Source organism: Bacilliculturomica massiliensis (assembly GCF_900605495.1).
Classification (GTDB): domain Bacteria; phylum Bacillota; class Clostridia; order Peptostreptococcales; family Anaerovoracaceae; genus Bacilliculturomica; species Bacilliculturomica massiliensis.
Genome location: NZ_LR027601.1, coordinates 1 through 57,042 on the forward strand (window position 1 = coordinate 1; position 57,042 = coordinate 57,042).

A 57,042-nucleotide genomic window follows, 5' to 3' on the forward strand; every position below is an offset into this window, starting at 1 on the left:
CCGCTGAGCCGCCGGGCCGCCGGGCCGCGTCGAAACAGCGTTGCTGGCGGCTCGAACAGAGGCGCCTGAAATGGCGCCGGCCAGCGGCTCTGCCGGCCGGCGAAGGAGAACGAAGAGAAGGGGAGGAAGACAATGGACTGGAAAGAAATCTACGAGAGCAGGAAATGTACGGCCGATGAAGCGGTGAAGCGCATCAAGTCGGGAGACCATGTGGTGACCGCTCACGACGTAGGCGAACCGCCGGCTCTGATCGAGGCGCTGATCCGCCGCCGGGATTCCCTGCGGAATGTGGAGATCTCTCACATGGTGAATATCGGCAAGACCGATCTGTACAATCCAGAATACAAGGAGAGCTTCCATCCCAACCTGTGGTTTCTGGGCGGACCCACGAGGAAGTGCGTGGAGATGGGCACGGGCGATTTTACCCCGCTGTTCTTCTATGAAGTGCCGGGGCTGATGCGGGACGGCACCATACCCGTGGATGTGGCCCTGGTGATGGTGACGCCGCCGGATGAGCACGGCTTCGTCTCCACCGGCGTATCGGGGGACTATACGGTGCAGGCGATGAAGTCGGCGAAGCTGGTCATCGCACAGGTGAACGATCAGCTGCCCTTTACCTTTGGGGACGGGGTGTTTTCCGTGAAGGAGATCGACGCGTTTGTGGAAGAGAGCAGGGAACTGCCCACGCTGCCGCCGGCGAAGATCGGGCCGGTGGAGGAAGCGATCGGAAAGAACTGCGCGCAGCTGATCCGGGACGGAGATACGCTGCAGCTTGGTATCGGAGCCATACCGGACGCGGTGTGTCACCAGCTGAAGGAGAAGAAGCATCTGGGGATCCACTCGGAGCTGCTGACGGACGGAGTGGTGGACCTGTACGAGGCGGGAGTGATCGACAACAGCTGCAAGGCCATTGACCGGGGGAAGTTCGTATTCAACTTTGTGATGGGAAGCCGGAAGCTGTACGATTTCTGCCACCGGAATCCCGTCTGCCAGATGAGGGGAGTGGACTATGTGAACCACCCCATGGTGATCGCGCAGAACACCAATATGGTGAGCATCAACAGCGGGATCGGAGTGGACTTCTACGGGCAGGTGGCGTCGGATACCATAGGATACCGGCAGTTTTCGGGAGTGGGAGGTCAGGTGGACTTCATCCGCGGGACGACCATGACGGCGGATGGAAAGGGGCGGGCGATCATCGCCATGCCGTCCACGACGAAAAAGAAGGATGGGAGTCTGGTGTCGAAGATCACGCCGCTGCTGGCGGAAGGACAGGTGGTGACGGCGTCGCGTCACGATGTGGATTACGTGGTGACGGAGAACGGGATCGCCAGGCTGAAGGGAAAGACGGTGAAAGACCGTGCCCGGGCGCTGATCGGCATTGCGCATCCGGAGTTTCAGGAGGAATTGAAGGCCGGGTTTGAGAAGATGTTCGGTACGGCCTTTTAGGTAAGCGGGATCCGGACTGGCAGCTCAGTCTGGGCGGGCAGACCGGAGACAGAGAGAGCCGGCGGGGACAGAGGAAGCCGGCGGAACAGAGAAAACGAGGAGGCAGAGAGATGGAAGCACTGCGGGTAGTACCTGCCATACATTATTTCGACACATTTAAGGAGTTCAACGAGGCGTTCCAGCTGGGCAAGCGGGATCTGCTGGTGACCAATCAGTGGATGTACGATCCCTATGTGAAGCCCCTTGGAATCGAACTGAACGTGATCTTTCAGGAGAAATTCGGCTCGGGAGAGCCTTCCGACGAGATGATCGACGCCATGGCGGCGGAGATGAAGAAGTACGACTTTGACCGCATCGTGGCCTTCGGAGGCGGCACCATCGTGGACATCTGCAAGGTGCTGTCCCTGAGGGTGCCGGAACGGTCCGTGGATCTGTTTACGGGAGCGGTCAAACCGGAGAAGCTGCACCATCTGGTGGTGGTGCCCACCACCTGCGGAACGGGAAGCGAAGTGACCAATGTGGCCATAGCGGAGCTGAAAAGTCTGCACACGAAGAAAGGGCTGGCGGTGGAGGAGACGTATGCGGACGAGGCGGTCTTGGTGCCGGAATCCCTGCAGGGGCTGCCGGACTACGTGTTTGCCACCAGTTCCATCGACGCGCTGATCCACGCCATCGAGTCCTATCTGTCGCCCAAGGCGTCGCCCTTCACGGAGATGTACTCGCGGAAAGCCATGGAGATGATCATGGAAGGGTACAAGAAGATCCTGGAGAAGGGGAACACGAAGGAGAACCGCGCGCCGTATCTGAAGGAGTTTGCGCTGGCGTCCAACTATGCGGGGATCGCTTTTGGAAACGCAGGGTGCGCGGCGGTGCACGCGCTGTCCTACAGCATAGGGGGAGCGTTCCACGTACCCCACGGGGAGGCGAACTATCAGTTCTTCACAGAAGTATTCAAGATGTACATGAGAAAGGCCCCAGAGGGAAAGATCGCGGAGGCGAACCGGATCTTTGCGGAGATGCTGGGATGCGGAGTGGAGAACGTATATGAAGAGCTGGACCGCTTCCTGGGGCAGCTGATCGGGAAGAAGAAGCTGAGAGAATACGGGATGAAAGAAGAGCAGATCGAGGAGTTCACGAAGAGCACCATTGAGAACCAGCAGCGGCTGCTGAAGAACAACTACGTGTTCCTGACGGAGGAGGAGATCCGAGAGATCTTCGCCGCTCTATATTGAAAATAAATTGATTGAAGCTATCTCTCCAATACAAATACATACATGACACAGAAGAAAGACCGCCGCCGGCGGTCTTTCTTCTTTAATGGCCTGGGGCCCATATGATAGAAAGAATGGCTGCGCAATAAGCACATGGAGCAGATCGTTGCGGAGAAGAAGGAAAGGGGGATGGGTTCTGCATCCATGATGAGACCTCCAACGTGCTGCTGATTGGCCGGGCTGTGAAACAGGTGCACTGGGGGACATGGGGCTGCTGGCACGAATGCCGGGTCAGTGGATGGCAGCCTGCTGGCTGGCCGCGGGATCGTGGGACCGTGGGACCGGGAGAACGGGAGATGGCAGGTCACTGAATAGGTGAAAACGGCAAAAAAAATTGATTATCACCGAAAAATACGTAATAAACAGTGATAATCGCGCAATATTTGCTGCAAAATAGGCGAGAATTCAAAAAATAATTGATTCTCGCCTATTTCGCAGCGTCTTTTCGGTGAGATCCAGAAAAAAATCCGAATTTCCCCTATTTACCTTCCGCGTCTGCCGCGCCGATCAACAACCGTCGCCGGGGGATCTGCAATCTGCCGGGAGCCCACCGCCGCCGGGAGAACTGCGATCTGCCGGAAGCCCACCGCCGCCGGGGGAACTACGATCTGCCGGAAGCCAACCGCCGCCGGGGGATCGCCCCCAACGCCCCGACATCCCAACTCTCCGACATCCCAACGTCCCAATATCCAAGATCACGACAAAGGAACATTAAAACATCACAGATGGCTGATGATCCGTACCAGATCGCTGAAAATGCCGTAGCCGGTCTGAAGCAGCTCGGGATCGTGCTCCACAATGGTCAGCTTGCCCATGAGGTCGGTGGTGATGGATACCACCGAAGAGGTGCCGTCGATATGGGAGAGAAGATCGTCCTTTGGAACCTCCGTGGGCCTGACGGCGCCGATAACTTTGCCGTTCTGTATGGTTCCGTGGCAGAGTAGTTTGATGAGGCAGCCCCGGGACGCCGCGGCGTCAATGTCGGCGGCGGTGATTTCAGAGATGCCGGTGCGGTCGATCTCTCCGGGGGTGATACCGGCCTTCATGAGGACGTTCAGCAGGGCGGCCGTCTTGGCGGCGGCGTCCCAGCCTTCCATATCCATAGAAGGGTCGGCCTCGACAAATCCGCGCCGTCTGCCCTCTTCCATCACCTCGTCGTAGGGTCTGCCCTTGGCCAGTTCTTCCAGAACAAAATTCGTGGTGGTGTTCAGAATACCGCTGACTTCGGTGACTTTACAGTATTTCAGCGTTTCATCAACAAGATTGAAAACGGGAGTACCGTCCATGACCGTTGTCTCAAAGTAAAATTGTACTTTTTGTTCTTCGGCGAGAGCGGCGAGCTCATCATAGGCCCAGGCGATGGGACCTTTGTTGGCGGTGATGGCGTGTTTGCCGCGTTTCATGGCACGGCGCAGGTGATCAGTGGCGGGCTGGCCGGTAAAGATCTGAAGGGGAGTGAGCTCGATGATCACGTCGTAATCGGCGCGGTCCACTACCTCCAGAGCGGTCAGGCGCGAGAAGAAGGGGCTGTTCTCGTCGAATCGGCCGTCCTCCTCGATCTGTCGGATGGCCTCCGCCAGGTCGATGCCCTGCGATGTGACGCCCTGCGATATGGCACCCTGCGATGTGACGTCCTGACCGTCTGACTCGGGCGGGATCTGGCTTGGGACTGCATCGGCAGGGAAGCCGGCGGGGGAGAGCAGAGTGCCGCGGCTGCCTGTGACGATGGCTGCCGTCTGAATGTCGCAGCCGTAATCCTGTTTTATCTGCTGGTGTTTGTCTAAAAGGATCCGGGCGAAGGCCCTGCCGGCGTTGCCGAAACCAAGCATGGCAATTTTCAGTGTCCTCATGGTATATCTCCTCTATTTTAATATGTCATGCCCATACCGCGGGCTGCTTCCGGGACCTGGCCCCGGATTCGATCTCTGACTAAAATTTTACGACTTTTGGCTCAGAAGTGAAGGAGCAGAATGTTGCCTCGGCGTCCTTCAGATACAGAACTTCCATTTTACCGTCCTCCGGGTCGTACATGGATCTCAGAGATGGATAATCTTCCAGCATGGCCGTCTTCGGCTCTTTTCTCGAATCTGCCACGGCTGTTGCTTTGATGCGGATCCACTCGCCTTCCGCATTGGCGGCGCAGATCTCGATTTTCGGGTTGGCGGAGATCTGTTGAAACACCGGCTTCTGATTGCTGGTGATGAGGTATAGCTTTCGTTCGAACTCGCTGACCGCGCCGAAGGGACGTACCCGGGGCTGATCCCCTTCCACAGTGGCCAGGAAAAAGGTCGGGTTATCTTTTAAAAACTGCAGAACTTCTTTCATGATCCTTGCTCCTTTCTTTGTGACGTGGTAAAGTAAATTTACGTCTACAATATATCACTCGATGAGAAGCGCGGCAAGCCCCAATACCTGCCGGATCTGATCGGCCCATGGATTTCCGGAACTGCGCGCCGCTCCGGCAGGAAGCGGAGAAGGAGAGTACAGCATATGATCCTGTTTTATTTGGCAGAACTGCTGCTGATGCCAGTCATTATGGCCGGCTTAGGATTCCTGTGGAAAAACCACGCTCCCAGGACCATCAATTCGTTTTATGGATATCGCACAAAACGTTCCATGAAAAGTCCTGCGGCCTGGGAATTCGCCCACCGGTACGCAGGGCGCGCCTGGCTGTACGCCAGCCTTCCGGCGGCGGCCATCCCCCTGACGGTCCTTTATCTGTATCGGAACGCCGGCAAGGACGCCATGGCCTTTGCGGCGATAGGAGGTATGGTAGTGCAGCTGGCGTTGCTGCTGCTGGCCATACCGCTGACTGAGCGCCAGCTGAAGAGACAGTTCGATCAATACGGAAGAAAAAGAAATCCGCAGGATTGACAGCCAGGTCATTTCTGCGGATTTTTTATGCATGGAACATATCGTCCTTGGATCTTTCCGTATGTTCCAAATAATTTACCTTGTGAACATAAGCCTGCAGGGGGGTTACCTGATCAGCTTCAGCGTCACGCTTTTGGAATTGGTCAGAAACACCATGGTGGTGTAGTTCAGATCGAATTCCAGGATGTCTCCCACCTGTATATTGTCCTTGTTGTCCTCAATATCGAGGATCGTGTGGTCGCTGGACCCCCCCAGCACTTCGATCCCTTCCGCTCGGGGCAGCAGGCGGCAGATATCCGCCAGATCTACTTTCCCCAGAGCCAACAGCGCCCGTCTGCGGATACCGCGGTCAGTGTAGGTGGGGAAGTTTCCGAAGGCATCCATGAAAATCTCGCCCACGGGATGACTGGGTTTATCTTTTACCTCGATGACGGCGGCCTTCAGCGTGTAGACGTCCATGGCGAGATAATCCATATCCTTGATCCCCCAGTCGGTCTGCAGGTCTCTGGCGAGAAGAATATTTTCGCCGATACGCAGATGGTTGATGCGTTTGGGCATGGTTCCGAAATGTACCAGCGTAAAAGAGCTGGTGGCTCCGCCGGAGATGATCTCCAGCTTACGGCCGATTGCTGCTTCCACGCGCTCCGCTATATCCACCAGTTCGGAAAGTTTTTCCGGGGTGGGCTTTACGGAACCGTAGCATCCCAGATTTGTTCCGACGCCGGCTAGTTCCAGGTTATTCAGATCATTTTCTATATGCAGGCACACGTCGAACAGTTCCTCTTTGTCCCAGAAACCTTCCCGAAGATCGCCTAGATCAGCCATCACCACCACTTTATGCTTTTTTCCCTGTCTGGAGCACTCCGCGTCGGCAGCGTCGATGACGGAGCGTTCGCTGTGCAGGCTGTAATTGGCAAGCTGCACCATGCGCGGGATCTCGGTGAGCATAGGGACCCGGATCAGCATGAAAGGACCTTCGATGCCGTAGGCCTTCGCATCTTCGATCTGTTCCAGCCGGGAAGTGGCGATCTGTGCGCACCCGCCCAGCTTAAACTGCTCCGCAGCCTCAGGCAGGCCATTGCAGCCTTTGATGACTCCCGCCACGTTGATGCCCATAGCTCCGCAGCGGTTTACGACCTCCTCCACATTGCGGCGGAGTTTTTTCAGGTCCATTTCCAGCAGCGGGTAGCATGCGTCCGTTGTTGTCTGTGGTTTTGTCATATTGTTCTCTCCTTTTACTTTTGAATACTGTATCATATGTGTGATCTGATATCGTCAGCGGTCATGACTGAGGACCGCGGTCACGGGAACGCTGCGTTTCCTCCCAGGTCACGGCCAGACGGTCACGTTCCTGGACCGGATCGGAGCTGCGTCCGTCGTCTGGAAAACTGATGTGTTCACTGCGGTCTGCATTGGACCGCTGCCGCGCCGCAGGGGAAGAAGCGGGCTGCTCCCCGACGCCGCCGCGGTCTTTTGCAACCGCGTCAGCCGGCGTGGGCTCTCCGGAAAAATAAAATTCAATGTTCGTATCCTCGCTGCCGGTCTGATCGCCGGCGGAAGCCCGCCGGCCGGGCCCGCCTGCCGCGGCGGAATTTCCCGATCTAGAAGCGGCGCCGCTATTCCCAGACGAAGACGGGGCAGAATGGAAGGACGACGGGTCAACGCGGGCGGAAAAGGGATTGGACGATCCGGGCCGCGGTGTAAAATTCATGCCGGGCGAGCGGGCGAAGCCGAGATAGCGGGTCCCCTGAAACGTGAGAACACCGCAGTCCCCTTCAGCCAACAGTCCGTACTCCGGACCGCTCAGGTGAAATTCCATGCGGTGACCGCTCTCCGCCTCGAAAGTGACGTAGTAGGACGTACTGGTGGAGTGGGCAGCCATATTGTCGGCCGCCATATGAGAGCTGTCTGAGATGTGCGACCGCCTGGAGACGACCCTGGCGGGTATCGAGAGCTGAGGAGACGCATTGTTCCGTCCCCACTGTCCGATCCCTTTTATCAGCGAGAAAATGATGATGCCGAATACCACGATGAATCCGATAGAAACGATGACTGGAACGATCGAAAACAAAGGATCGATGAAATACATAAGAATTCCTCCCCCCAGGCGCCCTGCGCCGAATGCCAGACTGCCGGTCCTGTCCGGATGTCAGCGGAAAATGACCGGCTGTTTTCCCCACTTGAAACATTATAGCATTTTACAAGGCGTGGAAAAAGGGGATTGTCCATATCTTGATAAAAGACCTTTCCGTATCCATGCGGAAGCCCCAACGTGAACAATGGCGGCGGACCGGGATCTGCTGCGCGGCGATCAGGCGGATCAGCGGCGCCTTGCCTGATCTGAAACTGATATTAAAAAGAAGGGAGCGACTGCGTTCAGGGCCAGCCGCCGCGCCAGCGGCCTGATACAATAATGACAAATGCGATCCATCACGATCTGTGGTATTATGGATACACCATGTGAAATACCATGGTGTGTCCATATTGGGGGTTGGGAAAAAACCCTATCCGTTTTTGACTGATTATACTCAGATGAAAAAGAAGGTGATTGTATGACCATATTCGAAACTATCTTCCTGCTTGCTTTGCTGAGCTATTTCATATTTATCGGATTTAAATGCTATACTTTACTACAAGAAATTCGAGACCTGTTAAAGAAGATGATAAGTGAAAACAGGGACGAGGGGCATGAATAAAAACAGCACTCCCTAAACCAGTTGGAATTTTTTCTTCAAAAAGGTTTCGTTAAGAAGATGATTCGTCTCGAATTCACCATTATAAAAGACGGCCCAATTGTTGAAAACACAGGGAAGATCTTTTGCCTTTTCCAAGGTATCTACGGCGATGAGATTTAACGGGATGTTTTTTTCATGGCAGAATTCCCGTACCTGTTCAATACAGTTGGGAATATACGGGCATTGCAAGCCGTAATAGATCGTCAGTTCTTTGCTCTGGATCTTCATTTCTTTCGCCTTATCAGAAAAGCGGGGCGTTTCACCGTGAAAAGACAGAGCCAATAGCTCGTATTCATTTCCGGCTGTGTCCACCACTTCGAAACCGTATTTGAGCAGAAATTTCTTATCTGACAGAAACGGCTTTTTCTTTTTTGAGCTGAGAATGCAGACTCCTGCTTTTCCTCTTTCTTTTGCATCGTTAATGCAATAATCCATGAGGGATCCTGCATATCCTTTTCCCTTGAAAGAGCCGGACACCCAGAGACAATAAATATACAAATAATGATCTCCATGAACAGGCACCCATGCTGTTTCCAAAGGGGCGTATTCAATGAAGACTTTTCCTTTTTCGTCAAGTTTGCGGAAAATATGTCCCTCCGCCATCCGTTCTTTCAACCATTGCTTTTTCACGGACACTCCGGCCTGATGCTTTTTGTCTGCGATGGCACAGCATAAATGTTCATTTTCTATGTTGCACTCTGTTAAGTTTATAAATCGTTCGCTCATATTTTTTTCCTCCATAGGTTTATGGTACATGTGGGGATCGTTATTATAGCGGGCGGACCCTGACGTCTTATGTCAGGTCTGCCGTCTGGTCTGAAGCCGGCCGGCGCTGATGTCTGAGCTGCTCAGGGGAGTGTGTTCCTGGGAGCCGGCGGCGTTTTTTTCGTATATCATCTTTGCTTCATCGGCTAGGATCTTTCGCAGATAGGCAGGCGCGATGACTTTGACTTTTGCGCCGAAAGAAAGGAGATAACCGATCAGCCAATCGTCTTCCGGCATTTCCGACGAAACGATGAGGCCGCCGTTTTCCGCTTCTTCTATCTCGCTGGCGTCAAATTCATCATAGACGCGATATGCCATTTCTTGTGGAAAGCAGAGAGTTATTCTGTTGTAGTCCGGCTGCGGCGATTCTTCTGAAGCTGGATATTCGATCGGTGCAAATTCCTCTGATAATAATTCCAGTCCAATAATGCGGTTGAATTTGAAGATGCGAAAATCCGACCGATCCACGCAGTATGCCTTTATATACCACTCTTTTGCCTTAAACATCATTTTAAGCGCATAGATCGTTCTCCGGCTTTTTTCACCATTGGAATTTACGTATACGATACGCACCGCTTTATGGGAGATAACAGCAGTTTTCAGCTGATCAAAGGCAGCGTCGTTTTGAGTTTTCGTTCCCCAACGAGAAAAATCCACTTCAAACCAGTTGTCGGAACGGATATGAAAAAGAGCAGACAGTTTTGTGAGCATTTCTCTTTCGTAAGCGCTGTTTACAAGAGATACGCTTTGCAGAGCCGCCAAAATGTCCTGTTTCTCCTTATCCGAAAAAAGGGCTCTGTCTAAAACGTAATTGTCGAGTATTTGTATCCCGCCGTTTCTTCCCGACGACGCGTAGATCGGAATACCCAGGCTGCTGATCACATCGATATCGCGATAGATCGTCCGCACGGATACTTCAAATTTATCCGCTAATTCAGGAGCTGTTACGCGCCCGCGCTCTAAAATATAATATACGATCTTGAACAATCTGCTTTCTTTCAAAGAATCACCTCCATGTTACGATCATAGTATATAAACCCTGACAAGTGACGTCAAGGTTTGCATATGTGCTATATCATTCTGGTCAATTCAAGTTTAACGCTGTGAAAGTATACGAATATTTGTAAAAATAAATAAAAAAACTGGGAATAATGACGAAATGTGTATGATTTCTATGATATAATAATATAAGCACTCTGTTGTGAGTGGCATCAAGGCTGAAAGAGTGGAGACTTCTTCCAAATTGTGAAAAGTTCTGGTCGAATGAAGCAAAAACTATTGGTAAATAAGGAGAGGTAGAAATGGCAAAGACGATCAAATTCAACCTGATCTGTGATGAAAAGCCTGTTCGCACGATTGAGGATTTACAGAACAATTTTTCCATTGAAGATGTTATTGCGTATTATCAGAATGGATTACTGCATCGCTGGTTAGCGGTTAGGGGGTATGGAGAAGAGCTTGAAAAAGTTTCTGCGATCGCACAGGTGGATGCAATGGATATTATTAAGGAACTTATTAAAATCTTTGACGTAGTCACTGACGAAAAAGATGTTAATAAAAGTATTTATATTCTGGAATATCTCAGAGAAAGGCAAGAGCGATATGATTGCTATGAGGAAAAGCGCCGTAAAGTGCAGAGTATAATAAATGATCACATGAACCGGTATCAATATATTGTCAATGAGATCATTGAAAATAAATACGATTCATCAAAAATCAAAGCAGCAATCAACGAAATCGTTAAAACTTATCCGAGGGTTCTGCGGCTGAACTACAGAAATCTTTTTTATACTTTTAAAAGCAATAACTGCATATTGGCGATTATGTGTTTGCTTATGAACGAAAAATCGCGCGAGTACTATTTGCCCATACAGGAAACGGGGGAAGATGGAGAGGTAACAGAGGATATTGAGCATGACGAAGATAAACGTGTCATGTATCGTAACATTTGTATGATGATAAGTGACGAGGAGACTTTGAAAAATGATCTTGAAGACGACTTGTGCACCTTTTCCGGTCATACGGATGGGTACTGGAAAGATCTAGAACCAAAGGGGAAGAAGTATATGATTATCAGTATGGACTATGGCGATTATGTGCGTTCCGCCGGTTTGCAAGGTGGAGATATGGATAGCTCTGATATTAACGAAAGGTTTGTCATTTTGGATGGTATTGATTACAAGAGCAATTCAATTGTCAATACGCTGCTTTACATGGAGGTATAACATGAAGCGAAGTACAGTGGATATATTGGCATCTTACATTGACGCACTGCATCCAATTATATACATTAACCATTTTGATTTTCGTATAATAGATGAGGCGATCGCTTGCGTTGGAAAAGACGTAACGTGTGTGGAGTTCAATAATGCTCTTGGCTTGCTGGACTTCAAAACCAAAAGCCCCATGAAGGAATGCAGCTTGGAGCAGTTCTTAAAGCTCACGATGGACGATGGTTTCGAAAACGAGACCTTTCTGATTTTGAAAGATGTACATGAAGAGCTGAAGAACCCGAAGGTTATTGCGCTATTAAAAAGGATTGCGGAAAACAACCTATACAAGGATAATTATAGCTCAGCTGTTTTTATTCAGTCAGAAATCACTGTCATACCAAGGGAATTGGAAAACTATATCACCGTATTTGATATTCCTCTCCCAACCACAAATGAGATTTTGGACATCATCAATGATTTTACAGCAGACATGAAGATTTCAGTAGAGGATGAAACAGTAGACGACATTGCACTTTCTTTTAAAGGCCTGAATGAATTTCAAATCAGACAAATACTCAATCTTGCCTATCAGGATGGTGGCTGTATTGATAGGGATGATAAGCTGCTCATATTGAAAGAGAAAGAGCAGTTTATCAGGAAGTCCGGAATGCTGGAGATCATTAATTTCACAGAGACTGTCGATGATATAGGCGGACTGGAGAATCTGAAGGAATGGCTGTATAGAAAAGCAAAGATATTTGCGAATTTAGATAAGGCTATAAAATTTGGTGTGGATATTCCAAAAGGCATTATGATTATCGGTATGCCTGGTTGTGGAAAGAGTTTGACGGCAAAGGCAACGGCAAGCCTGTTTCAAATCCCGCTGGTAAGGCTTGATGTGGGTCGGCTTCTCGGTAAATATGTGGGTGAATCAGAAGAAAACATGCGGCGGGCGCTGCAATTATCAGAGGCAATCAGTCCATGTGTATTATGGGTCGATGAAATCGAGAAGGCATTTGCCGGAATCGGCGGAGAAGGGGGAGGAAACGATGTCACCACTCGTTTGTTCGGTCAGTTTCTGACGTGGATGCAGGAGAAAGAGAACACTGTATTTATAGTTGCCACAGCAAATGATATTTCCAGAATGCCACCAGAGTTTTTGCGAAAGGGTAGATTTGATGAACTTTTCTTTGTTGATCTTCCCAATGGTGAGGAGCGGAGAAAAATATTGGACATCCATTTGAAAAAGAGGAATAAGTGGAACAAGTGTATTGATTCGATCGCCCTTATCGACGAGACAGAGGGATTCAATGGGGCCGACTTGGAGGCTGTGGTGAAAGAAACCATCGAGAAAGCGTTTATTGAAGGGGAAGTCCATATAACGACAGAGAATCTGCTCAATTCGGTAAAGGATACGAAGTCAATATCCAGTACGCTGAAGGATAAGATCGAGGCAATAAAATCTACGATCAGTAAGATAGATATCAAGCCGGCAAGTAAAAAGAATTGAAGAGGGAGCCAATATGGATGAGAAATATGAGCACTTGTTGTTATTGGAAGAAGAGGACTATCCCATACTTATTGAGGATGAGTGTGCTGAACTCAAACCCGTTATTGCAGACTTTATGCATAGTTGGATTTTGCACAGAGATGAACCGGCAGAGCTTTGGCTTTCTGAAAAACTGCAGGAATATCTTCCTGAGAAAGAAAGATCCGAAATTTGTGATATAACAGAAGAAATTATTTCTGCGCTCAAGCGGGATGAGGAGTACCAGACATCCTTGTCAGCAGCGGTAAGAGACGGGAGAAGCAAGGAAAGCTGGTTTGCATCCCAGGTCGCCCAGGCGACGTCGGCTATGTCTGTACAAGAGTCGGCAAAATACCTTGCAGACCTGGACGCGACGATTCTGAATGTCAATGGGACAATGTACCGGACGCTGACTACTCAGGCGGGGGCAGTCAGCCAAAATCCCCGCTTGGATGGCTTCATTGCCGAGCAGTACCATGCGCAGACATTTAATCTAAATGCGGAAGCCACGGGTAGTCCATACAGGGCAAAAGTTCTTGAGCCGAATGGGCATGGTTACAAAAAGAATTCTGTGGACATCGTGATTTTCGACAAAGCGAATGCCGACAAAGTCGTAAGTCGATATCAGTCAAAATACTGTAAGGATGCAAGAGCGACACAAAAAGCCTTTGAGTGTGGTGATTACAGGGGACAGCAAAAGCTTGTTCCGGAAGGACAACAAAAATTCATTTCAAAGAGGGCCACGGAGGTTATTGTAGCTCCGGATGGCACTAAGAGCAAGCCATTAACAAAAGCGAATGCCGAAAGAATGAGGGACGAGGCGCAGAGCGGTAAGTGGAATGATCTTAACTGGAATGAATATAAAACAAAAGACCTTGCAGCTGGAATTGGTAGACAAGTAGGATACGCTGCACTCCAGGGCGCCGCGATCAATATTGGATTTGACGTTGCGGCAAAAATTTGGAACGGTGAGGAAATCAAAGGCGAAGAAATCGTAGAATCTGCTTTAAAGGGTGGTGCAGATTTTGGTATAAAGGCTGCCGTTGCAGGCGCGCTGAAAGTTGGAGTTGAGAAGAATATACTCTCAGTTATTCCAAAGGGCACACCGGCTGGAATAATAGCGAACATTGCCTTTGTTGCGGTAGAAGACGCAAAGGTTATAGGACGAATGATGTCCGGAGATTTGTCTTTTAAAGAGGGTATAGAAAAGCTGGAACAAACGACTGTCGCAACGGCCGGCGGGCTTATTGCCATGGGCGGGGGAACTGCAATTGGCGCGGCTATTGGCACCTTTGCCGGCCCTGTAGGTGTAGCGGTCGGCGGTTTTGTCGGAGGAACGGTTGGATATATGGCTGGATCAAAGATCTGTGAAACCATTACAAAAGGCGCTCAAAAACTACGTAATGGAGTCATTGAGACTGTAAAAAAAGTTGGAACTACAGTATGTGAAACTGGCAAGGCTGTAGCGGAAGGAGTGAAAGATTTTTGCGGGGGGCTTGTTAGTGGCCTTGCCGGATTTTTTTTCACCTTTTAAAGCAAAAAACAAGGCTGCAAAAAGGGAGATGTTTGCATTAGTTTATTTATCCTAATGCGACATCCCCCTAATCATCGTACGATTCTCTGCCGGCAAATACCTGTTTCACACAGCTGTTTTAAGCTGCCATTGCTGCTTTTAAATTTATGGTCTTGCGTATTAACCGAAGTATCTCTTCAGCAGACCCTCGAAGGCCTTGCCGTGTCTCGCTTCGTCACGGGCCATTTCGTGAACGGTGTCGTGGATAGCGTCCAGGTTGGCAGCCTTGGCTCTCTTGGCCAGGTCGAATTTGCCCATGGTAGCGCCGTTCTCAGCGTCGATCCGCATTTCCAGATTCTTCTTGGTGGAGTCGGTCACGACCTCGCCCAGGAGCTCAGCAAACTTGGAAGCGTGCTCCGCCTCTTCGTAAGCGGCCTTCTCCCAGTACAGGCCGATCTCGGGGTAGCCCTCTCTGTGGGCGACTCTGGCCATGGCCAGATACATGCCGACCTCGGTGCACTCGCCCTCGAAGTTAGCTCTCAGATCCTTCATGATATCTTCGCTGGCGCCCTGCGCAACGCCTACAACATGCTCGGCGGCCCAGGTTCTCTCGCCGGCCTGCTCTACAAACTTATCAGCGGGAACCTTGCACTGCGGACATTGTGCCGGCGGCTGCTCGCCTTCAAAGACATAACCACATACGCTGCATACCCATTTTTTCATTTTCATTTCCTCCGTTTTTCAATCGCTTGCTTTAACTTAACTTATGTGCAATAACGTGTGTTCATTCTTCTGTTATCAGTCACGGCGCGGGAAGAACGAAACCGGGCCGCCGTATTTCATTTTTGTATTATGCCGCGAAGACCGGCAGCGGCGGCCTTACCCGTGGCCGGGCCGTTCTTTTCGCCAGGGCGGGATCGCCGCCCTGCGAGTTGTCCTCGCGTTACGTTTCTGTTTATACCACCACAGGAAGAGTCTAAACAAAAAAAATCGATTTTTATTTTTAATGCAGGCGTTGACAAGTATACTTGGTATGATACAATTGTGGTGCAAAGTAAACTTGGCATACGAATCCGGAGGTATCATTATGGATAGAGAAGAGATCCTGAAAAGAGCGCAAAATGTAAAGAAAAATCAAATGAATGAAATGCAGGAGTTCATTGAAAGATCAGGATGCAAATATGCGGTGATATTCGGCGGGATCGCCTGTGTCGTTTTAATGATCGCTAAAATAGCCGCGGGAGTATCGTGGTACGATACTTACTGCATATGGGCGATCATGTCGGGTTCTCTGCATTTGTACACGTGGAAAAAGACGAGGGCCCGATCTGCATTGCGCCTTGCTCTCGCATGGCTTGGCGTCGGGATCTTGTTTGGCCTTTGTTATATATTTGAAATTCTGCGATGAGGTGCGGCATGGATGACGGGTTAGTATTAAAAAACAGGCTGAAGTCCGCCAGAGCGGAAAAAGGTCTGTCGCAGGCAGAATTAGCGCAGATGGCGGGCGTGTCCCGCAATACCATCAGCTCCATTGAAACGGGGCAGTTTAATCCCACAGCCAAATTGGCGTTGATCCTGTGCACCGCTCTCGATAAAAAGTTTGAAGATCTGTTTTATTTTTCGATAGACGAAGAATAGTTATGCTGTGCATCCCGTATGGAAGGATGGCCCGGAGGCCTGTTGCCGGGCTGGGCAGAGTGAAATCAAAATTGGCCCCGGGCGGCTAAGGTAAAATGCCCGGAAAACCTTTACAATTTTCGGAAAATTGGTATATAATCAAGGAGATTAGATTTGCAGGGCACGGTCGCGGCGAAGAGCGGCGGTCATGCCCGAAGGGAGCGGCATAAGCCGCCTGCGAACAAGGAGGAGAGAATATGAAGAAAGTATCCCTATTGCTGGTGCTCGTCATGATCCTGTCTCTGGGTCTTTTCGGCTGCGGAGGGGACAGCGGCGCCGATAACGGCGGCAGCGGCGGAGACGCTGCGGCGGGCGTTAAAGTGGAAGGCGACGTGATCAAGATCGGCGTATTCGAGCCGACCACCGGAGAGAACGGCGGAGGCGGCATGCAGGAAGTTCTGGGCGCGCGTTACGCGAATCAGGTGGCGCCCACAGTGGACATCAACGGTACGACCTACAAGATCCAGCTGGAAGAAGTGGATAATCAGTCGGACAAAGCGGCTGCCGTTACGGCTGCTCAGTCGCTGCTGAGCAAAGGCGTTGTGGCGGTCCTGGGCTCCTATGGCTCCGGCGTGTCCATCGCCGCGGGACCGACCTTCCGGGACTCGGAGGTTCCGGCAGTGGGCTGTTCCTGCACCAATCCGCAGGTCACCCTGGGAAATGATTTTTATTTCAGAGCCTGCTTCCTGGATCCCTTCCAGGGCAGCGTAATGGCCAACTACGCTTATGACGCCGGATTCAAGAACGCGGCGGTGATCAGCCAGAACGGCGACGATTATTCCACAGGCCTGGCGGACTTTTTCAAGAATTCCTTCACGGCTCTGGGCGGCACGGTAGTAGCCGATGTCACGTACCAGACCAATGAGTCGGATTTCAATGCGCTGCTGACCAGCGTGAAAGGAAAGAATCCTGACGTTATCTTTGTTCCGTCTTCCATCAACACCGCAACGTTGATCCTGCCGCAGATCACGGCCAACGGCATCGACGCGCAGGTACTGGCCAGCGATACCTGGGAGAATGCGGCTATCATTTCCAAGGACGCGGTGGGCGTTGTGTTCTCCACCTTCTTCGATGAGAAGGACGAGAGCAACCCGGTGGCCAAGGAGTTCGTAGAAGGATTCAAAGAATATCTGAATTCCGATCCCAACAATATTAAGCTCAACGCCAACACCGACACGGTAGCGGCTGTGTCTGCGCTGGGATACGACGCCTATATGGCCGTATATCACGCGCTGGAAAGTCTGGACGGCACCGAAGGAGATATTACTTCCGTGGCGATCCGCGACGCGCTGAAGACCGTGAAGTTCGACGGCGTAACAGGTTCCATCGCATTTGATGAGAACGGGGACGCCATCAAAGATACGGCTTATCTGAAGACGGTGACGGAGGAATCCGTGACGTCGAAAGAATTCCAGTTTGTAAAGACGCAGAGCGTAAGCGATCTGGAGCAGTAAGGCCCCGGACGCTGAGGACGTTAAGAAAGAGATGAAACAGAGGTGGGGAGGCTTGCAGCCTCCCGCCGCTTTTATCGTTAATTCTATGAGAAAAGCGGCTCTCGGTATACAAGAGCACAAACGCCGGCAGTTGGTGAGTGTCGGGACGGCAGGGACGGCGGGCTTTGCTGCTGACCGTCCTGTAGGCCACCCAGCTGGCCGTCCTATTGGCCGTTCTGTTGGCCGTCCTATTGGCCGTTCTGTTGGCCGTCCGGCTGACCGTCTTGCTGGCCGCCCGGCTGGCTGTCCCGTTGGCCGCCCGGCTGGCCGTCCGACCCCCTGACCGGGGCCGGGACGCGTTTGTTCCCTTGGATACTGAGAGCGCAGGAGGCTCACAAATAATGTCGATCACAGTATTTTTACAGTATTGTTTGGCGGGCATATCTATCGGCGGCATCTATGCGCTCATTGCCATCGGATATACGATGGTCTACGGAATTTTACGTCTGATCAATTTCGCTCACGGCGATATTTTCATGATGTCCGCCTACTTTATGATCTTTGCCATGGTGAATTTTATGATCCCCTGGTATATCTCCGCCGTTATTGTTATCGTTTCCACGGTGGCGCTGGGCGTGATCATCGAGAAAGTGGCTTACAAGCCTCTGCGCAACGCGCCGCGGATGTCTATCATGATCTCCGCCATCGGCGTGTCCTATCTGCTGCAGAATCTGGCCACGTATCTGTTTTCGGCGCTGCCGAAGCCCTATCCGGATATTCCGGTGCTGAACAGAACCATCTACCTGGGCGAGGTGTCTACGTCCCTGGTGACCTTTATTACTCCGATCATCACCATCGCGGCGGTGGCAGGACTGCTTGCGCTGCTGAAATACACCAAGATCGGCATGGCCATGCGGGCCGTGGCCAAGGACTTTGAAACGGCGCAGCTCATGGGGATCAAGATCAACAGCGTGATCAGCATGACCTTCGTCATCGGCTGTTCGCTGGCGGCGGTGGGATCTATGCTGTATTTTACGCCGCGTCCGTCGGTATTTCCGCTGGCGGGGTCGCTGCCGGGGCTGAAGTGCTTTGTGGCCGCCGTGTTCGGCGGCATCGGGAGCATTCCGGGGGCAGTGCTGGGCGGTTTTATCATCGGCCTGTCTGAGACCTTCATCAAGGCGGCGGGATATTCCGAGTTCAGCGATGTGTTTACGTTTATTCTTCTGATCGTGGTGCTGATGTTCAAGCCCACCGGCCTGTTCGGCGAAAACATGACGGAGAAGGTGTAGATTATGATGACGAAGAAATCAAAGAGGATATGTACCGTAATCGCCCTGGCCGCCCTGGCCGGCGTGATCTTTTGCATCGGCGAGTTTGCCTCCACGTCTTCCATGCTTCGTACAGTGCTGCAGTTGGGTTCTATTTATGCGCTGGTGGCTGTTTCCATGAATCTGCTCAACGGGTTTACGGGTCTGTTCTCACTGGGGCAGGCGGGTTTTATGGCTGTGGGGGCTTATACCTTTGCGGTTCTGACGATCCCGGTGGCCTACAAGCCGGGCGTTTACTATCTCTACGGCGTAGCCGACGCTCTGGCGGGCGTGTCGCTGCCAACCTGGGCGGGACTGCTGCTGGCGGGCGTTCTGGCTTCGCTGTTCGCAGCGGTCATCGGAGCCCCGGTCCTGCGGCTGAAGAGCGATTATTTCGCCATTGCCACGCTGGGATTTGCGGAGATCGTGCGTATCGTGGTAGCCAGTTCGCCGCTGAACCGCGTGACCAACGGGTCCCTGGGACTGAACAGCATTCCCGGATACGGCTCCTATTACACGCCCTTTTTCGTAGTGTTTATCTGTATCGCCATCATGGTGATGTTGATGCGCAGCTCCTACGGAAGGGCCTTCAAGGCGATCCGGGAGGATGAGATCGCGGCGGAAGCCATGGGCATCAATCTGGCGAAACACAAGCAGATGGCTTTTGTGATCAGCTCCTTTTTCGCGGGGATCGGCGGCGCGCTGATGGCCATGTATCTGCGGGCCATCACACCCACTACATTCCCGGTGCTTCTGACCTACAACATCCTGCTGATCGTGGTGATCGGCGGAATGGGCAGCATCACGGGCAGCGTTATCGCGGCTTTTCTGGTGACGGCGGCCAAGGAATGGTGGCTGCGCTTTCTGGACGTTCCCATGGTCATCGGGGGCTTTCAGGTACCGCTTCTGCGGACGGGTTTTCGGATGGTGGTCTTCTCCATTATACTCATGCTGGTAGTTCTCTTCTGGAGGAGAGGCATTATGGGACAGAACGAGTTTTCCTGGGATGGACTGTGCAGGCTGCTGCGGGGAGAGCGGAGAAAGAAAAGGCCCGGCTCCAAGAACTCTGTGGGAGGAGGCGCGGTGAATGGCTAAGGATATGAGAGAAAATGTACTGCGTCTCAGCGACGTGACTATGCAGTTCGGAGGCGTGGTCGCCGTAAATAACCTGAACATGGAAGTAAACCGCGGCGAGATCGTCGGTCTCATCGGGCCTAACGGGGCGGGAAAAACAACGGTGTTCAACGTGATCACCGGCGTTTACGCGCCTACCAACGGCGCGGTGGCGCTGAATGAAAAGACGATCCTGGAAAACTATCCGCAGGGTAAAATGAAGACCATGTACAAGGGTGAAAACGCCGGGAAATATGGAAAAGTCCAGCTCCTCAGCCCGGATAAGATAACGAAAATGGGCGTGGCGAGGACATTTCAGAACATCAGGCTGTTCAAAGAACTGTCCGTGTTTGAGAACGTGCTCATCGCCAAGCATATGAATATCAAAGCAAACGTCTTCTCCGCCACTTTCATGCTCAATCACAGAGAAGAGAAGCAGATGCAGGAAGAGACCATGGAGCTTTTAAAGCTTCTGGACCTGGAAAAAAACAAAGACGACGTGGCCACATCTCTGCCTTACGGCAAGCAGCGCCATCTGGAGATCGCCAGAGCGCTGGCCACCAAACCCCAGCTCCTTCTGCTTGACGAACCGGCGGCGGGCATGAACCCGCAGGAGTCGGACGACCTGATGCACTTTATCGGCCGCATTCGGGACGATTTCAGTCTGTCCATCCTCATGATCGAGCATCACATGCAGGTAGTCATGGGCGTCTGCGAACGGATCTATGTGCTGGATTACGGCGCTCTGATCGCGGAGGGAACGCCCTCCGAGGTCCAGAACAATCCAAAGGTCATCGAAGCGTATCTGGGGGTGGATTGATCATGCTGAAAATAGAAAATCTGCACGTATATTACGGCGGCATCCACGCCCTGCAGGGCATTGATCTGGAGGTGCCGGACGGGAAGATCATTTCCCTGATCGGCGCCAACGGGGCGGGGAAAAGTACTACGCTGAAGGCCATCATGAGCCTTGTACAGAAAACGCAGGGAAATCTGGAATTCGACGGAGTGAATATCACGAAGCTGGAGACCAGAGCGGTGGTAAAGACAGGGATCGTGCTCTGCCCCGAGGGCAGGCGTGTCTTTCCTGACCTGACCGTTTCGGAAAACCTGACCATCGGCGCGTATCTGAGAAAAGACAAAGATGGGATCAGGAAGGATAAAGAGTGGGTCTATGAGCTGTTCCCGCGAATGAAGGAACGGGAATGGCAGGCGGCGGGAACGCTGTCCGGAGGAGAACAGCAGATGCTGGCCGTGGGCCGCGCGCTGATGGCCAGACCCAAGCTTTTGATGCTGGATGAGCCCTCCCTGGGACTGGCACCGCTGGTCATTAAGGATATCTTTTCCATCATAAAGGAGATCAATAACGCCGGCGTCAATATTCTGCTCATCGAGCAGAACGCCAAGGCCGCTTTGGAGATCGCCGACTACGCTTATGTGATGGAGACGGGACTCATCACGCTCTCCGGACCGGGGAAAGAAATTTTGGCCAACGATCAGGTGCGCAAAGCCTACCTGGGGGAATAAGCGCGCAGATAAAATTAATATGAAAACGCATAGGAGCCGCCGGCTGTATAGCCGCGCGGCTTTTTTGTGATGAGGAAGATGCGCGTAGGCGAAGGGTGGTGCTGGGGAAGTAGTGCGGAGGTGAAGAGTGGCGCTGGAGAAGTAGTGCGGAGGTGAAGAGTGGCGCTGGGGAAGATTTGCGGGGGCGCAGAGTAGCGCTGGGGAAAGTTTGCGAAGGCGAAGGGTGGCACTGGAGAAAGTTTGCAGAGGTGGAGAGTGGCGCTGGGGGGAGATTTGCAGAGGCGAAGAGTGGCGCTGGAGAAAGTTTGCGGAGGTGGAGAGTGGCGCTGGGGGGAGGTTTGCGGGGACGCAGAGTGGCGCTGAGGAAGGTTTGCGGGGACGCAGAGTGGCGCTGAGGAAGGTTTGCAGAGGCGAAGAGTGGCGCAGGATGCCGGGAGGGTGCCGGGAGACGAGAGGGGGCAGGGGGATGCCGGGAGCGTGGCTCAGCGCGCAGGGAAAGAGTTGGAGACACAGGCCGGCGCGCAGGGGATGGTGAGGGAATGGTGGGATGTGAGAGACGCGCAGGGGGAAAGAGATAGTGCCGTGAGGTGAGCTGCTCACAGGGAAGGGGGAGCTGGTGCGGGAAGCGATCGGCGCCCGGGGAGGCGGAGTTAGCTTCCGCTCGGCGATTGGGTCTGAGGATAAGTAGGCGAAATGTAGATTTTTTTCTCGATTTCGCCGAAATAGAGCTGATAAATAGGTGAAAACCCACTGAAAAATTGATTCTCGCATATTTGGCGGCAAGTATTAAGCGATTCTCACTGATTTTTGCGTGTTTTTCGGGGATTTTCAATTTTTTTTGCTGTTTTCGCCTATTCCGCAGTTGGACAGGGGCGCGGCCGTCTATTTCTCAGCCCGCCGATCCATCTCGCCGCGGCCCGGAAGCCCGCCAGCCCGCCGATCCATCTCGCCGCGGCCCGGAAGCTGTCTCTTATACCCCCCGCCAGCCCAGAAGCCCCGCGGCCGGCCAATATCCACCCCGCGCCAACCCCATGGCCGCTTATTCCACAGCCCGCTAGCCCGCCAGCCGCCAATTCCGCAGCTTGTCAAGCTCAAGGTCAGCAAATCCCCGGTCCGGCCATGCCCTACTGGACAGTTAAGTGGCCGGGCTGTTCTGCAGCCGGGCAGTCCTGCGATCTCAAGGGGGGCGGTCTGATCCCACTGCAGACGATCTATTTTGTAAAATAACTGTAAAAGAGTTGAATTTCAGTGGATAAACGATTACAATATAAATTACATAAAAGAATACATAATAGATTACACGATTTGTACGGACGGCCGGAAAGACATTGTGGGATGTTTTTTGACTGTAAGATAATGGGTGTGTGGGGGACAGGATCATGTCTGTCGATTGTTGTGGGAACTTGCGGGATAGCAATGTGGGATTGCGGGACCGCTGGCTTTTGAGTCGGAATGACGAAGAGTGCACGACTGGCGTTCGATCTGAACCGGAAAGAGCCGTCTTTGAAGCGCAGAGCGTTCTGCGCCGTAGTTTTTATGTTCAGAAAATAACAACTCCACCTGACCCGATAACCTTTTTGTTAAAGAAACGCGTGAACAGCCCGGCAGCTGAGAGCCGGTCATGTTTGTGCGTTTTTTTATAGCATAGAAAATACCAGTCACTGATATTTTCTGTGTTTTAAAAAGGTTTCCTTCATGAGATGCGTGCGAAGCCAGGAAAGACTTGAAAACAATTTAACAGCATAGAGCAAAGCCCGTCTATTTCATGAAGGAGACTTTTTAATACTTTATACATCCCGTCTGTGTTCTGTGTGGGCAGAATGAAAGCGGAGACGGGTGTGTTACAACTTGTTGTGGGGAGGTTTTTATGAAAAGATCTAAGGTGTGGGCTATTTTGCTGAGCGCGGCAATGATCTTTGCGATGTTCCCCGGAGCAGTCTTTGCGGACACAGAAGGTGCCGATGCAAAGACCGATACGGGACAATTCGCGGACATGCCGTCCGACTGGTCGACCGAAGCGCTGCAGAACGCAGTGGCAAACGGCCTGATCAGCGGTTATGATGAAAACGGTCAAAAACTGATCAAGCCTGACGGCACGCTGACCAGAGCGGAGATGGGAACGATCATCAACAATGCTTTTGGGGCTTCGGAAAAGGCGAGCTTAACTGGCGTAAAGGACGTGGCGCAGTCTGCCTGGTATTATGACCAGATGGCGAAAGCCGTACAGATGGGCAGCTTTGCGGCGTCGTCTGAACTGCGGCCGGAGGCGGCGATCACCCGCCAGGAAGTAGCGACGGTGCTGGCGAAGGTATTCCGCCTTCCCGAGGCAAAAGCTTCCGCCCTCGATGCCTTTACGGACAAGGGCGCCGTAGCTTCCTGGGCCCAGGGATTTGCCGCAGCCATGGCGGAAAGCGGTTACATGTCCGGGAGCAACGGTAAGCTGAATCCGGCTGCCAACATTACCAGAGCTGAATTCGCGGCGATCATGAACAACATGGTGGCGCAGTACATCCGTCAGCCGGGTACTTATACGGAAGTCGCCGCTAAAGGCAACGTGATGGTCAACGCAGCGGACGTGACGCTGAAGAACGTAACGGTCAACGGCGACCTGATCCTGGGAGACGGCGTGGGAGCCGGAAACGTAACGCTGGACAGCGTAAAAGTGACGGGGCGAACTGTCGTCAGAGGCGGCGGCGTCAATTCCGTCATCATCAAAGGAACCAGCGATCTAGGTGAAGTGATCGTGTCCAAGGTCGGCGGCAACGTGCGTGTGAGCGTGCAGGGAAATGCCGGCGTCAGCGTGATCACGGTCAACGATGGAAAGAACGATGTGATCATAGAAGGAACTGTGGATAAGCTGGTGCTGGATGCGGCGGTACCCGTAATAACCCGCAGCGCCGAGATCAAGACTGTGGAGATCAACCAGTCCGGATCGGAACTGACTGTGGAAAAGGGCAGCAAGGTAGCCACTGTTTCCGTGGCCGAGGAAGCGGAAAAAGCTTCCGTATCGGTGGCGGGAACGGTGACAACGCTCAACACGGCGGCGCCGAAGACGGAGATCGCAGTGAGCGGTACGGTCAACAAGGTAGTGGCGGAAAAAACAGCCGAGTCCACCAAGGTGACCACAGAGTCTACCGCTAAGGTGGACAGCGTCGTGACCTCCGCGCCCAAGACGGAAGTTTCCGGAAAAGGAAACGTCGCCAAGGTGGAGGCCAAGGAAGGGGCGCACAATTCCACCGTGACGGTGCCGGGAACCAGCGTGACGGTGGATAAGAACACGGAAGGCGTAAAAGCGGGAACGGGCAGCAATACTGAAGTAAAACCCGGCGGGAGCGCTACCGTACCCGGAACATCCGGATCGACCGGCGGCGGTGGCGGCGGAGGTGGCGGCCATGGCGGCGGCACTCAGGCCAAGACCTACGCCGTTACATCGGAAGGCGCGCTGAAGACAGCGCTCTCTCAGGCGGCCGCAGGCGATACCATCCGGCTGGACGACAGCTTCGCAGTGACAGATAAGTTCACTGTAAACAAAGCGCTGACTTTGAACCTGAACGGGAAGACGCTGACCACCGCTTATAAAGGCACCGTGACAGACGCGGCCTTCGACGTGGCTTCCGGCGGCAATCTGACGCTGACGGATTCCGCTTCCGGCGGAAAACTGACATCCAGCAACAGCATGGCGCTGCTGCGCGTTCAGGCCGGCGGGACCATCAACGTGAACAGCGGCAGCTATGAGCTGACCGGAACTACAGAGGATGAAAGTCGGGTCATTCGCAACGAGGGAACCTTGAACATGACCGGCGGAACGGTGAAGAGCGAGAGAAACAGCAGCGCGCCGGCGCTCAACAACAGAGACGGCAGCAAGCTGACCCTCTCAGGCGGAACCGTGGACTCCGTTTACGGAATCGGCATGTTTGGGAAATGCAGCGTGACCATCTCCGGGACAGCCGTCGTAAAGAGCACAGGCATCGCCGTGTCGGGCAACGGAACAAAAACCTTCGAGGGATACACGCTGACTATCAACGGCGGGACCATCACAAGTGAAGACACCGCCATCTATCTGCCCAGCGCAGGGATCACCAGGATCACGGCCGGAAACATCAGCGGCAAGGAGATCGGGATCGGCATCCGAGCGGGAGAACTCACCGTGAGCGGCGGAACTGTGACTGCCAGCGCAGCGAGAAACGCAGAGGGGCAGCTGGAGAGCGGAAAGTCGGGAGTATTGACCGGCGCGCTGGTGGTTGGAAAACCTGAGTCCACCTCCGAAGACGGATATGTGGGAGCTGTCAAGGTGAAGCTTGACGGCGGCAGTTTCATCAACGAAAGCGGCGACGCTGTGGTCAACGACAAGAGGCATTTTTCTGAGCAGGTGACCGTGACTGTGGCGGACAGCGTAACGATCAGCGGAAAGTATGTGGTGATCACAGGAGAGAAAACCTTTACGGAAGTTATCACAGACACCGCAAAGCTGAAGGAAGCGCTGAACAAGGCCGTGGCAGCTGCGATCCCGGGCATCAACAGTACCATCGAAAGCTATGGCGCCATCTCCTTTGACCAATCCACCGGTACCGTGGACGTATCGGTGAAAGATACGGCGAAGGATCTGGGCGCTGTCGCCGCGGATATTCTCAGCCCTGTGCTCGCGGTGGTGAAGGACTACAACCACGGCGAGATCAAGACCCTGACCATCAACAGCCGGAATATTGAGCTGGGCTCATCCCAAGAATCGGCGCAGATCGTCGCTGCCGTACAGGCGGCGCTGCCCGGAGCCAGCAAACTGGACGATATCATCGGAAAAACTTTGTCCCTTAAGCTGACGGCGAAAACCGCGGCGGATGTGAGCTATTCAGTGGATTATACCATGTCCTTTGGCTCCACGCGGGATGCGTTGAATAAACTGGCGGCGGCCATGGCCACAGCGGTCAATGCAAAGATGACGAACTATGCCAGCCTGTCGCTCAGCGACACGACGCTGAATGTTACGATCACCAACGGCGACACCACGGTGAGCAAGGTATTCAGCGATATCGCAGAGCCCCTTGTAACTCAGCTCACGGCCAATAAGTGCGTCGAGTCGATGACGGTAAACGAAGAAACCCTCGCTTTGGGCGATCCGCTGAATGCCGCGCAGCTGGAGGCCTTCGTGAAGGCGTGCGATCTGTTGGGAAATAACACGCTGGACGGCACTACGAAAATCAGCCAGTTAGACGGCAAAAACGTGGCGGTGACTGTAAAGGCCGCCGACGAAAAGGAATACAACTATACAGTGTCTTTTTCTGTGACCCAGTAATCGTTCAGGCGGGCGTAGCCGCCATAGACCGACATGTGAGGAGCAGCCTGTCGCAGGCTGCTCCTGCCGGTTGTTCCGTCTCTTTGGAGGAAAACGTCGTTACCGTGAGAATGGAGAAGCCGGCGGCCGGGAGCAGAGCGCTCTCGGTCTATCTGCTGGACGCCTTCCGCGCGGATGGGATCGTTTCTCTGAAGCTCTCCGACGCAACCTTTGCGGCGGTGCAGCTGACGGAAGAAAAGGCGGATGAGATATGGGGGAGCGCCGATGGACTGCTCTCCGGGTTACTGGGTAAGAAAAACGCGCAGAGAGAACAAAACGTTACCGTTATATGCGAGACGAAGGGGATTCCCTTCAGCAAAGATTACAGCGTCGTTTTTATGCAGGATGAAAATGCGGTAAGAGCGGCTGCCGACCTGCTGACGGATAAACTGAGAAGGTGGAGCGGCGGACAGAGCAACGGCAAACTGCATCTGCGCATGGAACCGGACGGCGAGACCATAGTGATGAACGTTATGGCGGGAGGAGCCGGTTTTATCACTGGGGCGCAGGGTTCCGGACTGAAAACGATGCTGATCGGGGACGCCGGATTCTATGATATGTATCAACTTACCATCAGTGATGGGGATAAGACCACCGAGGCTGCGGTCTCCCTGCTGGAGGATCCCGAGAGGCCCAATACCTGGGACAATCATAAATCCGGTGCGTTTGATTTCCTTTCCTATGCCGGCACAGTGGCGGACATGTGGGGGATCTCTGTTTCCGGGAAGCTGGAGGACGCTCTCACGCCTGCGCCGGCCAAGGGCCACGTCCTGTATCACTGCAGGAATATAGACGGGATCGAGTATGAAAAACAGTTTTGCTACCGGCTGGCCGACGGCAGGACGCCGGATACGGGAACGGACAGTTCCGCAGTGATCTCTTACAGTACGGATGGAGACCGGTGGGAGACCCTGACGTTCACCGACAATGGCCAACAGGACGCCAGCCTGCCTCTGGGGGATTATTACTTAAAGATCGCGCCTGCGGATGCGAAAGGCAGCGTGACGATCGAAAGCGGATTGACAGGTCTGAGTATTGCGGAATGGACCGGCCCGGAGACCGCCGTGCGGGTGGAGTACGACAGAACCTATGGAGTGCAGCAGTGCGTGATCACGGTTCAAGCGGAGGATACCAGCCGCAAAACGAAGTATGTTATTTTGATCGTTTCATAGTCTCAGGAGCGGAGGATAACATAAGGAACCCAGATCCGGCCGGTGGAAAGAATGCAGGTCGTTTTTGATTCATAAGATTGCCGTAGGACAGGCGTCCCGCCTTCCTGCGGCTTTTTTATAACATAGGAAATATGTCCGCTGATATTTCCGTATGTTTCAAAAAAGTTTACCTTATGAAAGTGAGTCCGCAGGGCGAATATGTTTTCCAAGGAAACTTTTTTATGTCTGAAATGCCAAGCGCGAAGACGGAAAGCTCGATTATACTTGTGGAAGTCTTCGGGCCAATATGGTAAAATAGCCGTAAGTCGGCTATTTTACGGATTCTGTGCGCGGAGCGTGAGATGGGCGGATTTAAAATCCGTAAAAGATGCAAAAAGACATGAAAAACTGAGGGATGAAAAAGGGGAGGAAACGGTGACAGATAAGAATAAGAGTATGGGGCGGTTTCGCAGGGGCGCGGGACTGCTGGCCGCGGCGCTTTTCTGCACGTGGCTTCTGGCAGGCTGCGCGACCTTTGATGATTTTATAAAGGGACTGGACGACGAGGAGACGGAAGAAGTGGTGCGCATCGGCATATTCGAGCCGATGTCGGGGGAGGATAAGGAAGCGGGAGCGCTGGAGATCCAGGGGATCGAGCTGGCTCACGAGCTTTATCCGGAGGCTTTGGGCAAACCGGTGGAGCTGTTTTACGCCGATAACCGGTCCGATGTGACGGTGGCGGAGGATGCGGCAAAGGAGCTGGCAGCCGATCGGGTGGCGGCGGTGCTTGGAAGCTACACCAGTACGCTGAGTCTGGTGGGCGGAGACGTGTTCGAGGAGCACGCTATCCCGGCGGTGGGCATTACCTGCACAAATCCGCTGGTGACAAAGATCAATCCCTATTACGCCAGAGTCTGCTTCGTGGACTCCTTCCAGGGCAACGCGGCGGCCAAATATGTATACGAGTGTCTGAAGCAGACGCAGGCGGTGGTGCTGAGGGAAGCGGACAACGACTACGCTTCGGCCATGGCCCAGCAGTTTTCGGACAAGCTGTCTTCGCTCACGGGAGATCCGCAGGCAGTGGTTCTGACGGCGGAGTATGAAAAAGGAGCGCAGGACTTTACAAAGCAGCTGGAACAGATCCGCTCCGGCGGCGTGAAGATCGTGTATTTTCCCAGTGAGATGAAGGATGCGCTGGCGGTGATGAAGGCGGCGGAGGGCATGGGCCTCACGTTTATCGGCACGGATAAGTGGGACCGCGATGAGTTTCTTGAACAGGGCGGGAGCGCCGTGGAGGGCGCGGCTTTTACTGCGATCTACGACGCGGATACCCAGCTGACGGATATGTCGGCTGAGTTCCTTGACGCCTACGCGGAGAAATACGGCAGCGACAAGACGCCGGAGAGCGCGGTGGCGCTGGGATTCGACGCTTATCTGGTCGCCCGGGAGGCCATCAACAGGGCGGGGACCGCGCTGTCCGGGGGAGCGATCATGGCGGAGATGACCAAGATCAAAGAACTGCCGGGAGCGACGGGGCTGATCACTCTGAACAGCGACGGCGACCCCATCAAGCCGGTGGCCATCAATACGGTGAGCGGCGGAGCGTTTACCCACGCTTACACTGCGGAGCCCGTATGGGGACAGTAAATTGTTGTTTACAGCGAAGTGGTCAGATGGTACAATACCCCTGTCGGATAAAGAATCGGATAAATCAATAAAAGCCGGCCGGACAGCGCGTCCGGCACGCTTATATGGAGGGATCACAATGAAAGAGAATATTAAAGCGGCGCTGGAAAACATCAGACCGTTTCTTCAGAGAGACGGCGGCGATGTGGAGTTTGTGGACTATACCGAGGACAAAGTGGTCCTGGTGCGGCTGCAGGGACACTGCGCCGGCTGTCCCCACGCGCAGATGACCATCAAGCACGGCATCGAACAGCTGCTGAAGGAGCAGTATCCGGAGATCGACCGCGTAGAAGCGGTACAGTAGTCCGGCGAAAATCTCTGAGTACAGGCGCCGCAGTGCGGGCGAAAACGAGACCGGGGCTGTTGGGCCCCGGTCTTTGTGCATCAACCGCCGCCGGGCTGCCGTTTGAGCCGGGCCGGAGCGGTCGAAGCGAACGGAGCGGCCGAAGCGGAAAAACGTCAGAGCCGTCCCGTGAGACGGAAGTATCGTGCAGACGGCGGAAGCCGTGGGCAGAATAGCAGTACGGCAGACTGTCAGCGGACCGCCCGGAAGCGGCGGGAGACCGTAAGCGCACAGAATGCCGATGGGAAACAGAGGATAAAGACAGCCTGGAGTGGCAAGGGGTAATGGGATGACAGAGCAGTATGGAACAGATGGCGGAGAGCGCGCCAGAAGAGAAGCGGCTCGAAAGATCAGAAAACAGAAGATCATCAGGCGGAGGATCACGGCGCTGATCTGCGCGGGAGTGCTGGTGGTCGCGGCGGGCTTCGGCCTGTCCCGGCTGCTTGGAGGAGGAGACGACGGCGAAGGAGACGGCAGTGGCGGAGGCGGTATTTTCGGCAGCGCGGAGCCGAAGGCAGAGCCTGTTGAGCTGACTATTTCCTGCGTGGGGGACGTGATGGCCCATCAATCTCAATTGACGGCCCAGTACGATTCTGCGACAAAAAGCTATAATTTTGACGATAATTTTCAGTATGTGAAAAAGTACATAGAGGGGGCCGATCTGGCGCTGTGCAATGTAGAGACCACCTTTGCAGGCGGAGCCTACACAGGCTACCCCTCCTTCAACGCGCCGGAGACCCTGGCGGACGCGCTGAAAAACGCAGGTTTTGATGTGGCCATCACTGCAAACAATCACATGATGGACAAGGGGTTCTCCGGTATGCAGAGGACGGTAGAGGTCCTGAGAGCCGCCGGTCTTCCCGTGACGGGGTCCCGGCTGACCGGAGAGACGCAGAAGTACGTGATGCAGGAAGTGAACGGCGTTCAGGTGGCCGTGGTAGCTTATACGTATGAGACGCCCGGCGTCAACGGCCGGAGGACCATAAACGGAAATCCGCTGTCGGACGAGGCCAAATCGGCGATCAACAGTTTCAGCTACAATTCGCTGGACAATGATCTGGCTGACGTTCAGGCGACCATCAGCGCCGCCAGGGAGGCGGGAGCGCAGATCGTGACGGTTTATTTCCACTGGGGCGAGGAATACCAGCGCACGCCTAACGACTGGCAGCAGACCATCGCAAGAAGGGCTGCGGAGATGGGCGCGGACCTGATCTTTGCCTCCCACCCCCACGTGCTTCAGGGCGTGGAGATGCTGGAAATTCCGGCCGACGTGCCGGCAGATGCGTCTGCCGGCGGGGACGAGGACGATAACGGGGCAGACTCCGGCGGCCAGACGCAGGATCCTGCGGTCCGCAGAGTTCCGGTGTTTTACTCTATGGGAAACTTCATCTCCAACCAGCGGACGGAGACGCTGGGCGATACCATGAACAAAAAATATACGGAACAGGGCATGATCGCCAACGTGCACATCACCTACGATAAGACCGCCGGAAAGATCACGGATATTTCCATGGACGCTATGCCTACCTGGGTAGACAAGTACAATTCGGGCGGGAAGGTGAATTATGCCATCGTGCCGCTGGACAGCGCCATGGCCGACAATGCGGCGCTGAAGACCTCCGGGCATCTGAGCCGGGCCCAGGACGCGCTGTCCGATGTGAAAAAGCTGCTGGGCGAGGAATACGTGGCGCAGTAGCTGCCGCACATCTTCGCGTGGGCATGGCAGGAAAGCCTGCGGCCCTGGACTGGTCTGGCTGAGGCGGCGCTGTCTGCGAGTACAGAAATCAATGTCCGTCATGTAAAGAGCCGGTATGGCCAGTATGGTAAATGTGGATCAGCCTTGCCATACTGGCTTTTTTTACATCGCGGCGCTGCAGGATGACCAACACCTGATAAAGATCTGTCTGAAGCAAAACCGCTGTCCAGTATGGAAACAGCTGCCTCATCTGCGAAAAAGAGTGTTTAAGAGGGCGGCGTCAAAGTAATATGGAGAGGCAGGATGAAAAATTGCAGGACAGTGCAATAAAATCCAGATCCCGCGCATTATTCTGATGACAGGAGAAAATTCATGTTTGCAATTTGTTTGGCTTCCGCAGCCGCGTGTTCCGGCGAGGACAGCATCAGGATCATTGAAGAACAGATGGAGCGGATCGCCCGCCGCGATCAGGAGGCCTTGGGCATGTTGTACCAGCGGACGAAATCCGCCGTGTACGGTTTTGTCCTGTCGATCCTGAAAAATACACAGGACGCGGAGGATGTGTTGCAGGATACGTATATTCAGATCTACACGGCTGCGGATACCTATCTGGCGAAGGGGAAACCCATGGCATGGATACTGACCATCGCCAGAAATCAGGCTATGATGAAGCTGCGGGACAGAAAGAAGACGGCCGACATCCCTCAGGAGGACTGGGAAAACTGCCTGGCGGAAAACCCGGGACTCTCCCACGAAGACCGGCTGGTACTGCAGACGGTTCTGGGCACGCTTTCCGGGGAAGAACTGCAGATCGTCATGCTCCACGCCGCAGCGGGGTTTCGGCACAGGGAGATCGCCTCTCTGCTTTCGCTTCCGCTGTCAACGGTTCTTTCAAAATATAACAGGGCCATGAAGAAACTCAGAGTGAAGCTGACGGAGGGAGAGTAACATGAGAAACGAGGATATGGAAAACAGGCTGAAGACGGCGGTGGAACACGCCGTACCCGACGTGCTGGACGGCATCCTCTCTGAGTGCGGGAAGATAGACGCCGGGCCGGAAAACGCGGCGGAGAGGAAACAGCTGGATGTGCGGCCCGGGGGCCGGCGGAGAAAAAGGTGGATGCCGGCGGGCAGCGTGGCGGCGGTGCTGATCCTGATCATGGGTTCCGTCTGGGGAATGAACTGGAATGCGGCCCACGCGGTGGATTCGGTCATCGGAATCGACGTGAATCCCAGCGTGGAGCTGCGGATCAATAAAAATGAAAAGGTGCTGGCGGCGGAGGCGCGAAATGAGGACGGAAAAGATATTCTGGACGGCATGGATCTGCGGGATACGGATCTTGACGTGGCGGTAAACGCGCTGATCGGTTCCATGCTGAAAAACGGATACATCGACGAGCTGGCCAACTCCATTCTCGTCACCGTGGGCAGCGAGGACGACGTCAGGGGAGCGGAACTTCAGCAGAGACTGGTGACGGAGATCAACCGTATTTTGTCCTCCAACGCCATCGACGGTGCGATCCTGAGCCAGAAGCTGACCGCAGACCCGGAACTGACGCGGCTGGCCGCCGATTACGGCATATCGGAGGGGAAGGCGTCCCTGATACGGGAGATGATCAGTCAGAACAGTCTCTGGACCTTTGATGAGCTGGCCGGCTGTACCATCAACGATCTCAATCTGATGGCGTCGTCCCGCAATACCGGTCTCGATCACATTAAGACCCAGGGAGCGGCCAGCGATAAGGCTTATATCGGAACGGCGCGGGCGTGTCAGATCGCGTTGGCCCACGCCGGTCTTTCCGAATCGGAGGTCGGCGGGCTGAAAAGCGAATTCGACTGGGAGGAGGGCAGACCGGAGTACGAGGTGGAATTCAGCCGCGGGAAAGTGGAGTACGAGTATGAGATCGATGCGCGGACGGGAGAGGTGCTGAGCTTTCACCGCGACGGGGAGGATGACCGCCGGGGGGAAGGCGGCAGAGAGAACGGCGGCCGGAGCGACGACGACCGGGACGACGACCGGGATGAGGAGGACAGAGAAGACGGCGGCGGGGATGCGGATGATACGATCCTCCGCGTGCCTTCAGGCAGCGCCGGCGCCGCCTATATCGGAGAAGAGGAGGCGAAGGGCATCGCCCTGGCCAAAGTTCCGGGGGCTTCCGTCACGGAGTTTAAGCTGGACGTGGACGACGGCGAGGCGGTCTACGAGATCGAACTTCAGGAAGGGTCTGCGGAACATGAATTCGAGATCGACGCCATCACGGGCCGGATCCTCAAATGGGAGAGCGACGAGGATGAAGACGGGGATGAAGATGAGGACTGAGGACTGAGGGTTCGGGCGGAAAGCGCGGTCTGTCACATTGCTGAGACGCTCCTCCTGCGCTTCCGAGGGAACAGATCCGAATATTGCGGACGGAAATCACACAAAAAGAAAGTAAAAACCAGATATATACGGATGAAATCCCGAACATCGGAAATGAATGTTCGGGATTTTGCTGTTTTGATCGAAATGACAGGGGGTATTTCTCAAATTCTCCAAAGGAATATATGGATATATAAAATGAAATCATATATAATAAGTAAACAACGACAGGTTTGTGTTTATGTGGCTTTCTGTGGGCTGCGGCAAAGTATTTTTCAGGGGCTGCGGCAGCGCGGGAGGCAAAACCGGAGCGGCGTCTGCGGCGGGAGTACCCAGGGGCGCTGCAGACGGCAATATTGTGAAGAAAGTGCTGGTTGATATTAGTATGGTAGAAAAAGATTGTATGGTAGAAAAAGATTATCGAAAAGAGACCGATGAGAGGCTGGACGCTTACCGGGAAGAAATGGTCCGGACGCTGCAGGAATTGGTGGCGATCAACAGCGTGCAGGCGGAACCGAAGGGGGATATGCCATTCGGAGAAGGCGTGCAGCGGGCGTTTGAATGTGTGCTGAAAAAGGGTGAAGAAGCCGGATTCGCGTCGTTTAACGCAGATAACTACGGCGGCCATCTGGACTTTGGCGGAACACTTTACGACGAGAACGGGCAGCCGGCCGGGATCAGCGCGCAGACCATGGGCATACTGGGCCATCTGGACGTTGTGCCGCTGGGCAGCGACTGGGACCATGATCCTCTGGGCGGCGAGATCGTGGACGGCCGCATCTACGGCCGCGGCGTCAGCGACGACAAAGGACCTGTGGTCGCCGCATTATACGCCATGAAAGCCATTCAGGACGTGGGCCTGATGCCTCAGAAAAAGGTGCGGCTGATCCTGGGACTGGACGAGGAGACCGGCTGGAAGGGTATGGATTATTACCTGAAAAAAGTCGAAGCCCCCGATTTCAGCTTTACGCCTGACGGCGAGTTCCCGGCGATTCACGGGGAGATGGGGATCCTGGTCTTCGAGATCGCAAAAAAAATGAGCAAGACCTCCGCGTCGGCGAAAGGGCTGGTGCTTCGGTCTCTCACCGGAGGCAGCGCTCCCAACATGGTTCCGGACGGCGCAAAGATGCTTGTGCGGGGAGATTCTTATGACGAGCTGAAAGAAAAGCTGGCTGAATTCAAAAAAGAGACGGGCTTTCAGCTGACGGCCAAGGGCAGGGGCAAGAGCCTTGAGATCTCAGCCGAGGGCGTTTCCGCTCACGGAGCCACTCCCTGGAAAGGGCAGAACGCCATTTCCATCCTCATGCAGTTTGCGGGAAGGATCGGTTTTGCCAATGAAGACGTCTGCGACTTTATTGATTTTTATAACAGCTGCATCGGCTTTGAACTGAACGGGGAGTCCATCGGCTGCGGCTTTTCAGACGAGCACTCGGGGAAGCTGATCTTTAATGTCGGCATGGCGGAGATGGACGAGGAGGCCGCGCGGCTCACCGTGAATATCCGTTATCCCATCACCATGGATGACGAGCAGGTCTACGGAGGCATGATGCCTTACATCAATCAATACGATATGGGGATTGTGAAGGAAGAGCACAGACCGCCTATCTACTTTGAGAAGGATCACCCCATGATCCAGGCGCTGATGGAGGCTTACCGGAAATACACCGGGGACACGGAGAGCGAACCTTTCGTGATCGGCGGCGGCTCCTACGCGCGGGCGGTGCCCAGCGCCGTGGCCTTCGGCATGCTGTTTCCCGGCGAGCTGGACACCATGCATCAGAAGAACGAGAGCCTTTCCATCGATTCTATGGTGACGGCTGCAAAGATCTACGCGGACGCGATCATCACGCTGACAGAGGCGATCCCGGTGCCGCATAAGACAGAGACCGAGGCGTGATCCGGGCGTCGAAAAGGAAAGATCCTTTCAGTTGACCGGAACGCCTGATCGAACGTTTCCGATTTCAGAGGCGGCCAGATACTGCAGGTATATGAGGAATATCGCGCTTGCGATGGAGGAGAAGATGGAATTAAAAACACCGATTTACGATTATCACGTAGAGCTGGGAGGAAAGATCGTGCCCTTCGGCGGCTTCCTGCTGCCGGTACAGTACAAGACGGGAGTGATCGCGGAGCACAAGGCGGTGAGGGAAAAGGCCGGTCTGTTCGATGTGTCTCACATGGGCGAGATCCTCATTACCGGCAGGGACGCTCTGGCCAACGTGAACATGCTGCTGACCAATGATTTTACCGTCATGGAGGACGGCCGGTGCCGCTACAGCCCCATGTGCAATGAAGAGGGCGGCATTGTGGATGATCTGATCGTCTACAAGATCAAAGACGAGTGCTATCTCATCATCGTCAACGCATCCAACACAGATAAGGATTTTGCATGGATGACGGCGCACGCGTTCGGGGATGTGAAAATGGAAAATATTTCGGAGCAGGCGGCTCAGGCCGCGCTGCAGGGACCTCTGGCCAGGGAGATCATGACCAGAGTGTGCAGGGCGGAGGAACTTCCGGAGAAATATTATACCTTTACACGGGAGATGGAAGTGGGCGGTATCCCCTGTCTGGTCTCCAGGACCGGCTACACCGGAGAAGCGGGATATGAGATCTACTGCGCCGCGGAGCGGGGGGAAGAGTTATTCCGTCTGTTGCTTGAGGCCGGAAAAGATCTGGGGCTGATCCCCTGCGGCCTGGGCGCCAGAGATACTCTGAGACTGGAGGCCGCCATGCCCCTTTACGGACATGAAATGAGCGATGAGATCACGCCTGCCGAGGCGGATCTGGGATTTGCTGTGAAGATGAACAAGGACGATTTTATCGGGAAAAAGGCGCTGGAAGAAAAGGGCCCCGCCGCAAGAAAGAGAGTGGGGCTGCGGATCACCGGACGCGGCATCGCGCGGGAACACTGCGATGTTTACATAGAAGACCGAAAGGTGGGAGAGACCACGTCGGGGACCTTTTGTCCGCATTTGAATCACGCTGTGGCCATGGCGCTTCTTGAGACCTCCTCAGCGTCAGTGGGGACTTCGGTCTCCGTGGACGTGAGGGGAAGAAGGATCGAGGCGGAGGTGGTGAGCCTGCCGTTTTATAAGAGAGCATAAATTTTGACCGGAATCGTGAACCATACGGCGGCGCAGACGCGGGAGCAGGATTTTCCGGCCAGGCGCGGCGGTAATGAAGAGAGGAGAAAAAAATGGAACTGAGAGACAATGTGAAGTATGCGAAGACTCATGAATGGGTAAAAGAGCTGGGCGACGGCGTGGTGGAGATCGGGATCACCGACTTTGCGCAGGACGCTCTGGGCGACATCGTGTTCATCAACCTGCCGGAGGTAGACGACGAGGTGGTCATGGAGACTCCCTTCTGCGACGTGGAGTCCGTGAAAGCGGTCTCCGATGTTTACAGCCCTGTAACGGGTGTGATCTGCCAGGTCAACGAGGAACTGGCGGACAATCCGGCCCTCATCAATGAATCGGCCTTCGACGCGTGGATCATCCGGGTAAAGGATGTAAAAGAACACGAGGATTTCCTGAGCGCAGAGGAGTACGAGACCTTTGCCAACGAGGAGGCGTAGCTGATGGCGAGTTACGTTCCGTCCACAAAAGAAGAAAGACAGGCCATGCTTTCCGCCGTGGGCGTGGAAAAGGCAGAGGATCTGTTCGCGCACATCTCGCCGGAGGTGCTGCTGACGGAGCCGTTGGATATTCCGGCTGGAATGTCCCTGTTGGAAGCCGGCAGGCGGATGGAAGAGATGGCGGCAAAAAACAGAGTTTTTTCTCAGATATTTCGGGGCGCCGGAGCCTATAACCATTACGTGCCCGCCCAGGTCCGTTACATAACGTCAAAAGAGGAATTTCTCACGTCATACACCCCGTACCAGGCTGAGATCAGCCAGGGAGTGCTGCAGTCTATCTTTGAGTATCAGACCATGATCTGCGAGCTGACGGGCATGGATGTGTCCAACGCCTCTGTATACGACGGGGCCACGGCCGCGGCGGAGGCCGTGGCCATGTGCAGAGAGAGGAAGCGGGATACCGCGCTGGTATCGGAGCTGATGCATCCCGATACGCTGGAGGTGATCGGAACCTACTGCGAGGCCAACGGCATGAAGGTGGAGCTGATCCCGGAGAAAGACGGCGTCACCGATCTGGAGAAAATGAAAGCGATGATGTCTGAGACGACGGCGTGCGTGCTCGTCTCCCAGCCGAACTTTTACGGCCGGCTGGAGGACGCGGCGGCGCTCGGCGCGGCGGCCCACGAAGGCGGAGCGAAGTATATCGTCAGCGTGAATCCCATTTCTCTGGGTATTTTGAAGCCGCCCGCAGAGTACGGCGCGGACATCGCCGTGGGCGAGGGGCAGCCTCTGGGCATGCCGTTGTCCTTCGGCGGACCGTATCTGGGCTTTATGGCGGCCACCAAGCAGATGATGCGGAAGCTGCCGGGCCGTATCGTGGGCCAGACAGAGGACGTGGACGGCAGAAGGGCTTTTGTCCTGACGCTCCAGGCCAGAGAGCAGCATATCCGGCGGGAGAAGGCGTCCAGCAATATCTGCTCCAATCAGGCGCTCTGCGCCATGACGGCGGCGGTGTACCTGACGGTAATGGGACCGGAAGGACTGGCAGAGACGGCGAGACAGTGCATGTCCAAAGCGCACTATGCGGCGGCGGCGCTGGAAAAAGCCGGCTGCATGCTGAAATATAAAGGAGAATATTTCCATGAGTTTGTGACCACCGCTCCTATTCCCGCCTCCAGACTGATGGCGGCTCTGGAGGAGAAAGGGATCCTGGGCGGACTTCCGCTCTCGGAGGATGAGATCCTCTGGTGCGTGACGGAGGTCAGCACGCGGGCTGATATCGACAGACTGGCGGCGGCGGTGACGGAGGCTGTGAAGACAGAGACGGCGTCAGGGGCCAGCGGGGACCCGAACGCAGAGGCGGACTCGGAGCCGGCGTCAGAAGTAAGGAAAGCGGAAGAGGAGGTGCGCGCCTGATGGAACTGGTTTTTGAAAAGAGCAGAGCGGGACGGGGCGGACAGAACCTTCCGCCGCTGGATGTGCCGGAGACCGTCATCCCCGAAGAGTTTGCACGGGTATCCGCGCCGAGACTTCCGGAGATGGCGGAAGTGGACATCAGCAGACATTATACGGAACTGGCAAAGCGGACCCACGGCGTAAACGACGGATTTTACCCTCTGGGTTCCTGCACGATGAAATACAATCCCCGGATCAACGAGGAAGCGGCTGCGCTGCCGGGATTTACGAAGCTGCATCCCCTGCAGCCGGTGCACACCGTTCAGGGCGCGCTGGACGTGCTGTATCTGGCGGAGCAGTATCTGGCCGAGATCACAGGTATGGACCGCTTTACGTTCCAGCCTTCGGCGGGCGCTCACGGCGAGTATGCGGGGCTGCTGCTGATACGCGCTTACCATAAGGACAGAGGCGAGCTGGAGCAGCGGAAGAAGATCATCGTCCCGGATTCGGCTCACGGTACCAACCCGGCCAGCGCTGTGATGGCAGGCTTTACCGTTGTCAACATTCCCTCGCTGGATAACGGCTGCGTAGATCTGGAAGCGCTGAGGGCGGCCTGCGGGGAGGATACGGCGGGACTGATGCTGACAAACCCCAACACGGTGGGGATCTTCGATGAAAATATACTGGATATCACGCGGATCGTTCACGAGGCCGGCGGCCTGGTATACTATGACGGCGCTAATCTGAACGCTGTCATGGGCGTGGCCAGACCCGGGGACATGGGATTTGACGTGGTCCATCTGAACCTGCACAAGACCTTTTCCACCCCGCACGGCGGCGGCGGACCGGGCTCCGGCCCCGTGGGCTGCAAGGAATTTCTTGCTCCTTTCCTGCCCAGGCCCAGCGTTGCGGAAAGCACGGACGGCGAGCTGGCGTTTTTGGACATGCCCAAGAGCATCGGCAAGGTGCGGAGCTTCTATGGAAACTTCCTGGTAGTGGTGAAGGCACTGACTTACATGATGACTCTGGGTGCGGAAGGGATCCGGGAGGCGGCGCAGAACGCCGTGCTCAACGCCAACTACATGGCGAGCCGGCTTTCCGACCTCTATCCCATGGCTCGGGAGAAGGGCGTGATGCACGAGTTCGTCATCACGCTGGAAAAGCTGCATAAGGAAAAAGGCGTGTCCGCGCTGGACGTTGCCAAGGGGCTGCTGGACAACGGGATCCATCCGCCCACCATGTATTTCCCGCTGATCGTCCACGAGGCGCTGATGGTGGAACCCACGGAAACAGAATCCAAGGATTCTCTGGACGAGGCCATCGCCATATTCCGCAAGGTGTACGAACAGGCTGCAGCCGATCCGGAGAGTATGCACGAGATGCCCCTGCATACACCTGTGCGGAGGCTGGACGAAGTGGGCGCCGCCAGAAATCCGCGGCTGAAATACGAGTTTTAGCGTCAGCAACGCGCGGCGCGCGGCCCAATGGGAATATCGTTGTCAGCGAGCCGTCATATGCCGCAGGGACTGGAGTCGTGCGGCGGTATAGCGGGACTGACGGGGCGCGGGAACAGCCGGAGTCTCGACTGCCCAACGCCGTCTGTCCAGTGTCGGCTGTCCGCCGTTGGATTCTGACCCCCGTTGGATTCTGTCCGTTGGCTGGCTGCCGTAAACGCCGGTTTCAGGCCGCTGTACATAAACCTCTGGATGGGACCCGCATGCGAAAACTGCGGTGTAGGTGAAACAGCCGAAAAAAAAAACGGTTTTCACCTAAAAATAGTGAGAATCCCATATAAAACGCACTGTTTCTAAGACAAAATAGGTGAGAAATCATTTTTTAATGATCTCTCACCTATTTTTTTTATTGTTTTTAGGTGAAAACAGAAAAAATAGTATGATTTCACATGATGACGGGGGCTCTGGCTGAGGCAGGCCGGGCTTCCGACTTGCCTGCGTTGCAATTCTCCAATGGGCGGCAATGGCGATGTTATACAATTTATTTTGTTAAGATGGAAGCTAAAGCATCGCAGGCTGCTGCTGTCTGTCAATAACTGTTTGCGATCCGTGTCGGTTTGAGATATACTATAAAACTGTGAAAGAGATTCGGAATGGATCCACGGCGCCGGAAAACAGGCGTTTGAAATGATATCATTTATTTCAGCAGAAATATTCGAGATTGGGGGAGCGACAATGAGTGATACAACATATGACCTGATCGTCATCGGCGGCGGCCCGGGCGGTTATGAGGCGGCGCTTCATGCGGCGAAACTGGGTTTGAAGACGGCGCTGGTGGAGGAGAGACAGCTGGGAGGGACCTGCCTGAACCGCGGGTGCATTCCCACCAAGACGCTGCTTCACGCGGCGGAGCTGTACGACCAGACGAAGAAAATGGGCATGTTTGGCTTGTCAGCCGATCATATCTATTTTGATGTGAAGAAAATGCATGGGCGAAAGGACGAGGTTCTGGACAAGCTTCGGGACGGCATCGCCATGCTGCTTAAGAAGGCGAAGGTGGATGTCTTTCAGGGCCGCGGCCGTGTGGAAGGCCCGGGCAGAGTCAGCGTAGCTGCAGCGGGAGATGTGACGGCGGCGGCCGGAAACGCGGCGGCCGGCGAAACTCCGTGTGAGCTGAGCACGAAAAACATTCTCATCGCTACGGGAGCGGCGCCGAGAAAGCCGCCTATTCCCGGCGCAGGCGGCGCCAGCGTCTACACCAGCGACGAGCTTCTGGCCGAGAGGGAAACGCTGTTTGATCGTCTGATCATCATTGGAGGCGGCGTGATCGGCTGTGAGTTCGCCACGGTGTACAACGCGCTGGGCAGTCAGGTGGTGATACTGGAGGCAGAGAGCCGTATTCTGCCGCTGATGGACAGAGAAATTTCCCAGAGTCTGGCCATGAGCCTGAAAAAGAAGGGCGTGGAGATCCACACCGGAGCCAAGGTCACCGGAATCGTAGAGGGGATCAGCGAAAACGACATGCACTGCAGGTACGTGGAAAAAGATGTAGAACAGAAGGCCTCCGGAGACTGCGTGCTGATCTCTATCGGAAGAGCTCCCAACACCACGGGGCTGTTTGCGGAGGGTCTTGCGGAAGAGGTTTCTGCCGCGTCAGCTTTGTCAGCGTCAGCTGCGTCAGCGGACGGGAAGCCCTCCGCATCCGGCGCAGGCATCTCCATGGAGTCAGCAGAGAAGGCAGCGGACGGGGACGGCGCGTCCTCAGCCGGCATCAGGCTGGATCGCGGCTTCGTTGTCGTGGATGATCACTATGAGACCGGGATCCCCGGCATCTATGCCATCGGCGACGTGATCGGCGGTATCCAGCTGGCCCACGTGGCTGCGGCGGAGGGGACCACCGCCGTCGAATATATGGCGGGGGTGAAGCCGAGCAAGGACCTCAAAGTAGTGCCTTCCTGCATCTACACGAAGCCGGAGATCGCATCCGTGGGCCTGACGGCCGACGAAGCGAAAGCGCGCGGCGTGGCGGTGAAGACCGGGAAGTACTCCATGCTGGCCAATGGCAAGTCCATCATCGAGGAGCAGGAGCGGGGCTTTGTGAAGGTCGTATTCCGGGAGGAAGACGATGTGATCGTGGGCGCCCAGCTAATGTGCGCCAGAGCCACGGACCTGGTGACAGAGCTTTCTCTGGCAATTTCGGCAGGGCTGACCAGAGAACAGGTCAACGCCGTGATCCATCCCCATCCGACTTTCAGCGAAGGGATCGGCGAAGCGGTTCGCGGATAGGGCCGGCGCGCCTTTAATGGGCGGGGAATTCATAGAACTGGAAAGGGTAAAGACGGGAATGGCGAAAAAGGTTTACGCAGTCCGCAGAGGAAAAGTGACAGGACTGTTCGATACGTGGGATGAATGCCGTGACAGCGTATACGGCTATCCGGGCGCGGAATATAAGAGCTTCGGCACAAGAGAAGCGGCGGAGGATTATCTGGCGGGAGCGTCGGGAGCCACAGGAACGTCGGAGATGCCCTGCGGAACACGGGTGGATCCGGGTTCGGGAGCGGCGGAGGGCCCCGAGGCTATCCGCTGCGGGGGCCGCAGAAAAGCAGCCAGGGAGGCTGCTGGTGAGAGCGCAGGGAACGGAGCCGCAAAGGCTGGGCCAGGCGTGACCGCCGGGCAAAAGCGGGGGACCGTGGACGAGCTGGTCGCCTATGTGGACGGCAGCTATAATTCCGCGACAAAAGAATTTTCCTATGGAGTGGTCCTGCTGCTGCCGGATGAAGATCTCTGCTTTTCACAGAAGATGGACGACAGGGAGCTGGCGCAGATGCACAATGTGGCGGGGGAGATCAAGGGATCCGAAGCCGCCATGCGCTACGCACTGGAGCACGGATACCGAAAAGTGATCATTCATCACGATTATGAAGGAATCGCAAAGTGGTGTCTGGGACAGTGGAAGACAAATAAAGAAGGGACAAGGGCCTACAAAGCGTTCTATGACAGCATCCGGGGCGACCTGAAAGTAGAATTCGTCAAAGTGACCGGACATTCGGGCGACAAGTACAACGACGTGGCAGACGCTCTGGCGAAGGACGCGCTGGGGATCGGGTAAGTTACATATTATACAGTGTTATATAGTGAACTGCTGTGAATGAACCGGCATCTTGGACTACTGGCAGTAACGGTGCAGCAGCTGGCTGCAGTAATAGATCGGAGCTTGGTTGCTGTTTCTGGTAATAAAGATTTCACGGATAGGGCCGGCGTTGACCGCTCTGCGGGCGGCCGGTCGCTGGCGACTGGCAATTGACTGGTGGCAGCTGGCTGATGGCGGCGCTGCGGAGGGGAATCTGCAGTACAGGCGGCCATTGTAAATAAAATGCCGATCCAGATCGCGGGCGTGGATCGACATTGAACTGCGTTGCAGGCGGCCAAGACCGGTCCCTGGAAATCGGATAGGTGAAAACGGCAAAAAAAATCGTCGTTCGCCTATTTTCCCTCAATAAATTCCATAAAATGCCTCGTTTTGGTCGCGAAATAGGTGAGAAAACATTTTTTGATGATTTTTCACCTATTTTTATATGCTTTTTAGGTGAAATGAAGAAAAAATATCGCAGATCGCCTATGGGCGTAGGTGTTGGAATAGAACCGGCCGATTGGCGCCCGCCCAACTGCGATCCGCCCGCCCATCCGCTTCGTTGTTGCACGGATCCGGCGCCCGGATCCGCGGCCGCTAATATACAGTCATCTGCTACCCGACCGTTCCGCAGCACAAGCCTGCCCGCGGTCCGGCTGCTCATCCGCCCCAGATCAGCCCATCCGACATTTGGCGCTCCCTCGTGTGGAAGCCCGCCCAACTGCGATCCGCCCGCTCGCCCAAAGCCGACCCGCAGCGATCTTCCCTCAGTGACCGCGGAGCCCGCCGGCGATCGGTGAGGGTCTTTCGGCGCGAAGTCCCCCAGCGGCCGCAGGCCAGCCGGCACTCATCGGCCGGCCAGCGCTCAGCAGACAGCCGGCGCCTGCCCCAAAGCAAAAATAAGGGTCTTGTCTCTAAGACACACCGAAAGGGGTATATGAGACAGGCTCAGCAGACAGCCGGCGCCTGCCCCAAAGCCGACCCGCAGCGGTCTGCCCCCCAGCGGCCGCAGGCCAGCCGTCACTCAGCGGATAACCGTCACTCAGCAAGCCAGTCCGGCACTCGGCGCAAAGCCCGCCGGGGGAACGCATCCAGATAAAAAACAGACAAAAAGAAACGCGTGGAAGCGTGTACGAACTTTTTGACTAGAATAAAATTCCATTAACGCTCCTACGCATTGAAAACACGTGTGAAGGCCGCCAGTAAAAAAATGAAAAAAATCGTGAAAAAGTTTGAAAAAACTCTTGCATTCCCCGGCGGCTTGCATTATACTAAAAAAGCTTGCTTTAGGGACAGGTGCGTTCAAAATTCGGAGAAACTGCTGAAATATCAGGCAGTATGGCCGCTGAAGACGTTGCCTCCCATGCGATGAAGCAGGAAGTTACTGAGCTATCAGATAATTTCTGCAGAGAATTGTCCGTTCCAGAAACGGGCGTAGGGATTCTCATGCTTTTTGCTTTGAGTAAAAAATTACGAAACACACGGCGACGTGTAAAGCGGAAACGCCGGTGGGGCAGATATCCCGCATCGAGTTGCAGCAGCGGGGATAGAAGAGCATGGAGACCCCCTCGTACAGCATAGCGAAAATGTACGAAAAGAGTATCCGGCAGGAAAGCCGGAACGAAAAACAAGGAGGAACAAAAATGAGCAGTCAGAAAATCAGAATCAAGTTAAAGGCCTATGATCACAAATCTCTGGACCAGTCGGCGGCGAGGATCGTGGAGACCGCCAAGAAGACCGGAGCGGAGGTTTCCGGACCGATTCCGCTTCCCACGGAGAAGCAGGTGGTCACCATCCTGAGAGCGGTCCACAAGTATAAGGATTCCAGAGAGCAGTTCGAACAGAGAACTCACAAGAGGCTCATCGATATTTTATGCCCGACCCCCAAGACTATCGACGCTCTGATGAAGCTCGATATGCCGGCCGGCGTAAACATCGAGATCAAGCTCTAAAAATTGAAATACTAAGATCAAAGATAGATTGACCGATACCGGAGCGGAGAAAGCCCGGAACGGCTGAGGCGCCCTGCGGGCGCTGAGATGAGCCGGGCCGGAGAGCCGGATCCGTTCGCGCAGGAAAATCTCCACCGCACTTAGTATGATTGCGTAGGTAAGATCACCGGCCCGCAGCCGGCGCCCGGCTTCAGGCCAGACGGCCTGGGACCGAAAGGCACGTCTCTTGCGGAGACGGCGCCCCAGGGAGGGCAGGGACCGGAAAGAGGACAGGCGATCCGCTGCGCGACGTAATCCGCTGTAAGAAATAGGAGGAAGAAAGTATGAAGACAATCTTAGGAAAAAAAGTCGGAATGACTCAGATTTTTTCCGAAACCGGCGAAGCGATTCCCGTCACTGTCATCGAGGCAGGCCCGGCGGTCGTGACGCAGATCAAGACCGTTGAGACCGACGGATACAACGCCGTACAGATCGGCTTTGAGGACAAGAAAGAGCACAGGCTCAACCGTCCGGAAAAGGGACACTTCGACAAGTGGCAGGCTCCTTACAAGAAGCATCTGGCTGAGATCCGCCTGGAAGAGGGCGAGACCTACGAGGCTGGTCAGGTGATCACCGTCGCCGACTTCGAAGAGGGCGTCAAACTGGATGTGACCGGAACTTCCAAAGGTAAGGGAACGCAGGGCAACATCAAGAGACACGGCCATCACAGAGGCCCCATGACTCACGGTTCCAAGCACAAGAGACTGCCCGGCGGTCTGGCTGCCGGTACGTATCCTTCCAGAGTATTCAAGGGCAACAAGGCCCCCGGAAGAATGGGAAGAGAGACCGTGACCGTTCAGAACGTCGATTTAGTAAAAGTTATTGCTGACAGAAACCTGATGCTCGTTAAGGGCGCTGTTCCTGGAGGAAAGGGCGGCCTGCTCCGCATCCAGTACGCAGTTAAGGGACAGCAGAAATAACGATTAGAAAGGAGGAAGTCAAATGGCAAAAGTAACTATGCTGAACATGGCCGGAGCAGAAGCGGGAAGCATCGAGCTCAACGACGCCATCTTCGGAATTGAACCGAACCAGTTCGCTGTTCACACAGTGGTTAAGAATTATTTGGCAAACCAGAGACAGGGCACTCAGTCCGCGAAGACGAGAGCCGAGGTCAGAGGAGGCGGCAGAAAGCCGTTCCGTCAGAAGGGAACGGGCCGTCACAGACAGGGAAGCTCCACAGACCCCTCGCAGGTAGGCGGCGGAGTTGTCTTTGCGCCGAAGCCGAGAGATTACAGATACACGGTGCCTAAGAAGCTGAGAAGACTGGCTATGAAGTCCGCCCTGTCCTCCAAGGTACAGGAAAAGGAGATCATCGTTCTGGATTCCCTGAACTTTGAAGCGCCGAAAACGAAAGAAATGATCAAGGTCCTGGAAAATGTAAAAGCTGCGAAGAAGGCGCTGATCATCACCGCCGACAAGGACGAGAACGTGATCAAGTCCGCGGCCAATATTCCGGGCGTAAAGACCACCATGGTATCCCAGATGAACGTGTATGAGATCATCAATTACACCAGCTTCATCGCCACAAAGGATGCGATCCAGAAAATCGAGGAGGTGTACGCGTAATGAGAACGCCTTATGATGTAATTATAAAGCCTGTTATCTCCGAAAGATCCATGGATGATGCCCAGGAAAGAAAATATACCTTCAAGGTCGCGACCGACGCCAACAAGACGGAAGTCAAGCTGGCTCTGGAAGAGATCTTCGGAGTGGAAATTGCGAAAGTCAACATCATGAACGTTAACGGAAAAATAAAGAGAATGGGAAGAAACGTAGGCAGAACGCCTGACTACAAGAAGGCGATCGTTACTCTGACCGAAAAGAGTAAGGAAATCGAATTCTTCCAGGGTCTGTAAGGAGGGACGCTTAATATGGGAATCAAGAAATATAAACCGACCTCTCCCGGATTGAGAGGAATGACGGTTTCCACCTTTGAGGAAATCACGAAGACAACCCCTGAGAAATCTCTCACGGTTACGCTGAAGAACAACGCCGGAAGAAATGTAAGAGGAAAGATCACCGTTCGCCACAGAGGCGGCGGCACCAGACCCAAGTACAGGATCATCGACTTCAAGAGAAGAAAAGACGGGATCCCCGGAAAAGTAGCGGCCATCGAATACGATCCGAACAGAAGCGCCAACATCGCTCTGATCGTTTACGCCGACGGTGAGAAGAGATACATCATCGCGCCGAAGAAGCTGGCCGTAGGTCAGGTCATATACTCCGGCCCCGATTCCGACATTCAGGTCGGAAACGCTCTGCCGCTGGCCAACATTCCCGTGGGTACGCTCATCCACTGCGTTGAGCTGAAAGCCGGAAAGGGCGCTCAGCTGGTCCGCTCCGCCGGAAACGGCGCGCAGCTCATGGCGAAGGAAGGCAACTACGCTCAGGTGAGACTGCCCTCCGGAGAAGTGAGAAAGATCAGAATGGAATGCAGAGCCACCATCGGCGAAGTCGGAAACGACGAGCACGGCAATATCCAGCTGGGCAAGGCCGGAAGAAAGAGACATATGGGCTTCCGTCCCACAGTGAGAGGTTCCGTAATGAACCCGAACGATCATCCCCACGGCGGTGGTGAAGGCAAGACCGGTATCGGCCGCGTCAGCCCGGTTACTCCCTGGGGCAAGCCGGCTCTGGGCTACAAGACCAGAAAGAAGAACAAGTCTTCTAACAAATATATCGTAAAGAGAAGAAACGAAAAATAGTTGAAGGGAGGATATAAATAATGGGTAGATCACTGAAAAAAGGCCCTTTCGTAAACGCTAAGCTGTTAAAGGCCATTGAAGCTATGAATGAAGCGAACGAGAAAAAGGTCGTCAAGACCTGGTCCAGACCGTCAACTATTTTTCCGCAGATGGTAGGACACACGATTGCCGTTCACGACGGCAAGAAACACGTTCCTGTATATATCACCGAGGATATGGTAGGTCACCGTCTGGGCGAATTCGCTCCGACCAGAACCTACAGAGGCCACGGCGCCGACTCCAAGGTCAAGAGATAAGAAAGGAGATATGAACCATGGAAGCAAAAGCAGTTGCAAAATACGTCAGAATGTCTCCGATCAAGCTGAAGCCTGTTACGGATCTTGTAAGAGGAAAAGACTTACAGGAGGCGCTGACGATCTTGAAATTCACGCCGGGCAAAGGCGCTGAGCTGGTAGAGAAAGTAGTGAAGTCTGCAGCAGCAAACGCAGAAAACAACCACGACATGGACGTTGATAAGCTTTATGTTGCTGAAGTATACGCGCACCAGGGACCGACCATGAAGAGATGGAGAGCGGGCTCCCAGGGACGCGCGTCGATCATCCTTAAGAGAAGCAGCCACATTGGCGTTACATTAAAGGAAAGATAATTCAGGACAGGAGGTTTATTGAATGGGTCAGAAAGTTAGTCCGCACGGATTCAGAGTGGGCGTTATAAAAGACTGGGATTCCAAATGGTATGCAGATAAGAAGAGCTTCGCCGATTACCTCATTGAGGATCAGAAGATCAGAGAGTTCGTAAAGAAAAAGTTATATGTTGCCGGCGTATCCAAAGTATTGATCGAGAGAGCCGCCAACAATCAGCTCAAGGTTACTGTCCTGACTGCGAAGCCGGGTATGGTGATCGGCCGCGGAGGCGACGGCATCGACCAGCTGAAGGCCGAAGTCGAAAAGCTCACGGGCAAGTCTGTAAATATCAACATCGTCGAAGTGAGAAGAACAGAGCTGGATGCGCAGCTGACCGCTGAGAGCATCGCACAGGCTCTGGAGAAGAGAATCTCCTTCCGTCGTGCAATGAAGCAGGCCATCGGCAGAACCATGAAAGCCGGCGGCAAGGGAATCAAGATCGTGGTTTCCGGCCGTGTAGGCGGCGCTGAAATTGCCAGAAGCGAAAAATACAGCGAGGGCAACGTTCCTCTCCACACGCTGAGAGCCAACATCCAGTACGGTTTCGCGGAAGCGGACACCACGTACGGAAAGCTGGGCGTCAAGGTGTGGATCAATCTTGGCGAGGTACTCACCAAGGGTCTCATGAGCAATCTGCCGGAAGAGAGCGGAAAGCAGGAGAGAGGCGGCCGCAGAAACGACCGTCCGAGAAGAGACAATGATCGCCCGAGAAGAGACAGAAACGACCGCAATGACAGAAGAGGCGGCAGAGGCGGAGACGAAAAGGAAATGAAGAAGTTCGTCAACCCCAGAAAGAGACCGAACAAACCGGCTCCCGCTCCAAAAGCGGAGGAAGCGGCTCCTGCCGAAGCAGCAGCTCCCGCAGAAGCACCCGTTGAAGAATAATTAGCCAAGGAAGGAGGGAATTAGCGATGTTAATGCCGAAGAGAGTGAAACGTCGTAGAGTCCACAGAGGAAGAATGAAAGGTGTGGCAACCAAGGGAAACACCGTCACGTACGGAGAGTACGGACTGATCTCCCAGGAATGTGGTTGGATCACCTCGAATCAGATAGAGGCCGCCCGTATCGCGATGACCAGATCCATCAAGAGAGGCGGTAAAGTATTCATTAAGATTTTCCCGCACAAGTCTGTCACCAAGAAACCCGCTGAAGTTCGTATGGGTTCCGGTAAAGGTGCTCCCGAGTACTGGGTAGCCGTTGTAAAGCCGGGCAGAGTTATGTTTGAAATTGAAGGTGTAAGCGAGGAAGCGGCAAGAGAAGCGATGAGGCTTGCTATGCACAAGCTCCCCGTGAAGTGCAAGTTTGCCATCAAAGGCCAGGAAGTAGCAGAGGGTGGTGAAGCATAATGAAAATCGAACAGATCAAAAATATGAGTGAGGCGGAACTGACCGCAGAGATCAAGAAGCTCAAGAACGAATTGTTCAACCTGAGATTCCAGCATGTCACCGGTCAGCTCGAAAACCCCATTAAGCTGAGAGATACCAAGAAGGATATCGCTCGCGTCAAGACCATCTTGAGAGAGAAAGAACTCAAGAGAAGTGAAGGTTAACCGAAAGGAGGATGCAGGCCATGGAAGAAAGAAACAGAAGAAAGACCAGAGTTGGATTCGTAACCAGCGATAAGATGGATAAGACCATCACTGTAAGCGTGGAAGAGTCCATCCGCCATTCTCTTTACGGGAAATCGGTAAAGAGAACGAAGAAATTCAAGGCGCACGATGAGAACAACGAGTGCCAGATCGGTGATAAAGTGAGAATTATGGAGACGAGACCGCTGTCCAAGGACAAGAGATGGAGACTCGTAAATATAATCGAGAAAGTAAAATAAGGAGGCAACGAAATGATTCAGACAGAAACCAGATTGAAAGTTGCTGACAATTCAGGTGCGAAGGAACTGTTATGTATCCGTATTCTCGGCGGAACCAGCCGTCAGTACGCGAACATTGGCGATATCATCGTGTGCGCAGTGAAGGACGCCACCCCCGGCGGCGTTGTGAAGAAGGGCGACGTGGTCAAGGCTGTAGTCGTGCGGAGCGCCAAAGGTGCCAGAAGAGTTGACGGCAGCTACGTGAAGTTCGATCAGAACGCGGCGGTTATCATCAAGGACGACAAGAACCCGGTCGGAACCCGTATCTTCGGACCTGTTGCGAGAGAGCTGCGCGACAGAGGGTTTATGAAGATCGTTTCCCTGGCGCCGGAAGTACTGTAGGAGGTGGACAGGATGCAGATCAAGAAGAACGACACGGTACTTGTGATTACCGGAAAAGATAAAGGCAAGAAGGGCAAGGTCCTGAAGGTATTCCCGAAAAAGGATACTGTTATCGTTGAGGGCATCAACATTCAGACCAAGCACCAGAAGCAGACCAGAAATGCGGCAAGTGAAATCAGACACCAGGAAGGTCCTATCCATGTATCGAACGTCATGTACTACGATACAAAGGCCAAGGCTCCGACGAGGATCGGATACAAGGTTGAGAATGGACACAAAATGAGAGTGTCCAAGAAAACCGGCCAGGTTATTGACTAATTGATGAAAGGAGGGAATCATCTTGGCAGCTAGAATGAGAGAAACGTACAAGAACGAAGTATTTAACACTTTGATGGAAAAGTTTAAATATAAAAATGTCATGGAAGTGCCGAAGCTCGAAAAGATCACGCTGAATATGGGTCTGGGCGACACCAAGGAGAACGCGAAGCTCCTGGAAGTAGCGGTCGAAGAACTGGGCATCATCGCAGGTCAGAAGCCCGTTATCACGAAAGCCAGAAAATCCATCGCGAACTTTAAGCTGAGACAGGGAATGCCCATCGGCGCGAAGGTAACGCTGAGAGGGGACAGAATGTATGAGTTTGCCGACAAATTCTTCAACATTTCCCTGCCCCGGGTAAGAGACTTCAAAGGTGTGAGCAAGAACTCCTTCGACGGAAGAGGAAACTACTCCATGGGTATCAAAGAACAGCTGATCTTCCCTGAGATCGTATACGATAAGGTAGAGAAGATCAGAGGTATGAACATCGTATTCACCACCACGGCCAAGACCGACGAGGAAGCGAAGGCTCTTCTGGAAGCGCTCGGCATGCCGTTTGAGAAATAGGAGGGAATTATGGCAAAGACATCTCTCAAAGTAAAACAGGCCAGAAAGCCGAAGTATTCCACGCAGGCCTACAGCAGATGCAGAATCTGCGGAAGACCCCACGCGTACTTGAGAAAATACGGAATCTGCCGTATCTGTTTCAGAGAGCTGGCTTATAAGGGAGAGATCCCCGGCGTAAGAAAAGCCAGCTGGTAGAATAAAAAGGAAGGAGGTACTTCTACTATGACCATGACAGATCCTATAGCAGATATGCTTACAAGAATCAGAAATGCCAATACTGTAGGACACGCTACCGTTGACATTCCCGCTTCCAAGATGAAGAAAGCGATCGCGGGAATTTTAACCGAAGAAGGTTATATTAAAGGGTACGATGTAATAGAAGACGAAAAACAGGGCGTCATCCGCGTTCAGATGAAATACGGCGCCGACAAGCAGAAAGTAATCACCGGAATCAAGAGAATCTCCAAGCCGGGTCTCAAAGTATATGCAAAGAGCGACGAAGTCCCCAAGGTACTGGGCGGACTGGGAATCGCGATTATGTCTACTTCCAAGGGCCTGATCAGCGACAAAGAGGCCAGAAAGCTGGGAGTGGGCGGTGAAGTCATCTGCTACGTTTGGTAATAAAGTAACAAGAAAGGAGATTGCAGACATGTCCAGAATTGGTAAAAAGCCTGTTACAATCCCTGCTGGTGTCGAAGTGAAAGTCAGTGACAGCAATCTTGTTACTGTAAAAGGACCAAAGGGAGAACTGCAGGAGCAGATCAGCAAGAAGATCAAGTTTGAAATCGCAGACGGCGTGCTCACCGCGGTGCCTGTGGACGAGAGCAAGGAAGCCGGCGCAATGCACGGTCTGGCCAGGACCCTCGTCAACAACATGGTAGTCGGTGTCACCGACGGCTTCGAGAAGAAGCTGCAGATGATCGGCGTCGGCTATAAAGCTGAGAAAAAGGGCAAAGTGCTCGTAATGAATCTCGGATATTCACATCCCGTTGAAATGGAAGATCCCGAAGGCATCACCACGGAGGTAACATCCCCCACGGAGATCATCGTCAAGGGAGCCAACAAGGCTGTTGTCGGCAACTACGCTGCCAACATCAGAAAGTGGAGAAAACCGGAGCCGTACAAGGGCAAGGGTATTCGCTACTCTGATGAAGTGGTTCGCAGAAAAGAAGGCAAAGCCGGAGCTAAGAAGAAATAGAAGGGAGTGAATACACATGGCAAAGAAATTGAGCAGAAACGACAGACGTCAGGCGAGACATCTGAGAGTCAGAAAAGACGTATTCGGAACTCCTGAAAGACCGAGAATGTGCGTATACAGAAGCCTGAAGAATATTTCCGTGCAGGTGATCGACGATGTGAACGGCAGAACGCTGGCTGCGGCCTCTTCCCTTGACAAAGACGTCAAGGCGGAAGCGGCTTACGGCGGAAACAAGGATGCCGCGAAACTGGTCGGAGCGTCCATCGCTAAAAAAGCAATGGCTGCGGGCATTGAGACCGTATGCTTTGACAGAGGCGGATACCTGTATCACGGAAGAGTCAAAGAACTGGCTGACGGCGCGCGCGAAGCCGGCCTGAAATTCTAGCAGGAGGAGGAAAAGAATGCGAAACATGATAGATGCATCCAAGCTTGACTTAAAAGAATCCATCGTAAACATCAGACGTGTTACGAAGGTCGTTAAGGGCGGCAAGAACTTCAGATTCAGCGTTACGGTCGTCGTCGGCGACGGCGAGGGCTACGTAGGCTGCGGCCTCGGCAAAGCGCAGGAAATTCCGGAAGCCGTAAGAAAAGCAATCGAAGATGCGAAGAAAGATCTGGTCCACGTTCCCACGGTGGGAACCACGATCCCTCACAGAACACTGGGTGTGTTCGGCGCCGGCAGAGTACTGATCATGCCCGCCGCTCCCGGTACAGGCGTTATCGCCGGAAGCTCCGTACGTACCGTACTGGAACTGGCGGGACTGAAAGATGTGAGAGCGAAGTCCATCGGGTCCAATAATCCCGGAAACATGGCTTATGCAACGCTGGAAGGCCTGAGAGCGCTGAAGACTGTAGAAGAGGTCTCCAGACTCAGAGGCAAAACAAAGGAAGAAATTTTAGGTTAGGAGGAACCGCATCATGGCTAATAAAGTGAAAATCACACTGACCAAGAGCACCATCGGCGCTTCCCCTGCTCATAGAAAAGTTGTAGAAGCGCTTGGTCTGAAAAAAATCAGACAGACAGTGGAATTCGAGGATACACCGCAGGTTCGCGGAGCGATCGCAAAAGTAAAGCATCTTTTATCAGTAGAAGAACTCTAGGAACGGAGGTGTAGCAAGACATGAAACTGCATGAATTGAAAGCGGCTCCTGGCGCGTCCAGAAAGCCGAAGAGAAAAGGCAGAGGTACCGCTACCGGTCAGGGCAAAACCGCCGGCAGAGGTATGAACGGTCAGAAGTCCAGAAGCGGCGGCGGCGTACGTCTCGGCTTCGAGGGCGGCCAGATGCCTTTATACAGACGAATCCCCAAGAGAGGATTCACAAACATCTGGAGAAGAGAATATGTGGGAGTCAATGTGGGGGCTTTGAACGTGTTCGAGAACGGAACGGAAGTGACGCCGGAAATGCTGATGGATAAAGGCCTGGCAAAGGGTGTTACGGAAGGGATCAAAATTCTCGGTGAAGGAACACTGGAAAAGAATATTACCGTAAAGGCTCAGAAATTCAGCAAAACAGCTATTGAAAAGATCGAGTCTGCCGGAGGAAAGGCAGAGGTGATCTAACATGAGCATGATCAAAACAATCGCGCAGGCCTGGAAGGTCGCGGAGCTTCGGACGAAGATGATCTTCACATTCCTGATGCTCGTCATCTTCCGTCTGGGTTCCTGCATTCCGGTTCCCGGAATCGACCGCAGTCAGTTGGCGAACATGTTCAACGCCAATGAATCCGGGTTATTCGGGCTGTTCGACTTGTTTTCGGGTGGTTCCTTCAGCAACTTCACCATTTTCGCGCTGAGCATAACCCCCTACATCACGGCATCCATCATACTGCAGCTCCTCACCATTGCGATCCCCAAACTGGAGGAGATCGCGAAGGAGGGTACGGAAGGAAGAAAGAAGATCGCTCAGTATACGCGGTATCTCACCGTTGTGCTGGCGCTGGTCCAGGCCATCGGCTACACCTTTGGTTTGTTCAGACAGGTCATCGCCGACAACAGCGCGCTGTCCAAGATCGTAATCATCCTGACGCTGTGCGCGGGAACCGCCTTCCTGATGTGGCTGGGCGAGCAGATCAACGAAAAGGGAATTGGAAATGGAATCTCCCTGATCATCTTTGCAGGAATTGTTGACAGAATCCCGAGGGGAATCAGCCATACGCTTTCCGCGTATCGGGATGGAACGGTAAGCATCGTCTCCATCATCCTGTTTGTGATCTTCGCACTGGTCGTAGTAGTTGGAATCGTTCTGGTCCAGCAGGGACAGAGAAAGATTCCCGTACAGTATGCGAAGAGAGTGGTCGGCAGAAAAATGTACGGCGGACAGAGCACGCACATTCCGATCAAAGTCAACCAGGCCGGCGTAATTCCCGTTATCTTTGCAATTTCCCTGCTGCAGTTCCCCCTGACCATTACCTATATCTGGCCGGGAACGAGCTTTGCAGCGTGGGTTGCCAAGTGGCTGTCCCCCAGCGGACACCCGGGCGTGTGGATCTATGTCACTCTGGACATTATCCTCATCATCTTCTTCACCTACTTCTATACGGCGGTCACCTTCAATCCCCAGGAAGTAGCGGACAACATGAAAGCAAACGGCGGATTTATTCCGGGAATCAGACCGGGACGGCCCACCGTTGAATATTTAAACAAAGTTATGACAAGAATCACATTTGCAGGAGCGATCTTCCTGGCGGTTATCGCCGCTATGCCGACGCTGCTGCAGCAGTGGACCAACCTCTCCATCGGATTCGGCGGAACCTCCCTGCTCATCGCGGTAGGTGTTGCACTGGATACCATGAAGCAGCTGGAAACCCAGATGGTAATGAGAAACTATTCCGGTTTCTTGAAATAGCGAGGTAGAACCATGATGAATTTAGTACTGCTGGGCCCTCCGGGAGCCGGTAAGGGCACACAGGCGACAAGCATTGCTGAAAAATATCATATCCCTCATATCTCCACCGGAGATATCTTCCGCAAGAACGTCAAGGAAGGTACCCCTCTGGGGAAGAAAGCAAAAGAATATATGGATAAGGGCGAGCTCGTTCCCGACGATCTGACGATCGACCTGGTGAACGACCGCCTGGTCCAGGACGACTGCAAGAACGGATTCCTGCTGGACGGTTTTCCGAGGACCGAATATCAGGCGGAGAAGTTTGACGCCTTTCTGGCGAAAAACGGCATGGAGCTGACTAAGGTCATCGACATCGATGTGGCTGAAGACATTCTTCTGGACCGGATGATCGGCAGAAGAGTGTGCAGGGCCTGCGGAAAGCCTTATCATGTGACGAATATGCCGCCGAAGGTCGAGGGCGTCTGCGACGTCTGCGGCGGAGAGGTGTACCAGAGAGCCGACGATACGGAAGAAACCGTAAAGAACCGCTTTAAGGTATACAAGGAACAGACCAGTCCGCTGATCGCGTACTATGAGAAAGCGGGCAACATCGCGCACATCGACGGCGCGGGCGCACTGGATACCGTCTTTGCCGCTATCGTGGATGCAATAGGAGCATAATACATGATAATTCTGAAATCACAGCAAGAAATTGATCTGATGCGGGAAGCGGCTACGGTGACAAAAGCCATGCTGCTTGAGCTCCCGAAGGTCATCACGGCGGGCATGTCCACCAAGGATATCGACGATTACGTCGAGGAGACCATTCTTAGAAATAAGATGATCCCGGCATTTAAGGGATACAACGGGTTTCCGGCCTGCGCCTGTGTTTCGGTGAACGAGGAAGTCGTTCACGGGATCCCTTCCAAAAAGAAGATTCTGAAGGAGGGGGACATCGTCAGCGTGGACCTTGGTACGATCTACAAGGATTACTACAGCGATGCGGCCAGGACCTACGCC

58 protein-coding genes (1 of these 58 only partly in view) are annotated in these 57,042 nt (G+C 54.0%); 51 read left to right on the forward strand and 7 right to left on the reverse strand.

Annotated elements, in window-relative coordinates; translation table 11 throughout:
• The first annotated feature begins 132 nt into the window (after window positions 1-132).
• Both E0E37_RS05030 and E0E37_RS05035 read left to right on the forward strand, forming a co-directional pair.
• A complete protein-coding gene (locus E0E37_RS05030; RefSeq protein WP_130861902.1) occupies window positions 133-1,449 on the forward strand; it encodes an acetyl-CoA hydrolase/transferase family protein in 1,317 nt (438 codons plus the stop codon).
• Window positions 1,450-1,559: 110 nt separating this feature from the next.
• Window positions 1,560-2,681 (forward strand): 4-hydroxybutyrate dehydrogenase, encoded by a 1,122-nt coding sequence (locus E0E37_RS05035; protein ID WP_130861903.1) that lies wholly within the window; start codon window positions 1,560-1,562, stop codon window positions 2,679-2,681.
• 758 nt (window positions 2,682-3,439) lie between these two features.
• Here the strand turns inward: E0E37_RS05035 and E0E37_RS05040 are convergent.
• Both E0E37_RS05040 and E0E37_RS05045 read right to left on the reverse strand, forming a co-directional pair.
• Window positions 3,440-4,570 carry a hypothetical protein gene (locus E0E37_RS05040; protein WP_130861904.1) on the reverse strand — a complete coding sequence of 377 codons (1,131 nt, stop codon included), beginning with the start codon at window positions 4,568-4,570 and terminating at the stop codon, window positions 3,440-3,442.
• Window positions 4,571-4,649: 79 nt separating this feature from the next.
• Window positions 4,650-5,045 (reverse strand): pyridoxamine 5'-phosphate oxidase family protein, encoded by a 396-nt coding sequence (locus E0E37_RS05045; RefSeq protein WP_130861905.1) that lies wholly within the window; start codon window positions 5,043-5,045, stop codon window positions 4,650-4,652.
• A gap of 165 nt (window positions 5,046-5,210) precedes the next feature.
• On the opposite strand from E0E37_RS05045, the gene E0E37_RS05050 reads away from it, so the two are divergent.
• The gene (locus E0E37_RS05050; RefSeq protein ID WP_130861906.1) at window positions 5,211-5,594 is read left to right on the forward strand and encodes an SdpI family protein; all 384 of its coding nucleotides are present in this window, start codon (window positions 5,211-5,213) and stop codon (window positions 5,592-5,594) included.
• A gap of 105 nt (window positions 5,595-5,699) precedes the next feature.
• Here E0E37_RS05050 and E0E37_RS05055 read toward each other — a convergent pair whose 3' ends face one another.
• The 4 genes from E0E37_RS05055 to E0E37_RS05070 form a co-directional block, all read right to left on the reverse strand.
• A complete protein-coding gene (locus E0E37_RS05055; RefSeq protein ID WP_130861907.1) occupies window positions 5,700-6,815 on the reverse strand; it encodes an alanine racemase in 1,116 nt (371 codons plus the stop codon).
• Between the two features lie 61 nt (window positions 6,816-6,876).
• Complete coding sequence (locus tag E0E37_RS19055; RefSeq protein ID WP_130861908.1) at window positions 6,877-7,683, reverse strand: DUF2500 domain-containing protein; 807 nt, start codon at window positions 7,681-7,683, stop codon at window positions 6,877-6,879.
• Window positions 7,684-8,302: 619 nt separating this feature from the next.
• A complete protein-coding gene (locus E0E37_RS05065) occupies window positions 8,303-9,055 on the reverse strand; it encodes a GNAT family N-acetyltransferase (RefSeq protein WP_130861909.1) in 753 nt (250 codons plus the stop codon).
• A 72-nt stretch (window positions 9,056-9,127) separates the two neighbouring features.
• Window positions 9,128-10,096, reverse strand: a complete 969-nt coding sequence (locus tag E0E37_RS05070) for a helix-turn-helix transcriptional regulator (RefSeq protein WP_130861910.1) — start codon at window positions 10,094-10,096, stop codon at window positions 9,128-9,130.
• A gap of 299 nt (window positions 10,097-10,395) precedes the next feature.
• On the opposite strand from E0E37_RS05070, the gene E0E37_RS05075 reads away from it, so the two are divergent.
• From E0E37_RS05075 to E0E37_RS05085, 3 genes are read left to right on the forward strand one after another with little or no spacing between them, the layout of a single operon-like run.
• Window positions 10,396-11,319, forward strand: a complete 924-nt coding sequence (locus E0E37_RS05075) for a hypothetical protein (protein ID WP_130861911.1) — start codon at window positions 10,396-10,398, stop codon at window positions 11,317-11,319.
• A gap of 1 nt (window position 11,320) precedes the next feature.
• Window positions 11,321-12,817: an AAA family ATPase gene (locus tag E0E37_RS05080; RefSeq protein ID WP_130861912.1), complete on the forward strand. Its 1,497-nt coding sequence runs from the start codon at window positions 11,321-11,323 to the stop codon at window positions 12,815-12,817.
• A gap of 13 nt (window positions 12,818-12,830) precedes the next feature.
• Entirely contained in the window at window positions 12,831-14,369 is a 1,539-nt protein-coding gene (locus tag E0E37_RS05085; protein WP_130861913.1) for a hypothetical protein, read from the forward strand.
• A gap of 159 nt (window positions 14,370-14,528) precedes the next feature.
• Here E0E37_RS05085 and E0E37_RS05090 read toward each other — a convergent pair whose 3' ends face one another.
• Window positions 14,529-15,071, reverse strand: a complete 543-nt coding sequence (locus tag E0E37_RS05090) for an NADH peroxidase (RefSeq protein WP_130861914.1) — start codon at window positions 15,069-15,071, stop codon at window positions 14,529-14,531.
• Window positions 15,072-15,435: 364 nt separating this feature from the next.
• Between E0E37_RS05090 and E0E37_RS05095 the strand changes: the two genes are divergently transcribed.
• From E0E37_RS05095 to map, 45 genes are all read left to right on the forward strand, one after another.
• Window positions 15,436-15,756, forward strand: coding sequence for a DUF6442 family protein (locus E0E37_RS05095; RefSeq protein WP_130861915.1), 321 nt, complete (start codon window positions 15,436-15,438; stop codon window positions 15,754-15,756).
• Window positions 15,757-15,764: 8 nt separating this feature from the next.
• A complete protein-coding gene (locus E0E37_RS05100) occupies window positions 15,765-15,986 on the forward strand; it encodes a helix-turn-helix transcriptional regulator (RefSeq protein ID WP_130861916.1) in 222 nt (73 codons plus the stop codon).
• Window positions 15,987-16,222: 236 nt separating this feature from the next.
• Entirely contained in the window at window positions 16,223-17,479 is a 1,257-nt protein-coding gene (locus E0E37_RS05105) for an ABC transporter substrate-binding protein (protein WP_130861917.1), read from the forward strand.
• 380 nt (window positions 17,480-17,859) lie between these two features.
• Window positions 17,860-18,747: a branched-chain amino acid ABC transporter permease gene (locus tag E0E37_RS05110; RefSeq protein WP_130861918.1), complete on the forward strand. Its 888-nt coding sequence runs from the start codon at window positions 17,860-17,862 to the stop codon at window positions 18,745-18,747.
• 3 nt (window positions 18,748-18,750) lie between these two features.
• Complete coding sequence (locus E0E37_RS05115; RefSeq protein WP_130861919.1) at window positions 18,751-19,860, forward strand: branched-chain amino acid ABC transporter permease; 1,110 nt, start codon at window positions 18,751-18,753, stop codon at window positions 19,858-19,860.
• Complete coding sequence (locus tag E0E37_RS05120) at window positions 19,853-20,698, forward strand: ABC transporter ATP-binding protein (protein ID WP_246019638.1); 846 nt, start codon at window positions 19,853-19,855, stop codon at window positions 20,696-20,698. Before E0E37_RS05115 ends, E0E37_RS05120 begins: the two co-directional genes overlap by 8 nt.
• A gap of 2 nt (window positions 20,699-20,700) precedes the next feature.
• Window positions 20,701-21,405, forward strand: coding sequence for an ABC transporter ATP-binding protein (locus E0E37_RS05125; RefSeq protein ID WP_130861920.1), 705 nt, complete (start codon window positions 20,701-20,703; stop codon window positions 21,403-21,405).
• Between the two features lie 1,867 nt (window positions 21,406-23,272).
• Window positions 23,273-26,695 (forward strand): S-layer homology domain-containing protein, encoded by a 3,423-nt coding sequence (locus E0E37_RS05130; protein WP_130861921.1) that lies wholly within the window; start codon window positions 23,273-23,275, stop codon window positions 26,693-26,695.
• A gap of 104 nt (window positions 26,696-26,799) precedes the next feature.
• Window positions 26,800-27,906 (forward strand): hypothetical protein, encoded by a 1,107-nt coding sequence (locus E0E37_RS05135; RefSeq protein ID WP_130861922.1) that lies wholly within the window; start codon window positions 26,800-26,802, stop codon window positions 27,904-27,906.
• Window positions 27,907-28,320: 414 nt separating this feature from the next.
• Entirely contained in the window at window positions 28,321-29,532 is a 1,212-nt protein-coding gene (locus E0E37_RS05140; protein WP_165445217.1) for an ABC transporter substrate-binding protein, read from the forward strand.
• 118 nt (window positions 29,533-29,650) lie between these two features.
• Window positions 29,651-29,875, forward strand: a complete 225-nt coding sequence (locus E0E37_RS05145) for a NifU family protein (protein WP_130861924.1) — start codon at window positions 29,651-29,653, stop codon at window positions 29,873-29,875.
• A 328-nt stretch (window positions 29,876-30,203) separates the two neighbouring features.
• Window positions 30,204-31,610: a CapA family protein gene (locus E0E37_RS05150; protein WP_130861925.1), complete on the forward strand. Its 1,407-nt coding sequence runs from the start codon at window positions 30,204-30,206 to the stop codon at window positions 31,608-31,610.
• 372 nt (window positions 31,611-31,982) lie between these two features.
• Entirely contained in the window at window positions 31,983-32,558 is a 576-nt protein-coding gene (locus E0E37_RS05155) for an RNA polymerase sigma factor (RefSeq protein WP_130861926.1), read from the forward strand.
• A 1-nt stretch (window position 32,559) separates the two neighbouring features.
• Window positions 32,560-33,930, forward strand: coding sequence for a PepSY domain-containing protein (locus tag E0E37_RS05160; RefSeq protein ID WP_130861927.1), 1,371 nt, complete (start codon window positions 32,560-32,562; stop codon window positions 33,928-33,930).
• A gap of 280 nt (window positions 33,931-34,210) precedes the next feature.
• The gene (pepV, locus tag E0E37_RS05165; protein ID WP_130861928.1) at window positions 34,211-35,866 is read left to right on the forward strand and encodes a dipeptidase PepV; all 1,656 of its coding nucleotides are present in this window, start codon (window positions 34,211-34,213) and stop codon (window positions 35,864-35,866) included.
• A gap of 124 nt (window positions 35,867-35,990) precedes the next feature.
• The gene (gene gcvT / locus E0E37_RS05170; RefSeq protein ID WP_130861929.1) at window positions 35,991-37,076 is read left to right on the forward strand and encodes a glycine cleavage system aminomethyltransferase GcvT; all 1,086 of its coding nucleotides are present in this window, start codon (window positions 35,991-35,993) and stop codon (window positions 37,074-37,076) included.
• A 92-nt stretch (window positions 37,077-37,168) separates the two neighbouring features.
• On the forward strand, window positions 37,169-37,549 hold the full coding sequence (gene gcvH, locus E0E37_RS05175) for a glycine cleavage system protein GcvH (protein WP_130861930.1): 381 nt from the start codon (window positions 37,169-37,171) through the stop codon (window positions 37,547-37,549).
• Between the two features lie 3 nt (window positions 37,550-37,552).
• Window positions 37,553-38,965 (forward strand): aminomethyl-transferring glycine dehydrogenase subunit GcvPA, encoded by a 1,413-nt coding sequence (gcvPA, locus tag E0E37_RS05180; RefSeq protein WP_130861931.1) that lies wholly within the window; start codon window positions 37,553-37,555, stop codon window positions 38,963-38,965.
• The gene (gene gcvPB, locus E0E37_RS05185) at window positions 38,965-40,401 is read left to right on the forward strand and encodes an aminomethyl-transferring glycine dehydrogenase subunit GcvPB (RefSeq protein WP_130861932.1); all 1,437 of its coding nucleotides are present in this window, start codon (window positions 38,965-38,967) and stop codon (window positions 40,399-40,401) included. Before gcvPA ends, gcvPB begins: the two co-directional genes overlap by 1 nt.
• A 732-nt stretch (window positions 40,402-41,133) precedes the next feature.
• Window positions 41,134-42,684, forward strand: a complete 1,551-nt coding sequence (locus E0E37_RS05190; RefSeq protein WP_130861933.1) for a dihydrolipoyl dehydrogenase family protein — start codon at window positions 41,134-41,136, stop codon at window positions 42,682-42,684.
• A gap of 58 nt (window positions 42,685-42,742) precedes the next feature.
• Entirely contained in the window at window positions 42,743-43,507 is a 765-nt protein-coding gene (locus tag E0E37_RS05200; protein ID WP_246019639.1) for a ribonuclease H1 domain-containing protein, read from the forward strand.
• A 1,664-nt stretch (window positions 43,508-45,171) separates the two neighbouring features.
• On the forward strand, window positions 45,172-45,480 hold the full coding sequence (gene rpsJ / locus E0E37_RS05205) for a 30S ribosomal protein S10 (RefSeq protein ID WP_130861934.1): 309 nt from the start codon (window positions 45,172-45,174) through the stop codon (window positions 45,478-45,480).
• A 323-nt stretch (window positions 45,481-45,803) separates the two neighbouring features.
• Window positions 45,804-46,439, forward strand: coding sequence for a 50S ribosomal protein L3 (gene rplC, locus E0E37_RS05210; RefSeq protein WP_130861935.1), 636 nt, complete (start codon window positions 45,804-45,806; stop codon window positions 46,437-46,439).
• Window positions 46,440-46,461: 22 nt separating this feature from the next.
• Window positions 46,462-47,085 carry a 50S ribosomal protein L4 gene (rplD, locus tag E0E37_RS05215; RefSeq protein ID WP_130861936.1) on the forward strand — a complete coding sequence of 208 codons (624 nt, stop codon included), beginning with the start codon at window positions 46,462-46,464 and terminating at the stop codon, window positions 47,083-47,085.
• On the forward strand, window positions 47,085-47,375 hold the full coding sequence (gene rplW / locus E0E37_RS05220; RefSeq protein WP_130861937.1) for a 50S ribosomal protein L23: 291 nt from the start codon (window positions 47,085-47,087) through the stop codon (window positions 47,373-47,375). The genes rplD and rplW overlap by 1 nt, the downstream gene beginning before the upstream one ends.
• A 15-nt stretch (window positions 47,376-47,390) precedes the next feature.
• Window positions 47,391-48,224: a 50S ribosomal protein L2 gene (gene rplB, locus E0E37_RS05225; RefSeq protein ID WP_130861938.1), complete on the forward strand. Its 834-nt coding sequence runs from the start codon at window positions 47,391-47,393 to the stop codon at window positions 48,222-48,224.
• A gap of 20 nt (window positions 48,225-48,244) precedes the next feature.
• Window positions 48,245-48,520 (forward strand): 30S ribosomal protein S19, encoded by a 276-nt coding sequence (gene rpsS, locus E0E37_RS05230; protein WP_130861939.1) that lies wholly within the window; start codon window positions 48,245-48,247, stop codon window positions 48,518-48,520.
• 17 nt (window positions 48,521-48,537) lie between these two features.
• Window positions 48,538-48,870, forward strand: a complete 333-nt coding sequence (gene rplV / locus E0E37_RS05235) for a 50S ribosomal protein L22 (RefSeq protein ID WP_130861940.1) — start codon at window positions 48,538-48,540, stop codon at window positions 48,868-48,870.
• 22 nt (window positions 48,871-48,892) lie between these two features.
• A complete protein-coding gene (gene rpsC, locus E0E37_RS05240; RefSeq protein ID WP_130861941.1) occupies window positions 48,893-49,792 on the forward strand; it encodes a 30S ribosomal protein S3 in 900 nt (299 codons plus the stop codon).
• 26 nt (window positions 49,793-49,818) lie between these two features.
• The gene (gene rplP, locus E0E37_RS05245; RefSeq protein ID WP_130861942.1) at window positions 49,819-50,253 is read left to right on the forward strand and encodes a 50S ribosomal protein L16; all 435 of its coding nucleotides are present in this window, start codon (window positions 49,819-49,821) and stop codon (window positions 50,251-50,253) included.
• Entirely contained in the window at window positions 50,253-50,456 is a 204-nt protein-coding gene (gene rpmC / locus E0E37_RS05250; RefSeq protein WP_130861943.1) for a 50S ribosomal protein L29, read from the forward strand. Before rplP ends, rpmC begins: the two co-directional genes overlap by 1 nt.
• A 20-nt stretch (window positions 50,457-50,476) precedes the next feature.
• Entirely contained in the window at window positions 50,477-50,734 is a 258-nt protein-coding gene (gene rpsQ, locus E0E37_RS05255; protein ID WP_130861944.1) for a 30S ribosomal protein S17, read from the forward strand.
• A 12-nt stretch (window positions 50,735-50,746) separates the two neighbouring features.
• A complete protein-coding gene (rplN, locus tag E0E37_RS05260; RefSeq protein WP_130861945.1) occupies window positions 50,747-51,115 on the forward strand; it encodes a 50S ribosomal protein L14 in 369 nt (122 codons plus the stop codon).
• Between the two features lie 12 nt (window positions 51,116-51,127).
• Window positions 51,128-51,433, forward strand: a complete 306-nt coding sequence (gene rplX, locus E0E37_RS05265; RefSeq protein WP_130861946.1) for a 50S ribosomal protein L24 — start codon at window positions 51,128-51,130, stop codon at window positions 51,431-51,433.
• 22 nt (window positions 51,434-51,455) lie between these two features.
• Complete coding sequence (gene rplE / locus E0E37_RS05270) at window positions 51,456-51,998, forward strand: 50S ribosomal protein L5 (protein ID WP_281275513.1); 543 nt, start codon at window positions 51,456-51,458, stop codon at window positions 51,996-51,998.
• Window positions 51,999-52,007: 9 nt separating this feature from the next.
• Window positions 52,008-52,193, forward strand: a complete 186-nt coding sequence (locus tag E0E37_RS05275; RefSeq protein WP_130861947.1) for a type Z 30S ribosomal protein S14 — start codon at window positions 52,008-52,010, stop codon at window positions 52,191-52,193.
• 27 nt (window positions 52,194-52,220) lie between these two features.
• Window positions 52,221-52,619 carry a 30S ribosomal protein S8 gene (gene rpsH / locus E0E37_RS05280; RefSeq protein WP_130861948.1) on the forward strand — a complete coding sequence of 133 codons (399 nt, stop codon included), beginning with the start codon at window positions 52,221-52,223 and terminating at the stop codon, window positions 52,617-52,619.
• Window positions 52,620-52,647: 28 nt separating this feature from the next.
• The gene (gene rplF / locus E0E37_RS05285) at window positions 52,648-53,196 is read left to right on the forward strand and encodes a 50S ribosomal protein L6 (protein WP_130861949.1); all 549 of its coding nucleotides are present in this window, start codon (window positions 52,648-52,650) and stop codon (window positions 53,194-53,196) included.
• A gap of 16 nt (window positions 53,197-53,212) precedes the next feature.
• Window positions 53,213-53,581: a 50S ribosomal protein L18 gene (gene rplR / locus E0E37_RS05290; RefSeq protein ID WP_130861950.1), complete on the forward strand. Its 369-nt coding sequence runs from the start codon at window positions 53,213-53,215 to the stop codon at window positions 53,579-53,581.
• Between the two features lie 16 nt (window positions 53,582-53,597).
• Entirely contained in the window at window positions 53,598-54,101 is a 504-nt protein-coding gene (rpsE, locus tag E0E37_RS05295; protein ID WP_130861951.1) for a 30S ribosomal protein S5, read from the forward strand.
• 13 nt (window positions 54,102-54,114) lie between these two features.
• Complete coding sequence (rpmD, locus tag E0E37_RS05300) at window positions 54,115-54,297, forward strand: 50S ribosomal protein L30 (RefSeq protein WP_130861952.1); 183 nt, start codon at window positions 54,115-54,117, stop codon at window positions 54,295-54,297.
• 20 nt (window positions 54,298-54,317) lie between these two features.
• Complete coding sequence (gene rplO, locus E0E37_RS05305; RefSeq protein WP_130861953.1) at window positions 54,318-54,758, forward strand: 50S ribosomal protein L15; 441 nt, start codon at window positions 54,318-54,320, stop codon at window positions 54,756-54,758.
• Window positions 54,759-54,765: 7 nt separating this feature from the next.
• Window positions 54,766-56,043, forward strand: coding sequence for a preprotein translocase subunit SecY (gene secY / locus E0E37_RS05310; protein ID WP_130862263.1), 1,278 nt, complete (start codon window positions 54,766-54,768; stop codon window positions 56,041-56,043).
• A gap of 15 nt (window positions 56,044-56,058) precedes the next feature.
• Window positions 56,059-56,703: an adenylate kinase gene (locus E0E37_RS05315; RefSeq protein WP_130862264.1), complete on the forward strand. Its 645-nt coding sequence runs from the start codon at window positions 56,059-56,061 to the stop codon at window positions 56,701-56,703.
• A 3-nt stretch (window positions 56,704-56,706) separates the two neighbouring features.
• Window positions 56,707-57,042 carry the start of a type I methionyl aminopeptidase gene (map, locus tag E0E37_RS05320; protein ID WP_130861954.1) on the forward strand. The gene runs 411 nt beyond the window's last position, so only the first 336 of its 747 coding nucleotides appear in the window; it begins with the start codon at window positions 56,707-56,709; its stop codon lies beyond the right edge, outside the window.

What these genes read in the sequence shown, in the direction of transcription:
- gcvT (WP_130861929.1), top strand. Translation starts at nt 35,991, where the DNA reads ATGGAATTAAAAACACCGATTTACGATTATCACGTAGAGCTGGGAGGA.
- rpsC (WP_130861941.1), top strand. Translation starts at nt 48,893, where the DNA reads ATGGGTCAGAAAGTTAGTCCGCACGGATTCAGAGTGGGCGTTATAAAA.
- E0E37_RS05115 (WP_130861919.1), top strand. Translation starts at nt 18,751, where the DNA reads ATGATGACGAAGAAATCAAAGAGGATATGTACCGTAATCGCCCTGGCC.
- E0E37_RS05150 (WP_130861925.1), top strand. Translation starts at nt 30,204, where the DNA reads ATGACAGAGCAGTATGGAACAGATGGCGGAGAGCGCGCCAGAAGAGAA.
- rpsH (WP_130861948.1), top strand. Translation starts at nt 52,221, where the DNA reads ATGACCATGACAGATCCTATAGCAGATATGCTTACAAGAATCAGAAAT.
- E0E37_RS05045 (WP_130861905.1), bottom strand. Translation starts at nt 5,045, where the DNA reads ATGAAAGAAGTTCTGCAGTTTTTAAAAGATAACCCGACCTTTTTCCTG.
- rpmD (WP_130861952.1), top strand. Translation starts at nt 54,115, where the DNA reads ATGGCTAATAAAGTGAAAATCACACTGACCAAGAGCACCATCGGCGCT.
- rplF (WP_130861949.1), top strand. Translation starts at nt 52,648, where the DNA reads ATGTCCAGAATTGGTAAAAAGCCTGTTACAATCCCTGCTGGTGTCGAA.
- E0E37_RS05125 (WP_130861920.1), top strand. Translation starts at nt 20,701, where the DNA reads ATGCTGAAAATAGAAAATCTGCACGTATATTACGGCGGCATCCACGCC.
- E0E37_RS05030 (WP_130861902.1), top strand. Translation starts at nt 133, where the DNA reads ATGGACTGGAAAGAAATCTACGAGAGCAGGAAATGTACGGCCGATGAA.
- E0E37_RS05090 (WP_130861914.1), bottom strand. Translation starts at nt 15,071, where the DNA reads ATGAAAAAATGGGTATGCAGCGTATGTGGTTATGTCTTTGAAGGCGAG.
- E0E37_RS05155 (WP_130861926.1), top strand. Translation starts at nt 31,983, where the DNA reads ATGTTTGCAATTTGTTTGGCTTCCGCAGCCGCGTGTTCCGGCGAGGAC.
- E0E37_RS05110 (WP_130861918.1), top strand. Translation starts at nt 17,860, where the DNA reads ATGTCGATCACAGTATTTTTACAGTATTGTTTGGCGGGCATATCTATC.
- rplD (WP_130861936.1), top strand. Translation starts at nt 46,462, where the DNA reads ATGGCAAAAGTAACTATGCTGAACATGGCCGGAGCAGAAGCGGGAAGC.
- E0E37_RS05200 (WP_246019639.1), top strand. Translation starts at nt 42,743, where the DNA reads ATGGCGAAAAAGGTTTACGCAGTCCGCAGAGGAAAAGTGACAGGACTG.
- rpsQ (WP_130861944.1), top strand. Translation starts at nt 50,477, where the DNA reads ATGGAAGAAAGAAACAGAAGAAAGACCAGAGTTGGATTCGTAACCAGC.
- rplR (WP_130861950.1), top strand. Translation starts at nt 53,213, where the DNA reads ATGGCAAAGAAATTGAGCAGAAACGACAGACGTCAGGCGAGACATCTG.
- E0E37_RS05050 (WP_130861906.1), top strand. Translation starts at nt 5,211, where the DNA reads ATGATCCTGTTTTATTTGGCAGAACTGCTGCTGATGCCAGTCATTATG.
- rpsJ (WP_130861934.1), top strand. Translation starts at nt 45,172, where the DNA reads ATGAGCAGTCAGAAAATCAGAATCAAGTTAAAGGCCTATGATCACAAA.
- rplO (WP_130861953.1), top strand. Translation starts at nt 54,318, where the DNA reads ATGAAACTGCATGAATTGAAAGCGGCTCCTGGCGCGTCCAGAAAGCCG.
- secY (WP_130862263.1), top strand. Translation starts at nt 54,766, where the DNA reads ATGATCAAAACAATCGCGCAGGCCTGGAAGGTCGCGGAGCTTCGGACG.
- rplN (WP_130861945.1), top strand. Translation starts at nt 50,747, where the DNA reads ATGATTCAGACAGAAACCAGATTGAAAGTTGCTGACAATTCAGGTGCG.
- E0E37_RS05130 (WP_130861921.1), top strand. Translation starts at nt 23,273, where the DNA reads ATGAAAAGATCTAAGGTGTGGGCTATTTTGCTGAGCGCGGCAATGATC.
- rplW (WP_130861937.1), top strand. Translation starts at nt 47,085, where the DNA reads ATGAGAACGCCTTATGATGTAATTATAAAGCCTGTTATCTCCGAAAGA.
- E0E37_RS05055 (WP_130861907.1), bottom strand. Translation starts at nt 6,815, where the DNA reads ATGACAAAACCACAGACAACAACGGACGCATGCTACCCGCTGCTGGAA.
- rplX (WP_130861946.1), top strand. Translation starts at nt 51,128, where the DNA reads ATGCAGATCAAGAAGAACGACACGGTACTTGTGATTACCGGAAAAGAT.
- E0E37_RS05145 (WP_130861924.1), top strand. Translation starts at nt 29,651, where the DNA reads ATGAAAGAGAATATTAAAGCGGCGCTGGAAAACATCAGACCGTTTCTT.
- E0E37_RS05085 (WP_130861913.1), top strand. Translation starts at nt 12,831, where the DNA reads ATGGATGAGAAATATGAGCACTTGTTGTTATTGGAAGAAGAGGACTAT.
- E0E37_RS05190 (WP_130861933.1), top strand. Translation starts at nt 41,134, where the DNA reads ATGAGTGATACAACATATGACCTGATCGTCATCGGCGGCGGCCCGGGC.
- rpsE (WP_130861951.1), top strand. Translation starts at nt 53,598, where the DNA reads ATGCGAAACATGATAGATGCATCCAAGCTTGACTTAAAAGAATCCATC.
- E0E37_RS05075 (WP_130861911.1), top strand. Translation starts at nt 10,396, where the DNA reads ATGGCAAAGACGATCAAATTCAACCTGATCTGTGATGAAAAGCCTGTT.
- E0E37_RS05035 (WP_130861903.1), top strand. Translation starts at nt 1,560, where the DNA reads ATGGAAGCACTGCGGGTAGTACCTGCCATACATTATTTCGACACATTT.
- rpsS (WP_130861939.1), top strand. Translation starts at nt 48,245, where the DNA reads ATGGGTAGATCACTGAAAAAAGGCCCTTTCGTAAACGCTAAGCTGTTA.
- E0E37_RS05120 (WP_246019638.1), top strand. Translation starts at nt 19,853, where the DNA reads ATGGCTAAGGATATGAGAGAAAATGTACTGCGTCTCAGCGACGTGACT.
- rplP (WP_130861942.1), top strand. Translation starts at nt 49,819, where the DNA reads ATGTTAATGCCGAAGAGAGTGAAACGTCGTAGAGTCCACAGAGGAAGA.
- E0E37_RS05095 (WP_130861915.1), top strand. Translation starts at nt 15,436, where the DNA reads ATGGATAGAGAAGAGATCCTGAAAAGAGCGCAAAATGTAAAGAAAAAT.
- E0E37_RS05065 (WP_130861909.1), bottom strand. Translation starts at nt 9,055, where the DNA reads ATGAGCGAACGATTTATAAACTTAACAGAGTGCAACATAGAAAATGAA.
- rplB (WP_130861938.1), top strand. Translation starts at nt 47,391, where the DNA reads ATGGGAATCAAGAAATATAAACCGACCTCTCCCGGATTGAGAGGAATG.
- E0E37_RS05100 (WP_130861916.1), top strand. Translation starts at nt 15,765, where the DNA reads ATGGATGACGGGTTAGTATTAAAAAACAGGCTGAAGTCCGCCAGAGCG.
- gcvPB (WP_130861932.1), top strand. Translation starts at nt 38,965, where the DNA reads ATGGAACTGGTTTTTGAAAAGAGCAGAGCGGGACGGGGCGGACAGAAC.
- rplV (WP_130861940.1), top strand. Translation starts at nt 48,538, where the DNA reads ATGGAAGCAAAAGCAGTTGCAAAATACGTCAGAATGTCTCCGATCAAG.
- rplC (WP_130861935.1), top strand. Translation starts at nt 45,804, where the DNA reads ATGAAGACAATCTTAGGAAAAAAAGTCGGAATGACTCAGATTTTTTCC.
- gcvPA (WP_130861931.1), top strand. Translation starts at nt 37,553, where the DNA reads ATGGCGAGTTACGTTCCGTCCACAAAAGAAGAAAGACAGGCCATGCTT.
- E0E37_RS05315 (WP_130862264.1), top strand. Translation starts at nt 56,059, where the DNA reads ATGAATTTAGTACTGCTGGGCCCTCCGGGAGCCGGTAAGGGCACACAG.
- E0E37_RS05040 (WP_130861904.1), bottom strand. Translation starts at nt 4,570, where the DNA reads ATGAGGACACTGAAAATTGCCATGCTTGGTTTCGGCAACGCCGGCAGG.
- E0E37_RS05275 (WP_130861947.1), top strand. Translation starts at nt 52,008, where the DNA reads ATGGCAAAGACATCTCTCAAAGTAAAACAGGCCAGAAAGCCGAAGTAT.
- E0E37_RS05080 (WP_130861912.1), top strand. Translation starts at nt 11,321, where the DNA reads ATGAAGCGAAGTACAGTGGATATATTGGCATCTTACATTGACGCACTG.
- E0E37_RS05160 (WP_130861927.1), top strand. Translation starts at nt 32,560, where the DNA reads ATGAGAAACGAGGATATGGAAAACAGGCTGAAGACGGCGGTGGAACAC.
- pepV (WP_130861928.1), top strand. Translation starts at nt 34,211, where the DNA reads ATGTGGCTTTCTGTGGGCTGCGGCAAAGTATTTTTCAGGGGCTGCGGC.
- gcvH (WP_130861930.1), top strand. Translation starts at nt 37,169, where the DNA reads ATGGAACTGAGAGACAATGTGAAGTATGCGAAGACTCATGAATGGGTA.
- E0E37_RS05105 (WP_130861917.1), top strand. Translation starts at nt 16,223, where the DNA reads ATGAAGAAAGTATCCCTATTGCTGGTGCTCGTCATGATCCTGTCTCTG.
- rpmC (WP_130861943.1), top strand. Translation starts at nt 50,253, where the DNA reads ATGAAAATCGAACAGATCAAAAATATGAGTGAGGCGGAACTGACCGCA.
- E0E37_RS19055 (WP_130861908.1), bottom strand. Translation starts at nt 7,683, where the DNA reads ATGTATTTCATCGATCCTTTGTTTTCGATCGTTCCAGTCATCGTTTCT.